The 54,715-nt window shown below is 71.3% G+C and carries 57 protein-coding genes, 2 tRNA genes and 1 pseudogene (1 of these 60 cut by a window edge); 31 read left to right on the forward strand and 29 right to left on the reverse strand.

From position 1 onward, the window contains the following. The first annotated feature begins 220 nt into the window (after positions 1-220). The 3 genes and pseudogenes from ACFW9Z_RS05270 (at position 221) to ACFW9Z_RS05280 (ending at position 2,441) form a co-directional block, all read left to right on the forward strand. On the forward strand, positions 221-1,036 hold the full coding sequence (locus ACFW9Z_RS05270) for a YceI family protein (protein ID WP_384634654.1): 816 nt from the start codon (positions 221-223) through the stop codon (positions 1,034-1,036). Between the two features lie 65 nt (positions 1,037-1,101). Further along, a pseudogene (locus ACFW9Z_RS05275) lies at positions 1,102-1,386 on the forward strand (hypothetical protein). Beyond that, positions 1,383-2,441 (forward strand): NAD(P)-dependent oxidoreductase, encoded by a 1,059-nt coding sequence (locus tag ACFW9Z_RS05280; protein ID WP_384634656.1) that lies wholly within the window; start codon positions 1,383-1,385, stop codon positions 2,439-2,441. The pseudogene ACFW9Z_RS05275 and the gene ACFW9Z_RS05280 overlap by 4 nt, the downstream one beginning before the upstream one ends. A gap of 139 nt (positions 2,442-2,580) precedes the next feature. Here the strand turns inward: ACFW9Z_RS05280 and ACFW9Z_RS05285 are convergent, their stop codons facing one another. Then, positions 2,581-3,396 (reverse strand): TetR/AcrR family transcriptional regulator, encoded by an 816-nt coding sequence (locus ACFW9Z_RS05285; RefSeq protein WP_384634659.1) that lies wholly within the window; start codon positions 3,394-3,396, stop codon positions 2,581-2,583. A 190-nt stretch (positions 3,397-3,586) separates the two neighbouring features. Next, positions 3,587-5,254, reverse strand: coding sequence for an MFS transporter (locus tag ACFW9Z_RS05290; RefSeq protein WP_384634661.1), 1,668 nt, complete (start codon positions 5,252-5,254; stop codon positions 3,587-3,589). Positions 5,255-5,561: 307 nt separating this feature from the next. Here ACFW9Z_RS05290 and ACFW9Z_RS05295 point away from each other — a divergent pair, with 307 nt between their 5' ends. Both ACFW9Z_RS05295 and ACFW9Z_RS05300 read left to right on the forward strand, forming a co-directional pair. After that, the gene (locus tag ACFW9Z_RS05295; RefSeq protein ID WP_384634664.1) at positions 5,562-6,437 is read left to right on the forward strand and encodes an endonuclease/exonuclease/phosphatase family protein; all 876 of its coding nucleotides are present in this window, start codon (positions 5,562-5,564) and stop codon (positions 6,435-6,437) included. Between the two features lie 259 nt (positions 6,438-6,696). Further along, on the forward strand, positions 6,697-7,989 hold the full coding sequence (locus tag ACFW9Z_RS05300) for a serine hydrolase domain-containing protein (protein ID WP_384634667.1): 1,293 nt from the start codon (positions 6,697-6,699) through the stop codon (positions 7,987-7,989). Between the two features lie 23 nt (positions 7,990-8,012). Here the strand turns inward: ACFW9Z_RS05300 and ACFW9Z_RS05305 are convergent, their stop codons facing one another. The 10 genes from ACFW9Z_RS05305 to ACFW9Z_RS05350 all read right to left on the reverse strand — a co-directional run bounded on the left by ACFW9Z_RS05305 (position 8,013) and on the right by ACFW9Z_RS05350 (position 18,226). Then, positions 8,013-10,124 (reverse strand): glycosyltransferase family 39 protein, encoded by a 2,112-nt coding sequence (locus tag ACFW9Z_RS05305; RefSeq protein ID WP_384634670.1) that lies wholly within the window; start codon positions 10,122-10,124, stop codon positions 8,013-8,015. Further along, the gene (locus ACFW9Z_RS05310; RefSeq protein WP_384634673.1) at positions 10,121-11,485 is read right to left on the reverse strand and encodes a glycosyltransferase; all 1,365 of its coding nucleotides are present in this window, start codon (positions 11,483-11,485) and stop codon (positions 10,121-10,123) included. The genes ACFW9Z_RS05305 and ACFW9Z_RS05310 overlap by 4 nt, the downstream gene beginning before the upstream one ends. Positions 11,486-11,511: 26 nt before the next feature. Continuing rightward, a complete protein-coding gene (locus ACFW9Z_RS05315; protein WP_384635741.1) occupies positions 11,512-13,164 on the reverse strand; it encodes a sensor histidine kinase in 1,653 nt (550 codons plus the stop codon). A 16-nt stretch (positions 13,165-13,180) separates the two neighbouring features. Further along, positions 13,181-13,927 (reverse strand): response regulator transcription factor, encoded by a 747-nt coding sequence (locus ACFW9Z_RS05320; RefSeq protein ID WP_384634676.1) that lies wholly within the window; start codon positions 13,925-13,927, stop codon positions 13,181-13,183. Between the two features lie 77 nt (positions 13,928-14,004). Beyond that, positions 14,005-14,886, reverse strand: a complete 882-nt coding sequence (locus ACFW9Z_RS05325; protein ID WP_384635744.1) for an amidohydrolase family protein — start codon at positions 14,884-14,886, stop codon at positions 14,005-14,007. 79 nt (positions 14,887-14,965) lie between these two features. After that, positions 14,966-15,877, reverse strand: a complete 912-nt coding sequence (locus ACFW9Z_RS05330; RefSeq protein WP_384634679.1) for a DUF2797 domain-containing protein — start codon at positions 15,875-15,877, stop codon at positions 14,966-14,968. 81 nt (positions 15,878-15,958) lie between these two features. Further along, positions 15,959-16,555, reverse strand: a complete 597-nt coding sequence (locus ACFW9Z_RS05335) for a hypothetical protein (protein WP_384634682.1) — start codon at positions 16,553-16,555, stop codon at positions 15,959-15,961. A gap of 200 nt (positions 16,556-16,755) precedes the next feature. Further along, positions 16,756-17,325, reverse strand: a complete 570-nt coding sequence (locus tag ACFW9Z_RS05340) for an alpha/beta hydrolase (RefSeq protein WP_384634685.1) — start codon at positions 17,323-17,325, stop codon at positions 16,756-16,758. Between the two features lie 33 nt (positions 17,326-17,358). After that, on the reverse strand, positions 17,359-17,739 hold the full coding sequence (locus ACFW9Z_RS05345) for a hypothetical protein (protein ID WP_384634688.1): 381 nt from the start codon (positions 17,737-17,739) through the stop codon (positions 17,359-17,361). 61 nt (positions 17,740-17,800) lie between these two features. Further along, the gene (locus ACFW9Z_RS05350) at positions 17,801-18,226 is read right to left on the reverse strand and encodes a hypothetical protein (RefSeq protein ID WP_384634691.1); all 426 of its coding nucleotides are present in this window, start codon (positions 18,224-18,226) and stop codon (positions 17,801-17,803) included. A gap of 314 nt (positions 18,227-18,540) precedes the next feature. On the opposite strand from ACFW9Z_RS05350, the gene ACFW9Z_RS05355 reads away from it, so the two are divergent. Both ACFW9Z_RS05355 and ACFW9Z_RS05360 read left to right on the forward strand, forming a co-directional pair. Next, on the forward strand, positions 18,541-19,485 hold the full coding sequence (locus ACFW9Z_RS05355) for an RNA polymerase sigma-70 factor (RefSeq protein WP_384634693.1): 945 nt from the start codon (positions 18,541-18,543) through the stop codon (positions 19,483-19,485). 96 nt (positions 19,486-19,581) lie between these two features. Beyond that, positions 19,582-20,838, forward strand: a complete 1,257-nt coding sequence (locus ACFW9Z_RS05360) for an NAD(P)/FAD-dependent oxidoreductase (RefSeq protein ID WP_384634696.1) — start codon at positions 19,582-19,584, stop codon at positions 20,836-20,838. Here ACFW9Z_RS05360 and ACFW9Z_RS05365 read toward each other — a convergent pair. Then, a complete protein-coding gene (locus ACFW9Z_RS05365) occupies positions 20,825-21,226 on the reverse strand; it encodes a YcxB family protein (RefSeq protein ID WP_384634699.1) in 402 nt (133 codons plus the stop codon). The genes ACFW9Z_RS05360 and ACFW9Z_RS05365 overlap by 14 nt on opposite strands. Positions 21,227-21,449: 223 nt before the next feature. Between ACFW9Z_RS05365 and ACFW9Z_RS05370 the strand changes: the two genes are divergently transcribed. Both ACFW9Z_RS05370 and ACFW9Z_RS05375 read left to right on the forward strand, forming a co-directional pair. Beyond that, positions 21,450-21,686, forward strand: a complete 237-nt coding sequence (locus ACFW9Z_RS05370; RefSeq protein WP_384634702.1) for a hypothetical protein — start codon at positions 21,450-21,452, stop codon at positions 21,684-21,686. A 68-nt stretch (positions 21,687-21,754) separates the two neighbouring features. Then, positions 21,755-22,150: a hypothetical protein gene (locus tag ACFW9Z_RS05375; RefSeq protein ID WP_384634704.1), complete on the forward strand. Its 396-nt coding sequence runs from the start codon at positions 21,755-21,757 to the stop codon at positions 22,148-22,150. Between the two features lie 39 nt (positions 22,151-22,189). Here ACFW9Z_RS05375 and ACFW9Z_RS05380 read toward each other — a convergent pair whose 3' ends face one another. Beyond that, positions 22,190-22,948: a GntR family transcriptional regulator gene (locus ACFW9Z_RS05380; protein WP_384634707.1), complete on the reverse strand. Its 759-nt coding sequence runs from the start codon at positions 22,946-22,948 to the stop codon at positions 22,190-22,192. Between the two features lie 220 nt (positions 22,949-23,168). Between ACFW9Z_RS05380 and ACFW9Z_RS05385 the strand changes: the two genes are divergently transcribed. The 5 genes from ACFW9Z_RS05385 (at position 23,169) to ACFW9Z_RS05405 (ending at position 27,056) form a co-directional block, all read left to right on the forward strand. Further along, positions 23,169-23,651 (forward strand): hypothetical protein, encoded by a 483-nt coding sequence (locus tag ACFW9Z_RS05385; protein WP_384634710.1) that lies wholly within the window; start codon positions 23,169-23,171, stop codon positions 23,649-23,651. Further along, positions 23,639-24,757 carry a radical SAM protein gene (locus tag ACFW9Z_RS05390; protein ID WP_384634713.1) on the forward strand — a complete coding sequence of 373 codons (1,119 nt, stop codon included), beginning with the start codon at positions 23,639-23,641 and terminating at the stop codon, positions 24,755-24,757. Before ACFW9Z_RS05385 ends, ACFW9Z_RS05390 begins: the two co-directional genes overlap by 13 nt. Beyond that, the gene (locus tag ACFW9Z_RS05395; protein WP_384634716.1) at positions 24,754-24,891 is read left to right on the forward strand and encodes a hypothetical protein; all 138 of its coding nucleotides are present in this window, start codon (positions 24,754-24,756) and stop codon (positions 24,889-24,891) included. The genes ACFW9Z_RS05390 and ACFW9Z_RS05395 overlap by 4 nt, the downstream gene beginning before the upstream one ends. Positions 24,892-24,979: 88 nt before the next feature. Further along, a complete protein-coding gene (locus ACFW9Z_RS05400) occupies positions 24,980-25,801 on the forward strand; it encodes an aminoglycoside phosphotransferase (protein WP_384634719.1) in 822 nt (273 codons plus the stop codon). A gap of 382 nt (positions 25,802-26,183) precedes the next feature. Then, on the forward strand, positions 26,184-27,056 hold the full coding sequence (locus ACFW9Z_RS05405) for an alpha/beta fold hydrolase (RefSeq protein ID WP_384634721.1): 873 nt from the start codon (positions 26,184-26,186) through the stop codon (positions 27,054-27,056). Positions 27,057-27,395: 339 nt separating this feature from the next. Here ACFW9Z_RS05405 and ACFW9Z_RS05410 read toward each other — a convergent pair whose 3' ends face one another. Next, positions 27,396-28,061, reverse strand: a complete 666-nt coding sequence (locus ACFW9Z_RS05410; protein ID WP_384634724.1) for a YdcF family protein — start codon at positions 28,059-28,061, stop codon at positions 27,396-27,398. Between the two features lie 12 nt (positions 28,062-28,073). Here ACFW9Z_RS05410 and ACFW9Z_RS05415 point away from each other — a divergent pair, with 12 nt between their 5' ends. Continuing rightward, positions 28,074-28,922 carry a protein kinase gene (locus tag ACFW9Z_RS05415; protein WP_384634726.1) on the forward strand — a complete coding sequence of 283 codons (849 nt, stop codon included), beginning with the start codon at positions 28,074-28,076 and terminating at the stop codon, positions 28,920-28,922. Here ACFW9Z_RS05415 and ACFW9Z_RS05420 read toward each other — a convergent pair. Continuing rightward, positions 28,888-28,960, reverse strand: a tRNA-Arg gene (locus ACFW9Z_RS05420). The two genes, ACFW9Z_RS05415 and ACFW9Z_RS05420, sit on opposite strands and share 35 nt — an antisense overlap. Positions 28,961-29,175: 215 nt before the next feature. Next, positions 29,176-29,266, reverse strand: a tRNA-Ser gene (locus tag ACFW9Z_RS05425). Positions 29,267-29,529: 263 nt separating this feature from the next. Here ACFW9Z_RS05425 and ACFW9Z_RS05430 point away from each other — a divergent pair. Both ACFW9Z_RS05430 and ACFW9Z_RS05435 read left to right on the forward strand, forming a co-directional pair. After that, a complete protein-coding gene (locus ACFW9Z_RS05430) occupies positions 29,530-30,081 on the forward strand; it encodes an SSI family serine proteinase inhibitor (protein WP_384634729.1) in 552 nt (183 codons plus the stop codon). A gap of 311 nt (positions 30,082-30,392) precedes the next feature. Then, positions 30,393-34,787 (forward strand): PAS domain-containing protein, encoded by a 4,395-nt coding sequence (locus ACFW9Z_RS05435; RefSeq protein ID WP_384634732.1) that lies wholly within the window; start codon positions 30,393-30,395, stop codon positions 34,785-34,787. Between the two features lie 141 nt (positions 34,788-34,928). Here ACFW9Z_RS05435 and ACFW9Z_RS05440 read toward each other — a convergent pair whose 3' ends face one another. From ACFW9Z_RS05440 to ACFW9Z_RS05475, 8 genes are all read right to left on the reverse strand, one after another. Continuing rightward, a complete protein-coding gene (locus ACFW9Z_RS05440; protein ID WP_384634735.1) occupies positions 34,929-36,581 on the reverse strand; it encodes a long-chain fatty acid--CoA ligase in 1,653 nt (550 codons plus the stop codon). A gap of 147 nt (positions 36,582-36,728) precedes the next feature. Then, positions 36,729-37,289 (reverse strand): SigE family RNA polymerase sigma factor, encoded by a 561-nt coding sequence (locus ACFW9Z_RS05445; RefSeq protein WP_384634738.1) that lies wholly within the window; start codon positions 37,287-37,289, stop codon positions 36,729-36,731. Positions 37,290-37,459: 170 nt separating this feature from the next. Next, a complete protein-coding gene (locus ACFW9Z_RS05450; RefSeq protein ID WP_384634741.1) occupies positions 37,460-38,626 on the reverse strand; it encodes a lipid-transfer protein in 1,167 nt (388 codons plus the stop codon). After that, positions 38,623-39,084, reverse strand: a complete 462-nt coding sequence (locus tag ACFW9Z_RS05455) for an acyl dehydratase (protein ID WP_384634744.1) — start codon at positions 39,082-39,084, stop codon at positions 38,623-38,625. The genes ACFW9Z_RS05450 and ACFW9Z_RS05455 overlap by 4 nt, the downstream gene beginning before the upstream one ends. Next, the gene (locus tag ACFW9Z_RS05460; protein WP_384634747.1) at positions 39,081-40,136 is read right to left on the reverse strand and encodes an acyl-CoA dehydrogenase family protein; all 1,056 of its coding nucleotides are present in this window, start codon (positions 40,134-40,136) and stop codon (positions 39,081-39,083) included. Before ACFW9Z_RS05460 ends, ACFW9Z_RS05455 begins: the two co-directional genes overlap by 4 nt. Before the next feature lies 1 nt (position 40,137). Next, on the reverse strand, positions 40,138-41,091 hold the full coding sequence (locus tag ACFW9Z_RS05465) for a bifunctional MaoC family dehydratase N-terminal/OB-fold nucleic acid binding domain-containing protein (protein ID WP_384634750.1): 954 nt from the start codon (positions 41,089-41,091) through the stop codon (positions 40,138-40,140). After that, positions 41,088-42,326: an acyl-CoA dehydrogenase family protein gene (locus ACFW9Z_RS05470; RefSeq protein ID WP_384634752.1), complete on the reverse strand. Its 1,239-nt coding sequence runs from the start codon at positions 42,324-42,326 to the stop codon at positions 41,088-41,090. The genes ACFW9Z_RS05465 and ACFW9Z_RS05470 overlap by 4 nt, the downstream gene beginning before the upstream one ends. Before the next feature lie 202 nt (positions 42,327-42,528). Continuing rightward, positions 42,529-42,843, reverse strand: coding sequence for a hypothetical protein (locus ACFW9Z_RS05475; RefSeq protein WP_384634755.1), 315 nt, complete (start codon positions 42,841-42,843; stop codon positions 42,529-42,531). Between the two features lie 344 nt (positions 42,844-43,187). Here ACFW9Z_RS05475 and ACFW9Z_RS05480 point away from each other — a divergent pair, with 344 nt between their 5' ends. From ACFW9Z_RS05480 to ACFW9Z_RS05490, 3 genes are all read left to right on the forward strand, one after another. Next, positions 43,188-43,967 carry a hypothetical protein gene (locus tag ACFW9Z_RS05480; protein ID WP_384634758.1) on the forward strand — a complete coding sequence of 260 codons (780 nt, stop codon included), beginning with the start codon at positions 43,188-43,190 and terminating at the stop codon, positions 43,965-43,967. A gap of 238 nt (positions 43,968-44,205) precedes the next feature. Continuing rightward, the gene (locus ACFW9Z_RS05485; RefSeq protein ID WP_384634761.1) at positions 44,206-45,087 is read left to right on the forward strand and encodes a bifunctional DNA primase/polymerase; all 882 of its coding nucleotides are present in this window, start codon (positions 44,206-44,208) and stop codon (positions 45,085-45,087) included. A gap of 116 nt (positions 45,088-45,203) precedes the next feature. Continuing rightward, a complete protein-coding gene (locus ACFW9Z_RS05490) occupies positions 45,204-46,379 on the forward strand; it encodes a hypothetical protein (RefSeq protein ID WP_384634764.1) in 1,176 nt (391 codons plus the stop codon). 25 nt (positions 46,380-46,404) lie between these two features. Here the strand turns inward: ACFW9Z_RS05490 and ACFW9Z_RS05495 are convergent, their stop codons facing one another. Both ACFW9Z_RS05495 and ACFW9Z_RS05500 read right to left on the reverse strand, forming a co-directional pair. Beyond that, positions 46,405-46,854: a hypothetical protein gene (locus ACFW9Z_RS05495; protein ID WP_384634767.1), complete on the reverse strand. Its 450-nt coding sequence runs from the start codon at positions 46,852-46,854 to the stop codon at positions 46,405-46,407. A 95-nt stretch (positions 46,855-46,949) separates the two neighbouring features. Then, on the reverse strand, positions 46,950-47,519 hold the full coding sequence (locus ACFW9Z_RS05500) for a hypothetical protein (RefSeq protein ID WP_384634769.1): 570 nt from the start codon (positions 47,517-47,519) through the stop codon (positions 46,950-46,952). Positions 47,520-48,025: 506 nt separating this feature from the next. Between ACFW9Z_RS05500 and ACFW9Z_RS05505 the strand changes: the two genes are divergently transcribed. Further along, positions 48,026-48,487, forward strand: a complete 462-nt coding sequence (locus ACFW9Z_RS05505; RefSeq protein ID WP_384634772.1) for a GntR family transcriptional regulator — start codon at positions 48,026-48,028, stop codon at positions 48,485-48,487. A gap of 1 nt (position 48,488) precedes the next feature. Then, the gene (locus tag ACFW9Z_RS05510) at positions 48,489-49,052 is read left to right on the forward strand and encodes an HD domain-containing protein (RefSeq protein WP_384634775.1); all 564 of its coding nucleotides are present in this window, start codon (positions 48,489-48,491) and stop codon (positions 49,050-49,052) included. Here the strand turns inward: ACFW9Z_RS05510 and ACFW9Z_RS05515 are convergent. Both ACFW9Z_RS05515 and ACFW9Z_RS05520 read right to left on the reverse strand, forming a co-directional pair. After that, entirely contained in the window at positions 49,049-49,522 is a 474-nt protein-coding gene (locus ACFW9Z_RS05515) for an NUDIX hydrolase (RefSeq protein WP_384634778.1), read from the reverse strand. The two genes, ACFW9Z_RS05510 and ACFW9Z_RS05515, sit on opposite strands and share 4 nt — an antisense overlap. Before the next feature lie 3 nt (positions 49,523-49,525). Then, positions 49,526-50,284 carry an XRE family transcriptional regulator gene (locus tag ACFW9Z_RS05520; RefSeq protein ID WP_384634780.1) on the reverse strand — a complete coding sequence of 253 codons (759 nt, stop codon included), beginning with the start codon at positions 50,282-50,284 and terminating at the stop codon, positions 49,526-49,528. 689 nt (positions 50,285-50,973) lie between these two features. Between ACFW9Z_RS05520 and ACFW9Z_RS05525 the strand changes: the two genes are divergently transcribed. The 9 genes from ACFW9Z_RS05525 to ACFW9Z_RS05565 form a co-directional block, all read left to right on the forward strand. After that, positions 50,974-51,255, forward strand: coding sequence for a DUF6284 family protein (locus ACFW9Z_RS05525; protein WP_384634783.1), 282 nt, complete (start codon positions 50,974-50,976; stop codon positions 51,253-51,255). Further along, a complete protein-coding gene (locus ACFW9Z_RS05530) occupies positions 51,252-51,536 on the forward strand; it encodes a DUF6303 family protein (protein ID WP_384634786.1) in 285 nt (94 codons plus the stop codon). The genes ACFW9Z_RS05525 and ACFW9Z_RS05530 overlap by 4 nt, the downstream gene beginning before the upstream one ends. Next, entirely contained in the window at positions 51,533-52,555 is a 1,023-nt protein-coding gene (locus ACFW9Z_RS05535; protein WP_384634789.1) for a DUF2637 domain-containing protein, read from the forward strand. Before ACFW9Z_RS05530 ends, ACFW9Z_RS05535 begins: the two co-directional genes overlap by 4 nt. Further along, the gene (locus tag ACFW9Z_RS05540; RefSeq protein WP_384634792.1) at positions 52,552-53,013 is read left to right on the forward strand and encodes a hypothetical protein; all 462 of its coding nucleotides are present in this window, start codon (positions 52,552-52,554) and stop codon (positions 53,011-53,013) included. The genes ACFW9Z_RS05535 and ACFW9Z_RS05540 overlap by 4 nt, the downstream gene beginning before the upstream one ends. Beyond that, on the forward strand, positions 53,010-53,354 hold the full coding sequence (locus ACFW9Z_RS05545; RefSeq protein ID WP_384634794.1) for an RRQRL motif-containing zinc-binding protein: 345 nt from the start codon (positions 53,010-53,012) through the stop codon (positions 53,352-53,354). The genes ACFW9Z_RS05540 and ACFW9Z_RS05545 overlap by 4 nt, the downstream gene beginning before the upstream one ends. Next, positions 53,351-53,581, forward strand: coding sequence for a hypothetical protein (locus ACFW9Z_RS05550; protein WP_384634797.1), 231 nt, complete (start codon positions 53,351-53,353; stop codon positions 53,579-53,581). The genes ACFW9Z_RS05545 and ACFW9Z_RS05550 overlap by 4 nt, the downstream gene beginning before the upstream one ends. An 11-nt stretch (positions 53,582-53,592) precedes the next feature. Continuing rightward, the gene (locus tag ACFW9Z_RS05555) at positions 53,593-53,955 is read left to right on the forward strand and encodes a DUF6251 family protein (protein WP_384634799.1); all 363 of its coding nucleotides are present in this window, start codon (positions 53,593-53,595) and stop codon (positions 53,953-53,955) included. Positions 53,956-54,040: 85 nt separating this feature from the next. Then, the gene (locus ACFW9Z_RS05560; RefSeq protein ID WP_367441400.1) at positions 54,041-54,364 is read left to right on the forward strand and encodes a hypothetical protein; all 324 of its coding nucleotides are present in this window, start codon (positions 54,041-54,043) and stop codon (positions 54,362-54,364) included. A gap of 80 nt (positions 54,365-54,444) precedes the next feature. Continuing rightward, on the forward strand, positions 54,445-54,715 hold the start of the coding sequence (locus ACFW9Z_RS05565; RefSeq protein WP_384634802.1) for a cell division protein FtsK. 1,808 nt of this gene lie beyond the right edge of the window; 271 of the gene's 2,079 nt are visible here — the first part of the coding sequence; it begins with the start codon at positions 54,445-54,447; the stop codon falls past the right edge of the window.

The raw sequence follows: 54,715 nt of genomic DNA on the forward strand, positions 1-54,715 counted from the left end.
GGGGGGGGGTGTGTTTGTGGGGGGTGGGGGGTGGGGGGGGGGGGCGCGCGGGGCTGGGGGGGGGGCCCGGGGGGGTGGGGGGGCCCGGCGCCGCCCCCGGCCCGGGGCCCGGCTCATGGGCCTCAGGGGGCATGCGGCCCAGGTGGCATGCGGCCCAGGGGTCATAGGGCCCAGGAGTCATAGGGCCCAGGTGGTTCATGAAGCTAGGAGAGAGATACGTATGGGACTGCGCGCACAGGTACGGACGCGGGACGGCTGGGCGGTCCAGCACGCCGTCGTGACGGTCACCGACATGACCGGCACCCAGGTGCTGCGGGCCGCGGCCGACGAGGACGGGGCCGTCCGCACGGACGGTTCCCTGCCGGCCGGCGCGTACACGGTGATCGTCACGGCGGTCGGGTACGCCCCCGCCGCCGCCACCGCCCTCGTCGCCGCGAGCGGCCGGATCGAGGGCGGCCAGATCGTACTGGCCCGCCAGGGCGGTGTGGAGCTTCCGCCCCCGGGCGCCTGGTCGCTGGACCCGGCCCACTCCTCGGTCGGCGCGGTCGCCCAGCACCTGGGGATCTCCAGCGTGCACGGGCGGTTCACCGACTTCGGCGGCCGGATCGAGATCGCCGAGGACGTCTCCCGCTCCCGGGTCGACGCGGTGATCGGCGCGGCGAGCATCGACACCGGCAACGGCATGCGGGACAAGCACCTGCGTTCGCCGGACTTCCTGGACGTGGACCGGTACCCGGAGATCACGTACCGCTCCACCGGCCTCGCCCCGGCCGGCCCCGACCGCTGGACCGTCCACGGCGAGCTGACCCTGCGCGGCATCTCCCGCCCGGTCGGCCTGGACCTGACCTACCTCGGCACCGGACCCGACCCGTGGGGCGGGGTGCGCGCCGCCTTCCACGCCACGGCCGAGCTGCGCCGCGACGCCTTCGCGATGAACTACAACCAGGTCGTCCAGGCGGGCATCTCCGCGATCGGCACCACCCTGCGCATGGAGCTGGACATCCAGGCGGTCCAGGGCGAGGCACTGCCCGGATAGGCGGGCGGCGGACGCGGTGGTTCGCTGCCCCGGGTGGGGTCGCGGCCGGTCGTAGGGTGGTGGTCATGGCACCGGACATCGCGACCAACACCGCCGTGGACCTCGATGCGTTGCTGGCGTTCGTACGGCCGTGGGTACAGGTCGACGGTTCGGCGGAGGTGCTCGACGCCCCGGAGTCGGTCTAGCCGCTCGTGGAGTACTTCCGGAACATCTCCGGTGAGCACCCGGACTGGGACGAGTACCGGGCCGCCATGGTCAGGCAGGGCAAGTCGATCATCCGCGTCACCCCGGAGCGCTGGGGTCCCGTCGCGACCGGCGGTTTCCCGGCCCATCTGGCGCCGGGCACGTGATACCGACCGTCCCGAGGCTGCCCGACCCCGAACTCCTCGCGCGGGCCCGGCTGCTGGTCGCGCCCGAGCTGAGTGCCTCTCTCGTACGGGAGCTGGAGCGGATCACCGGGCGGGGCGCCGAGCCCCTGGGAGGCGGGGAGCCGGGCGACGGGCCCCTCCTCTGTGTGGGGGCCTCGCTGCCCGAAGTGGTGCGCGCGGCGGCTACAGCTACAGCTACGGAGACAGCTACAGCTACAGAGACAGCTGTAGAGACAGCTACGGAAACAGCTATGGAGACAGCGACCGCGGACGGCCGACTGCTCTGGTTCCACAGCGTCAACGCCGGTACGGATCCGCTGCTCGCCGCCGGGAACTGGCCCGCCGGGGCGCTGCTCACCCGGACCGTGGGGCGGATGGGCGAGCGGATCGCCCAGTACGTCCTGGCCTGGGTGCTCGCCGAGTGCCAGGCCGTCCCCGAGTACGCCGCCCAGCACGCCCGCGCCGAGTGGCGCCGCCTGCCCTCCGAGCTGGTCGCCGGGCAGACCGCCCTCGTCTACGGCACCGGGCGCATCGGCGGGGCCGTCGCCGGGTTGCTGCGCGGCTGTGGCGTGCGCACCGTGGGCGTGGCCCGCGCCGCGCGGACCGGGGGGCCGCCGGTGGGCTTCGACCGGGTGATCGGGGCGGATGCGGATGCGGGGGAGCTGGAGGGGGCGCGGTGGGTGATCTCCGCGCTGCCGTTGACCGGGGCGACGGAGGGGTTCTTCGGGGCGGGGCGGTTCGCGGCGGTGCGGGGGGCGACGTTCGTCAACGTGGGGCGGGGCGCGACGGTGGACATGGGGGCGCTGGGGGCCGCGCTGCGGGGCGGTGGGGTGCGGCGCGCGGTGCTGGACGTGCTGCCGGAGGAGCCCGCGGCGCCCGACGACCCGGTCTGGAAGCTGCCCCGTACGGTGATCACCTCGCACTCCGCGGGGATCACCGCCGACGAGGACGTGGCCGGGGACTTCGCCGCCTGCTGGGAGGCCGTGGCGGCGGGGCGCAGGCCGGAGCTGGCGGTGGACACGGGGCGGGGGTACTGAGGGGAGGGGTGCCGAGGGGACGGGGTGCCGAGGGGGGCTGATCCTGGAGCGGCCCGGCACGGGTACCGGAGCGGCCCGGCACGGGTACTCGGAGCGGCCCGGCTTCCGGAGCGGCAGCGTTGCGTTGACGCCTCAGCGGTTACGGAGACGTCGGCCCGGAGTCCTCGTGGTCCGCGCCCGTTCCCGCGCCCTCCGCACCCCGCTCGCGCATCGCCTCGATGCCCGCGATCAGCACGTCCAGCGCGACGCCGAAGTCCCGTTCGCGCATCTCCTCGACCGTGTCGCCGCCCCGTGCCGCCATCAGCTCGTCGGAGGACTCGACGATCTCCCTCAGGTGCGGCTGCGCCCGGATCGTGCTCATCGCGCGCCGGTGGTACTCGTCCTGGGTGAGCCCGGTCGCGTCGCAGCGTGCCTTGAAGTGGCCCTCGACGGTGCCGAATCCGTACACGAACTGGAAGACCGCCGAGAGCGCGCCCGTCTGCCGTTCCAGGGGCAGGCCGGTGGCCTGGATGATGGTCTGGACGGCGTACGAGAACCGCACCGAGTTCGGGCCGATGTTGAGGAAGGTCCCGGCCAGCGGGGAGATCCAGATGTGGCGGACGAGCAGTTCGCGGTAGCTGCGGGCGATCTCGCGCAGCCGCTCCCGCCAGTCCCCGTCCACGCGCGGCGGCGGGAGTTCGGCGTAGACCGAGTCGAGGGCCAGCTCCAGGAGGTCGTCCTTGGTGTCGACGTACCAGTAGAGGGACATCGCGGTGACGTCCAGCTCGGCGGCGAGCCGGCGCATGGAGAACTTGGCGAGGCCCTCTGCGTCCAGCAGCCGCACCGACGCCTCGGTGATCCGGTTCCGGTCCAGACCTGCCGGGGATTCGGTCCTGCGGGAACGCGAAGGGGCCCCTCCGTCGATCCACACGCTGGTCCGCGCGGGGTTCTTCACACGGTCGGACGCGGACACCATGGCGCACACTCTCCTCGTCTTGCGGGGGACCGCCCCGCCGGTACGGCCCAGACCCGGTACGACCCGGTCCGGTACGACCCGGTCCCAGTCGATCCGGTCCCGGTACGGCCGGGCCCCGGTCCCGGTGCGGTCCTGCCGGAAGGCCGACGTACCGGACGCCTACGGTCCGGTACGTGCGCCCTCTCCGATGCTATGCCGCCGGTCCCGACGAGTCTGCCCGGCCTCCGGGCGTCTCAGCCTTCGCGGCCGCCGTGGGTGTCGTGGCCGCCGCGGTTGCCGCGGTTGCCGTGGACGTCGCGGTCGTCGGGGACGTCTCGGCCGCCGTGGCCCGGTCGGCCGGATCAGCCGGTCCCCCGGCCCCCGCCGCCGCCTCCATCCGTTCCGCCCGGCGCAGCAGCATCGCCGCGAGCAGACCGCCCGTCAGCACCGCCACCGCGCCCACCAGCTGGCTGGTCTCCAGGCCGGAGGCGAAGGCGTCCTTGATCGTCGCGCGCTCGCCCGCGCCGTCGGCGGCGGCCAGGGCGGCCGGCAGCGAGGCGGCACCGACGGCGGCCGGTACGAGGGCGGCGAACCGGATGTTCAGGACCGCGCCCAGCACCGCCACCCCGAGCCCGGTACCGAACTCCGCGAGCGTGCCGTTGACCCCCGCGCCCACCCCGGCCTTCGCCGGCGGGATGGCGCTCATGATGGCGTTGGCCATGGCGGGCATCGCGAAGGCGATCCCCGCGCCCATCACGACCAGGCCGAGCAGCATCCCCGTGTACCCGGTCCGGCCGAGCACCGCGATGGCCGCGAGACCGGCCGCCAGGCAGCTCATCCCCGCCGCGATGGTGGCGGGCGTCCCCAGCTTCGGGACGAGCCGGGCGCCCATGCCGGTGAGGTTGAGGGCAACCACGGTGAGCGCCATCGGCGCCGTACGCAGACCCGCTTCCAGCGGTCCGTACCCGAGAACGAACTGAAGGTGCTGCGTGAGCAGAAAGAGGGAGCCGCCCATTCCGAAGGCGACCAGGATCGCGCCCGCCACCGCACCGATGAACTTCTGGTTCCGGAAGAAGTGCATGTCGAGCATCGGGTGCGGGATGTGCAGCTCCCACAGGACGAACCCGGCGAGCACGGCGAGCCCGACGCCCGCCGTCAGCAGCACCCGGCCCGACGCCCAGCCGTGTTCGGGTCCGGAGATGATCGCGAACACGACCGCGGTCATCCCGACCGTGGAGAGCAGCGCGCCCAGCAGGTCGGGCCGCTCCCCACGCGGGTTCTTGAACTCCGGTACGAGCCGTACGACGGCGACCAGGCCGATCACGGCGACCGGGATGTTGATGAGGAAGATCGCGCCCCACCAGAAGTGGTTGAGCACGACCCCGCCGACGAGCGGACCGGCCGCGAACCCGAGGGAGTTGACGGTCGCCCAGAGGCCGATCGCCCTGACCCGCTCGGAGTCGTCGAAGATCTGGACGACGACGGCGAGGGTGGTGGTGATCAGCAGCGCGCCCCCGACGCCCATGCCCGCGCGGGCCGCGATGAGCTGGCCGGAGGTCTGCGCGAGCCCGGCCGCCAGCGAACCGATGCCGAACAGGGCGAGGCCCACGACCAGCATCTTCTTGCGCCCGTACCGGTCGGCGGAGCTGCCCGCGGTGAGCAGCAGCCCGGACTGGACGAGCGAGTAGGCGTTGATCATCCACTGCACATCGGCGGTGGAGGCGTTCAGCTCCGTGGTGAGGGAGGGGATCGCGACGTTGAGGACGGTGTTGTCGAGCAGCACGGTGAGCTGGGCGAGACAGATGACGCCGAGAATCAGCCAGCGCTGTGGATGCCCCTGGGGGGCGAGGTCGGGTCGCTCTGCGGCGGACGCCGTCATGCGGGCTCCTGGGTCTCCGGCGCGGGCGCGGCTTGACGCCTGGGCGGGCTGGTGGCTTGGTGGCCTGGCGGCCGGGCGGTTCTACGGTGTATAGGACGGGATCGCTGTACACCGTATGGCACCTCCTGTACGGCGTACAACTCGATAACTCCGCCGACACGCCGGTCGCGCCGGTGAGCCCTGCGAGGGGCCGGGGCGGTACGGTTCCGGACGCCGACCCGACGCGGCATGACCCGACGCGACCCAACGCGACCCGACGCGGCCATGAGCGCGACCGTGAGTGCGACCCCCACCGACTGGAGAGCCCATGCTGCCGCGCCGCCGCGTCCCGCAACTGCTTGTCGCGACTGCCCTGTTGGGGGCTTCCCTCGCCTCGCCCGCCACTGCCACCCCGGCGCCCGGTTCCGTGCCGCTGCGGGTCGCCACGTACAACATCCACGCCGGGGCGGGCATGGACAACGTCTTCGACCTCGACCGTCAGGCGGCCGAACTGCGTTTCCTGGAAGCCGATGTGATCGGCCTTCAGGAGGTCGACCGGCACTGGGGCGCCCGCAGCGCATGGCGGGACCTTGCAGGCGAACTGGCCGAACGGCTGCGCATGTACGTGTACTTCGCCCCCATCTACAGCCTGGACCCCGCCGAACCGGGCGGGCCGCGGGCGGAGTACGGGGTGGCGGTGCTGTCCCGGTACCGGATCCTGAGCGCCGAGAACCACGAGATCACCCGGCTCTCGACCCAGGACCCGACACCGGTCCCGGCCCCCGCTCCGGGGTTCGGCGAGGTCGTCGTACGGGTCAAGGGGCAGCCCGTACACGTGTATGTGACCCACCTCGACTACCGCCCGGACCCCGCCGTACGCGCCGCCCAGGTCGCCGACACCCGGCGGATCATGGCCGAGGACCGGGGCCCCAAGATCCTGCTCGGCGACTTCAACGCAGAGCCCGGCGCCCCGGAACTGGCACCGCTCTGGCAGGAGTTGACGGACGCCGATCCGGGAGCGCCGACCTTCCCGGCACAGGACCCGGTCAAGCGGATCGACTACGTGGCGGTGTCCAAGGGGGCCGGTCCGAAGGGCAGCTCGCGCGGAGGGATCTCCGTACGGGCCGCGTGGGTGCCGGAGAGCGTCGCCTCGGACCACCGGGCGGTCGTGGCGGACCTGGAGCTGTTGGGGCGGGGCCGGTGAGTTCGGGGGTGCCGGTGGGTTGGGGGGGTGCGGGTGAGTCAGGGGGTTTCGGTGAGTCGGGAGGTGCCGGTCTGTCGAGGGGTGCGGGTGCCGATGAGCCCGGACAGGACCAGGAGTCTCTCGTTACCGGCCGGTTGTTTCCTTTTGCGGCCCGGGGGGGTCTTACGGACCGAGCGTCGTTCACGGTCCACCGCCCACGGGCGGCCGCACCGCGGAGCAGGCCCTTGACAGAACATGCGACACCGGAGAAAGGCCGACGATGAGCACCTTGCAGGAACTGCTGGACACCCGTATCGCCGAGGGATCGATGCCGGGCGCGGTGGCCCTGGTCGCCCGGGGCGAACGGGTCGAGGTGGTCTCGGCCGGTTCGACCGGATTCGCCGGAGCCGGAGCCGAGACCGCGAGCGGGGGCGGAGCCGAGACCGGAGCCGGGGCCGAGACCGGAGCCGGGGCCGAGACCGGAGCCGGGGCCGAGACCGGAGCCGGGGCCGAGGCCCGGGCCTCGGCCCCGGCCGCGTCCGCCCCGATGCGGCGGGACTCGATCTTCCGTATCGCCTCGGTCACCAAGCCCATCGTGGCCGCGGCCGCCATGACCCTGGTCGAGGACGGCCTCATCGCGCCCGCCGACCCCGTCGCCGCCTGGCTGCCCGAGCTGTCCTCGCCCCTGGTCGTCCGCACCCCGCAGAGCCCGGTGGACGACGTGGTGTCGGCGGTGCGGCCGATCACCGTGCTGGACCTGCTGACCTTCCGGGCCGGGTACGGCTTCCCGTCCGACTTCTCCCTCCCGGCCGTCGCCCCGCTGCTCACCGAGCTCAAACAGGGCCCGCCGCAGCCGCAGGACATGCCCGGGCCGGACGCCTGGATGGCCGCGCTCTCCCGTGTCCCGCTGCTCCACCAGCCGGGCGACGGCTGGCTCTACAACACGTGTTCCGACATCCTCGGGGTCCTGATCGCCCGGGTGGCCGACCGCCCGCTGCCCGCGTACCTGGCGGAGCGGCTGTTCGAGCCCCTGGGCATGACGGACACCGGGTTCGCCGTGGAGCCCGGTGCGCTGGACCGGTTCACCAGCTACTACCGGGCCGGGAAGGAGAGTTCGGGAGGTGAGCCCGAGCTGGTCGACGCACCCGGCGGGCAGTGGAGCCGCCCGCCCGCCTTCCCGTCCGGTGCGGGCGGCCTGGTCTCGACCGTCGACGACCTGTACGCCTTCGGCCGGATGCTGCTCACCGGAGGGCTGACGGACGACGGCCGGCGGGTGCTGAGCGCCGAGTCGGTGCGGCAGATGGTCACCGACCACCTGACCCCGGAGCAGCGCGCGGCGAGCGCCCTGTTCACGGAGGGCCAGGGCTGGGGGTTCGGCGGCTCGGTGGACGTCGAGGTCACGGCCCCGTGGAACGTACCCGGCCGCTACGGCTGGGTGGGCGGCACCGGCACCTCGGCCCACATCACCCCGTCCACGGGCACGGTCGCCGTCCTGCTCACCCAGATGGAGCTGACCGGACCTGCCACGCCCCAGGTGATGCGGGACTTCTGGACGTACGCGGCCGGGTTCTGACCCCGGCCCCGTACGTCCCGGGATCAACTCACCGGCTGCGTCAGGTCGTAGAAGGTGGCGCTGCCCGCGGTGACCTCGGTGAAGTTCTCCGCCACCCAGGCGGAGATCCGGGACGAGGCCCCGGCACCGCCACCCATGCCACGGCCATCCATGCCGTCTCCACCCATGCCCCCGCCACCCGTTCCGCCGGAGACGAAGTAGTGGATCCTCCCCTCCGCCACGTACTTCTTGAACTGGGCGAGCGTCGGGGACGGATCGCTGCCGTTGAACCCGCCGATCGCCATCACCGGATCACCGGTGGCGAGCTGGTAACTCGCCGCGTTCTGCGCCCCGATGGCAGCGGCGGCCCAGGTGTAGTCGTCGGCGCCCTTCTCCAGGAGCGCCTTCGCCTCGGCGGAGACGGAGGCACCGTTGAGCAGCCCGCCCATACCGCCGCCTCCAGCCCTCATCCCCTCACCCGCACCTCCGGGAACGGTGCCTCCCGGAGCCGTACCTCCCGGAGCCGTACCTCCCGGCGCGGTTCCACCCGGTGCGGTTCCTCCAGGCACGGCGGGCATCCCACCAGGCGGCTGCATCCCCCCGCGCTGCCCGCCACCACCGTCGGGCCCACCACCGGGCCCACCCCGGCCCCCGCCCCCAAACCCACCACCGGGCCCGCCCCCACCCGACGGCCCGGCGGTCACGATCGACCCCTGGTGGCCGGTGTCCAAGGTGCTGAGCGTGTACGCCGTCGGCGCCGCGAGCGAGGCCGCGAAGCTCAGCCCCACCACCGCGAGGGCCAGGGCCCGCCCACCGAACCGCCCCACCACCAGCAGCCCGGCCGCCCCCACCAGACCGCCCACCAGAACCGCCCACCGTAGCCACGGCAGGTACTCCGGGGTGCGGCCCAGCAGGACGTACGCCCAGGTCACCGTCGTCACGACCGCCCCCGCGAGCACCGCCCTCGGCCACCACGCGGCCCGCTCCTCCCACAGCACCACGGCCCCCATGGCGACCAGCGCGGCCACATAAGGCGCAAGGGCCACCGTGTAGTACTGGTGGAAGATCCCGGCCATGAAACTGAACACGGCAGCGGTCATCACCAGCGCCCCGCCCCAGGCCAGGAACGCGGCCCGGGCGGAATCGGTCCGGGCCGCCTTCCGGGTCAGCCAGAGACCGGCCACCAGCAGGATCAGCGCGGCAGGCAGCAGCCAGGCGATCTGGCCGCCGACCTCGGAGCTGAACATCCGTCCGATCCCGGTCTCGCCCCAGCCGCCACCACCTCCACCTCCACCTCCACGGCCACCCACGCTCCCGGTCTCCTCCCCGTTGAGTCGGCCGAGCCCGTTGTAGCCGAAGGTGAGCTCCAGGAACGAGTTGTTCTGCGAGCCGCCGACGTACGGCCGCGAGGAGGCGGGCAGCAGCTCCACGATCGCCACCCACCAGCCACCCGCGACGACCATCGTCAGCGCGGACAGGGCGAGTTGGCCGATCCGCTTCCGTACCGGAACGGGGGCGCACACCGCGTACAGCACGGCCAGCGGCGGCAGGATCAGGAACGCCTGGAGGGTCTTCGTCAGGAACGCGAGCCCGACCGCCGCGCCCGCCCAGAGCAGCCACGCCGTCCGCCCCCGCTCCAGCGCCCGCAGCACGCACCACACGGTGACGGTCATCAGCAGGGCGAGCAGCGCGTCCGGGTTGTTGAAGCGGAACATCAGCGCGGCGACCGGCGTCAGCGCGAACACGCCCACCGCGATCAGCCCGGCGACCGGCCCGAACCGACGGCGTACGGCGGCGTTCAGCACGGCCGCCGTACCGACCCCCATCAGGACCTGAGGGGCCAGGATCGCCCAGGAGTTGAGCCCGAAGAGGCGTACGGACAGGGCCATCGGCCAGAGAGCGGCGGGCGGCTTGTCGACGGTGATGGCGTTGGCGGAGTCCAGCGAGCCGAAGAAGAAGGCCTTCCAGCTCTGGCTGCCCGCCTGGACGGCGGCGGAGTAGAAGGAGTTGGCGTAGCCGGAGGCGCTGAGGTTGTGGAAGTAGGCGAGGCCGACGGCCAGGAGGAGCCCGTACAGCGCGGGGCGTGCCCAGCGGTGGCTGTCCACCGGGCCGGGCGCCGGCGGGGCCGACATCACAGGGGCGACGGTCGTGGTCATCGAAGGTCCTCGGGTTCGGAGCAGGCGCGGGCCGGGAAGACCCAGGCGCGCAGGAGCAGAAAGCGCAGCACGGTGGCCGCGAGGTTGGCGGTGATCAGGACGGCCAGCTCGGTGGAGTGCGAGGGCGAGCCGGAGGCCGCCCCCAGCGCCGCGAGGGAGCCGCTGGTCAGGGCGAGGCCGATGGCGAAGACGACGAGGCCCTGGGCCTGATGCCGTACGGCTCCGCTCCGGCCCCGTACGCCGAAGGTGAGCCTCCGGTTGGCGGCGGTGTTGGCGACGGCGGAGACGAGGAGCGCGCCGCCGTTGGCGAACTGCGGGCCGACGCCGAGCCGGAAGAGGGAGTAGAGGGCCAGGTAGAAGAGCGTGGACAGGGCCCCGACCACGCAGAACCCGACGAGCTGGCGGGCCAGTCCGCGCTCCACCCCGGTCAGCGCCCGGTCGCGCGGGTCGTCGCCGAAGGGCCGGGCCAGCCGGTCCAGCGGCAGCGCGCCCACGGCGAGCGCGCGCCCCACCCGCCACACCCCTTTCAGGTCCTCGGCGGCCGTACGCACGATGTGGACGGTCGAGTCGGGGTCGTCGATCCAGTCGACGGGCACCTCGTGGATGCGCAGCCCGGCCCGTTCGGCGAGGACCAGCAGCTCGGTGTCGAAGAACCAGCCGCTGTCCTCCACCATCGGCAGCAGCCGCCCGGCCACCTCGCTCCGGATCGCCTTGAACCCGCACTGGGCGTCGCTGAACCCGGCGGCGAGGGAGGAGCGCAGGATGAGGTTGTAGGCGCGCGAGATGAACTCCCGCCGCGACCCGCGCACCACCCGCGCACTGCGGGCGAGCCGCGAGCCGATGGCCAGATCGGAGTGGCCGGAGATCAGCGGGGCGACCAGCGGGAGCAGGGCGTTGAGGTCGGTGGAGAGGTCGACGTCCATGTAGGCGAGGACCGGCGCGTCGGAACCCGACCACACCGTACGCAGCGCCCGCCCGCGCCCCTTCTCCTCCAGCCGTACGCTGCGCACCCCGGCCAGCTCCGCCGCGAGCGCGGCGGCCACGGCGGGGGTGGAGTCGGTGCTGGCGTTGTCGGCGACGGTGATGCGGAAGGCGTACGGGAAGGTTCGGGAGAGGTGGTCGTGGAGGCGCAGGACGCAGGGGCGGAGGTCCTTCTCCTCGTTGTACACGGGGACGACGACGTCGAGCACGGGGGCGCCGGAGGCGGGGGCCGCCGGACCGGCGGGGAGGTGCTCCCGTACCGGCAGGCGACCGCTCCTGTCTCCGCCGCCGTATCCGCTGCCGTATCCCCTGCCGTATCCCCTGCCGTCTGCGCCGTCGTCTGCGAGGGGGCCGCTCCGGAGACTGTCGGTGGTGGTCATGGCTCCGACGTTCGCCAACCGCGCTGTCACACCGGTGTGGTGAGCCTGTCCCTGCCCTGTGAGTCCTGGTGGGGGGCGGCTTCGGCGGGCAGCTCGACCGCGAAGACCGTACGGCCCGGCGCGGAGTCCACCCGTACGCGCCCGCCGTGCGCGGAGACGACGGCCTGCACGATGGCGAGACCGAGACCGGTGGATCCGGTGGAGCCGGTGGAGCCAGTGGCTTTGGCTTTCTCCGTGACTGCCCCGCGGGAGCGCGAGGCATCCCCCCGCGCGAACCGCTCGAAGACGTACGGCAGCAGCCCGGCCGGAATCCCGGGCCCGTCGTCCCGCACCTCCAGCGTGACCGGCTCGTCAGCGCGTACGGACGGCTGTACGGAGACCGTCACCGTGGTCCCCGGCGGGGTGTGGGTGCGGGCGTTGGCCAGCAGGTTGACCAGGACCTGCTGGAGCCGGGCGGGATCGGCGCGTACGGTCACGGGTTCAGCGGGCAGCTCCAGCCGCCAGCGGTGGCGGGCGTCCAGGTCCGGCCCACCCCGGTCGGCCGCCTGGGCATCGCTGACCGCGTCCACGACCAACGGAAGCAGATCAGTGCTCTCGTACGAGAGCGGGCGTCCCGCATCGAGCCGGGCCAGCAGGAGCAGATCCTCCACCAGCCCCGTCATCCGGTCCGCCTCCGACTCGATCCGCCCCAGCGCATGCCGGGTGACGGGGTCGGCCGCCGACGCCTCCCGCCCCGTGGCCGAAGCGCCCGGACCGGACGCGGCCACATCCCGCCCCGTCGCACGCCGGGTCAGCTCCGCGTACCCCCGGATCGAGGCCAGCGGGGTGCGCAGCTCATGGCTGGCATCGGCGACGAACTGCCGTACCCGCGTCTCGCTCTCCTGCCGGGCGGCCAGCGCCGAACCGACGTGCCCCAGCATCCGGTTGAGCGCCGCCCCGACCTGCCCGACCTCGGTACGGGGATCGGCCTCGGCCTCCGGTACGCGTTCGACGAGAGCCACCTCACCCCTGTGCAGGGGGAGTTCGGCGACCCGGGTAGCGGTGGCGGCGACCCGGCGCAGCGGGCGCATGGCGACGCCGACGAGGACCGTGCCCGCGAGGGAGGCGGCGATGAGCCCTGCGGCGGTGACACAGACCTCGACGAGGATCAGGGTGTTCAGCGCACCGCTCACCTCGGCGGTGGGGATCCCGACGAGGACGGTCCGGCCCTCGGCGGTGGTGGCGGCCTCCACGCGGTAGCCGCCGAGCCCCGGCAGTTCGACGCTCCGGGCGCCCTCGCCCGTGGTCGTCGGAGCGTCGGCTTCCAGGACCCGCTGTTGCGTCTCCGTCAGCGGCTTCGCGCTCTCCTGGGAGCGCAGCCCGCTGTCCTCGACGACCTTGGACGCGGTGATGTCCCCGTCGTCGACGAGGGCCCCGAACGTGCCGAGCGGCTGCCCGCCCCCGCCGACGAACCCGAGCGGACCGGCGTCACGCAACGCATCACGCAGGGCCTCGGGCGCCGGGCCGGGAGGTCGCTCCGCGCGTACGGCGATGGAGTGGAGCTGGTCGTCGAGCTTGCCGTACATGTAGCTGTGGAAGGCGATGGCGGTGACGGACCCGATGACGGCCGCGACGACGGCGATCAGCGACACGGCCGACACGACGAGCCGGGTCCGCAGGGTCCACGGCCGCCGCAGCACCTTCACAGAGAGGCCCCTACTCACCGGGCTTGATCAGATACCCGGCCCCGCGCCGGGTGTGGATCATCGGCGTCCGTCCCGCGTCGATCTTCTTGCGGAGGTAGGAGATGTAGAGCTCGACGACGTTGGCCTGGCCGCCGAAGTCGTAGTTCCAGACCCGGTCCAGGATCTGCGCCTTGCTGAGCACCCGGCGCGGGTTGCGCATCAGGAAGCGCAGCAGCTCGAACTCCGTGGCGGTCAGGTGGATCGCGTCCCCGCCCCGGCTCACCTCGTGGCTGTCCTCGTCGAGCAGCAGGTCCCCGACGGTGAGCGTCGACTGGCTCCGCTCGGCCGCGAGCGCCGTACCGGATCGGCGGATCAGCCCGCGCAGCCGGGCCACGACCTCCTCCAGGCTGAACGGCTTGGTCACATAGTCGTCGCCGCCCGCCGTGAGCCCGGCGATCCGGTCCTCCACGGCGTCCCGGGCGGTCAGGAAGAGGACGGGGACATCGGAGTACTCGCGCCGGATCCGGCTCAGCACGGCGAGCCCGTCCATGTCCGGGAGCATCACGTCCAGGACCACCGCGTCCGGCCGGAAGTCCCGGGCCGCGCGCACGGCCCCGGCCCCGTCACCGGCGCTGCGCACCTCCCACCCCTCGTACCGCAGGGCCATCGAGAGCAGCTCGGCGAGCGGAGCCTCGTCGTCCACGACCAGGACGCGCACGGGCGTACGGTCCGGCCTGAGCAGTTCGGTACGCCCCTGGGGCGCGGTCGTCGTCGTCATGGGTCCCACCCTGTGGGGCGCCCGTGAGAGAAGCCTGACCCGTTTCTGTGAATTGCCTGAGAAAGCGGGTCCCGGCCTCAGGAAACAGGCCCGAACAACGCCTCCGCGTTCCGGTAACAGACGGCCCGCAACCACTCCTCCCCCAGCCCCAGCCGCTCCAGGGCCTCCAACTGGTGGACGTACGGGTACGGAATGTTCGGAAAGTCCGTCCCCAGCAGAATCCGGTCGCCCAGGTCGGCGAGCCGCCCCCGCTGGTCGGCCGGAAACGGCGTGAACCCCTCACTGAAGTCGGTGAACGCCATAGTCGTATCGAGCCGCACTTCCGGATAGGCCTGCGCCAGCGCGAGGAACTCCCCGTACTCCGGCATCCCCATGTGCGCGACGATCAGCCGCAGCCGGGGATGGCGCGCGAGAAGCCGCCGGACGGGCTCGGGCCCGGTGAACTTCCCCGGGGCGGGCCCGGACCCGCAGTGCATCACGACGGGGACCCCGGCCTCGGCAAGAAGCCCCCAAACGGGTTCCAGCAAGAGATCGTTGGGGTCATACGCACCCACCTGGAGGTGCGACTTGAAGACCCGCGCCCCGCTCTCCACGGCCTCCTTCACATACGCCTCCACGCCCTCCTCCGGGAAGAGGGTCGCGGTGTGCAGGCAGTCGGGCACCCGGGCGGCGAAGTCGGCGGCCCAGCCGTTCAGCCAGGGGGCCATGCCGGGCTTGTGCGGATAGAGCATGGAGGTGAAGCGCCGAACCCCGAACGACCTGATGAGGGCGATCCGTTGCTCCTCCTCGTACCGATAGGTGATCGGCCACTCCAGCCCGGTGAGCGGCCCTACGGAGTCGAAGTAGGCCCACACCTTGCGCAGCACCCGCTCGGGCATGAAGTGGGTGTGCACGTCGATGATCCCGGGCAGCCCGAGCCGCTCCCAGAACCGCACGACGTCAAGTGCTTCGGCTTCCACGTTCACCGCTTCCACTTTCACCGCTTCCACGTTCACCGCTTCCACGCGCGGGCTCCTTGCAGGGTCTCGTTGGGCAAGGTCAGAACAACCCACCCTGCACGCCACCGCCCGCGATGTCGATGAGGGGGACACGTACTTCGCTCCCCGCCCCCGGAGCCACAGCGGCAAGCTCCCACCCAGTGATCAGCCGCGTGTCCAACACCACCACGCCACCGCCGCCTCCACTTCCGCTCCCGGCACCGTCCACGGCAAGGTGAAGGTCGGGCCCGGCGGCAGCGACCAGCCGCCCGGCGACGACACCGCCCTCCACCAGCTCACTCACCGCCCGCGTGGCGACGGGCGCCCGGTCCAGCCCGAAGATCCCCACATGGTCGACGACTTCGAGAGGCAGCCGCTCCAACGACTCGGGCCACCCGCGCCCTTCGAGCTCCACGGCCCGCCCGTACAACTCCGCCACCTCGGCGAACCGCTCCTCCTTCCCCGGGAGTTGCCCGCGTACGCCCCGCTTCCTGGCGTACGAGATCCGGTCCGGCACCCCGAGCGCGGCCCGCAGCACCTCCTCGGTCCGCCGGGCGGCCATCAGGGGCCCGCGCCCCAGCCAGCTGAACGCCACGGCCCCCTGCTCCCGCAACCGCGCGGCCTCCCGCTCCTCCCGGGTGATCCCGACCTTGACCATGCCGGGCCCGAACCAGGCAAGGTAGACGCGGTACGTACGCGGGTCGTCCACCATCGTGTCGGCGGCCACCGAGTGCGCCCGGTCCAGCCGCGCACACTCAGCGCACCGCGCCCCGGTACTGCGCACGGACACCACGGCCCCCAGAGGGCACACGTTCCCCCGGGCCCCCACACAGTGCCGCTCCCCCACCACACGGAACCCGAGCCCACCCCCGTACGAGAGAACGCTCACCCGCCGCTCCCGCCCCCTGCTCCACCCCAGCTCCGGCCCATCCCCCGGCCACCCGCCCCCGGCACACCACCACCCAGAGGCCACCCGAACCCCACCCTCTCCGCCACACCCCGAACGCTCCACCCCGAGGAACGAACCATCCCCGTCCTCACGCCTCCGCGAAGGCTAACGGGCACGATGAGCGAACCCCTCCGCACCACCTCCAGGACCACCTCCAGGACCACCGACAGAAACACCGCCAGGGCGAGCGGCCGCGCCGGCGACCGAACCGGTGGCCGCCCCGCCCCCGACGCCCTCGATCCGCTGCCGCATCCGGGTCATACGGCGGACGAAACGCCGGTTGAACCAGACCATCCACCCCAGGAGCATCGCGCCGAACACGAGCCCCCACATACCCGCCGGCACGTTCCCGGCGGCGAACCAGAGCATCGGGATCCCGAAGAAGACCAGCCCCAGCAACGGGAAGGCCCACCACCGATTGCGCCGCAGCTTCTCCTCCCGGCGCCGGATCAGCCGGACCATGGCCGCCCGCTCGGCCGGGTCCTCGGGCAGCTCGCCGTTCTTGGCGATCCGCCGCTCCAGCTCCGGCACGCGTGCCGCGTCGGTCCCCACCGCCCGGGCGTCCCGCCGCCTGCGCCGCATCAGGTACCACGTCATGAACCCGGCGTAGACGAACCCGCCGACCAGAATCCCGGGCCACCCGGACCACCCGTCGAAGACCAGCCGGACACCGACCCACACCACCAGCACCAGCAGCGCCATGGCCCACCACCGATCCTGCCACCGCTCCGGCCGCCCACGCCGCCCCTTCCCTCCGAGCTCTCCACGCTCTCCGCCCTGTCCACGCTGTCCCTGCTCGCCGTGCTGCCCCTGCTGCTCCCCTGGCTCCATCGGTAACCTCCGTACCGGCTCCATCGGTACCTCCGCGCCGGGCGCGACCACCACGCCCCGTGCTCTTCCGGCTACCCCGGCCCCCGCCCCTGATGCGACCGGTGGACCGGCGCCGCGCGCCCGGTAGTCGGCGTGATCGGCGCGGTCGGCGCGGTCCGTGCCGCCTGCGCGTCCCGCTCGCACCCGACATCGTCCGCAGGCAGCACCCCCTTCAGCAGGTAGTCGTTGACGGCCTCGTTGGCGCAGGCGTCGGGGTAGTCCACGAACACCGCGTGGGCCCTCACCGGAACGGTCACCAGCAGGCGCAGCGTGGCAGCGTACTGCGTGTTGTCCCGGTCGTCGGTCCCGAGGAAGTAGAGGAGGAACGGCAGGGTCTGCTCGTCGATCCGGTACCCACCGATGGCTATCGGGCGGTGGGCGGCCCGGCGCACCAGCCCTTCGACGGTGGCTCGTGCGACGGCGGGGGTCCTGCCCAGGCGGTACGTCGCATGGCGGGGCGCGGCCCAGGCGGCGAGGTCGTCCGGGGCCCGCTCGTTGGCCGGGCCCATGGCCTGGATCATCCGCATGCCGTAGTCGTCGGGGGCCATGGCGCTGTCGAGGACGAACCGGTCCAGGTGGGCGGGGTACATCTCGGCGTACACGGCCCCCAGGTCAGAGGGGGGTAAACCCCCGGATCACGAAGCCTGCCCGCGCCGAGGCCGCCGCCGTCGCCCCTGACCCTGGCCCTGGCCCTGCCCCCGCCGGACGTACAGCTTGCGCAGCTGGAAGGCCACCCCGACCCCCACCGAGAACGCCACGAGCCAGAATCCGGTGGTGTGGGCATCACCCAGCGGCCAGTCCTCCTCGCGCCCGGCCAGTCTGAACCCGGCGAGGGACACGAGCGCGCATCCCACCAGGACCCAGCCGACGGACCCGCACCGCACCACCCACACCGGGCCGCCCACCAGCGGAGCCCAGTCCGGCCTGCGCCACGACTCCACGCCGATCCAGACGAGCGCCAGCCCTCCTGCCATCAGGAACACCTCGTGGGCCACATCCAGAACCGAGCCGTCCATCAGCCCTCTCCCCCTCCTGCTGTCCTGTCGGCCTCATGATGACCGACCCCGGAGGCTCCGCCTACGAGTGCTGCTCCTTCTCGACGTAATAGCCGTAGGCATACCCGCCGTCCTCGGCACCCGCCGCAGGGGTGGCCGTGAAGCCGAAGGAAGCGGACGCGGGCACCTCGACACTCTGCTGGAAGAGCGAACCGTCACACGCCTGGGTCCCGGCGGACGACGGCACGTCCTTGCCCCCGACCTCGTTCCGCAGCTTCACCTCGCCGCCGCCGGTACAGGTGAAGGCGAAGGTCACGCTCACGACGCCGTCGGGAACGGCGGGGTGGGTGTTGCCGAACTGCGGTTGCAGCCCGCCGCTCCCTCCCGCGAGGGGCTCCATACCGACGAAGAGCCCCTCCAGGACGGCCTTGGCCTCATCGGCGACGGCAGCAGCAGCCTCGGCGGTCCCACCGGACGCCGTCGCCTCGGGCGCCGTCCCACCGGGCATCGTCGGACCGGGCGTCGTCGCACCGCCCGGCGCGCTGGACCGGGGCGAAGACGGCGGCGCGCCGGACTCCTCACCCGGACTGCAGGCCCCCACACCGAACGACGTCACGAGGGCGAGAGTCAGCAGGGCCGCCCGACGGGGCCCTCTTCCGTACTGGTTCATCAGTTCCGCCCCCCGTTGGGCATGCCGTCGTGGCATCCCTCCTCAGCAGGACGGCAACGGGCCCGCCCGGGTTCCTGCCACCACCGAGCAGCAGTCCGGATACGTCACGAGCCGCGGTCCGGTTACATCAACTGAGGGCTAGGATCCGAACCATGGCTCTGACGCGGACCCATATGGACCGGTTCGAAGCCTCCATGCCCCGCCTGGAGGCCATCGCGTACCGCCTGCTCGGCTCGGCGAGCGATGCCGAGGACGCCGTGCAGGACACGTTCCTGCGGTGGCAGGCCGCCGACATCGACCGCATCGAGGTCCCCGAGGCCTGGCTGACGAAGGTCCTCACCAACCTGTGCCTGAACCAGCTCACCTCGGCCCGTGCCCGGCGCGAGTCGTACGTGGGCCAGTGGCTGCCCGAGCCGCTGCTCGCCGGGGACCCGATGCTCGGCCCGGCCGACACCGCCGAGCAGCGGGAGTCGGTCTCGTACGCCGTCCTCACCCTCATGGAGCGGCTCTCGCCCAACGAGCGGGTCGTGTACGTGCTGCGGGAGGCCTTCGACTACCCGCACCGGAAGATCGCGGAGATCCTCGACATCAGCGAGGCCGCCGCCCAGCAGATCTTCCACCGCGCGAAGAAGCACATCGCGGAGGGCCGCACCCGTACCGAGGTCGACGAGGCCGCCGCCCGGCGGATCGTGGAGGAGTTCCTCACGGCCGCCACCAGCGGACGGACCGAACCGCTCGTGCAACTGCTCACGGCGGACACCGTCGCGATCGGCGACGGCGGCGGGAAGGTACCGGCCCGCACCAAGCCGTTCGAGGGCGCGCTCGCGGTCGCGAAGTTCATGCGGGGCCTGTTCAAGCCCGGCAAGGCCAAGCGCGACCTGGTGGGCGGCTCCGCCGAGATCCACGCCACGACGGCCAACGGCTCCCCCGCCCTCGTGGCGGTCGTCGACGGCCGGGTCGTCGGCATCCTGTGCCTGGAGATCACCACCGAGGGCATCGCCGCGTTCCGCAGCCAGGCCAACCCCGACAAGCTGGAACGCGCGACGAGGCGATGGGCGGCCACGGAGCACGGGGACCCCCTGCTCCACGCATTCTGAACCACGCACGTGACTCAGGTCACACCCCACCCCTGTCAGGAATCGACGGGCTGCCCGGTTCAAGGGGCGAAGCCGCGCGAGACAGGAGCACAGGTCATGCAGCACGGAATCGGACACGGACAGCACCGCATCGTCGTCATCGGTGCCGGATACGCCGGAGCGATCGCCGCCGGCCGCCTCACCAGGCGGCTGCGCCGCGAGGACGTCGCCATCACGCTCGTCAACGCCGAGCCGGACTTCGTCGAGCGGGTCAGGATGCACCAGCTGGCCGTCGGCCAGGAGCTCAGGCCCCGCCCGTTCAGCGAGATGTTCGCGGGTACGGGGGTAAGGCTGCGCCTCGCGAGGGTGACGGCGGTCGACGTGGACCGCAGAACGGTATCGATCACGGAGACCGGGACGACCGGAATCAGTGACAAGGGCTCCGAGGCAACCGGCGTCGAGGAACTCCCGTACGACACCCTCGTGTACGCCCTCGGCTCCACCTGGAACACCCACGACGTCCCCGGCGCCGCCGAACACGCCCACGACATCGCCGGCCGCCCCGGAGCCCTGAGGCTGCGCGAACGCCTGGCCGCCCTGGGCGCCGGGCAGCCCGTGGTCGTCGTGGGCGGCGGCCTGACCGGCCTGGAGGCGGCGACCGAGATCGCCGAGGCCCGCCCCGACCTCAAGGTCACCCTCGCCGCCCGAGGAGCCCTGGGCGACTGGCTCTCCCCCAAGGGCGTCCGCCACCTGCGGAAGGTCATGGCCGACCTGCGCATCACGGTGCACGAGAACACCACGGTCACCGGGGTCGACGCCACCCACATCACCACCACGGCGGGCGACCTGCCCGCATCGGTCACGATCTGGACGGCAGGCTTCGCGGCCCACCCGATCGCGCAGGCGACCGCGCTGAAGATCGACGCCACGGGCCGGATCGAGGTCGACAGCACCATGCGCTCGCTCTCCCACCCGGACGTGTACGCCATCGGCGACGCGGCCCTGGTGCAAGGCCCCGGCGACAAGCCGCTCCGCATGTCATGCGCCTCGGGCATCCCCACCGCCTGGCAGGCCGCCGACTCCATCGCAGCACGCCTGACCGGCACCAAGTCCCCGACCGTCCCGCTCCGCTACTTCAACCAGTGCATCTCGCTGGGCCGCAAGGAGGGCCTGATCCAGTACGTCACCGCCGACGACCGCGCCCGTACCGCCGCCCTGACCGGCCGTCTGGCCGCGTTCTACAAGGAGCTGGTCTGCAAGGGCGCGGCCTGGGGCGTGGCGAACCCGACCCTGGCCGTCCCCACCCGCCGCCGCCCTGTCCTCGCGAAGCCCACTCCGATTCCCACATCGGCACCGGAGGCTACAACGGCTTGAGGTTCCGCCCCAGGATCCCCCGGAGACGCTCCACGTCGGCGGGATCCTGGGCACCCCGCTTGGGCAGCACGCCGACCCCGGCCGAGCGTTCACCGCCGAAGAGCACGAAGAGCCGGGAGGTCTCCAGGTACCCGCTGTACACCGACCACTCGGTGGTGAACGACGCCCGCTCACCAGTACTGACGGCACCCCGCTCATCGGCCACCATGCGGCACTCCCCGTACGGCTCCACGATGCTGAACATCTGCCGGGCCTGGGCCCGCATCCCCACCACCAGGACCACGACCATGACCCCCAACGAGAGCACCGGCACCAGCACGCTCGCCAGCGGCCCCAAACCGGCAACGAGCACAAAGAGCATCGCGGGAACACCAACGGCCAGCAACATCACCAGCACCTGCCCCCCGCCCCGCCGCGGTCCTCAGCGCACGCGCCCGCAGGGCCTCCGCGAAGTCCGCGACGGTAGGCCGATAAACAAACTCCACGCCAGCTCCACGCTCCGTGGCGCTCTCCGGCAAATCCCCGCCCATAGTCCCCATGAGCAGGGATTTCAGGCTTCCGGTACAAACACCGTGGCACTCGGCCTCAAAAGTGTTCGTGACGGGAGAACTGTGGACCTGACAGAATCTCTGGACAAGGCAGTGGCCGCCCTGAAGGCCCCGCTGGAGCCGACCGACCGCGAACAGGGCTGGACGGACGACCTGCGGCGAGAGATCCAGGAAGAGATCTCGGTCAACCGCTCCGCCCTACGCCGCCACGGGCACGGGCTGGCGAAGCACCTGCGCCCCGCCTCGACGAGTGGATGGCACACGAGGGCGTACGGCCGGGAAGCCTCCACGATGTGGTGATGAACGCGCAGACCCACATCACCGACGCGCACGCCTAGAACGCGGTCCCCTCCCCCAGAGACTCCGCGATGCTGAACACCCTGGTCGGGAGGAGCCGCAGCACGCAGTGGAAGATCCACGAGGAACGCCCGGTCCACGAGAACCACTGGGTGAACCTGTGGATCACCGACATCGAGACCCCGGACGGCAACCGCTTAGTCCTCGAAGAAACCGGCTGGCGCCCCGGCCCGATCAGACCACTCATCTACGCCGAACCGGCCAATGGCATCACCGACTCCCAGCACCACCTCTTCCGCGCCGACAGCGCCACCTACCAAGGCCCCCCGACCGAGAAGAACGAATCCGACCGCATCGAATGGATTCCCCTGACCACCATCCGAGACATGATCAACCGCCGCGACATCGTCAGCAGCGGCACCCTCGTCGGACTCCTCTACATACTCATGGACGAGGCAACCAGCTGACCTGGGGCCGGGTCAGCGCTGCCCGACGACGGGAGACCCTTAGGCGTCAAAGGCGTATTCGAGGATGTACGAAGCAGAGTCGAGGGTCATCTCGTTGACTTCGACCGCACGGCCCTCGTCGGTGAAGGCAGTCCGGCAGATCAGCATGACGGGCGTCCCGGTCGAGAGCTCCAACTGCTCAGCCTCGGCCGCCATCGGCATGCGGGACCGAATCTCCTCACGGAAGTGGACCGGCTCCGAACCGAGTTCGGCAAGCCGCGCGTACGTGCCGCCGGGCCCGGTGTCCTCCTGAGTGATGGCCGACCCGGCCACCAGACTCGCCGGCAGATACGACGTGGCGAGGAGCACCGGCTTGCCGTCCAGCACGAAGCGCCGACTACGAACACATACGGGTTCGCCCTCTTCCACTCCCAGCACGCGGGCCACGTGCTCGGGCGCACTCTGCTCAGTGACGCGTACTCGGTCTACGACCAGAGTCCGGTCTTCGGTGTCGACGGACCAGACGGACCGGCCCTCACCCCACTGGGACCGGGCCAGGCGCTGGATGCCCTGGCGACGCAGCGGGCGGAACGACCGCACAAAGACGCCAGCCCCCTTGCGCGACTCGACAATGCCCTCGCTCTGCAGAACACCGAGCGCCTGCCGGGCGGTCATCCGAGCGACGCCGTGGTCCGCCATGAGGTCGTTCTCACCCGGCAGCCGATCACCGGGCCGGTACTGCCCTGACTGAATGGCGTCCCGCAGCTCGTCGGCGATCCGCTGGTACTTCGGCAGCCGCTTGGCGCCCTCGATGGACATGAGTGGCCTCTCCCTCTCCTCTCTAGACAGCCTAGGGGCTTCTTCCACGAAAGAACCGTACGGTCCATCCGTGGAACGTGCTCGCTCGCAACCAATCGACTCTGAGGCGTCAAGGCACACATCTCTAGAGAAGAATTGACATCTCTAGAGATGCACTGCTTCACTTCAGACATCTAGAGAGGTTGCCGACTGGCGGTGACTCCTGAACAGGGATGCACTCATGCCATCTTTCAAGAGCGACGTGAACCCCGGTGCCCAGCTCGCAACGGCGGGCCTGCTGCCCTCCAACAAGGAGGGGGGCAGCCTCCACCAGGTCACCGTGCCGAGCACGGGCGTCCCGGAGAACCCGGGCCGCTACCCGCCGTACGACCACCCCCGGTGCGCGCGCTGGCGCCGGGTGCCCCTCGAACTGGCAAGAGAGGCGGGGGAGAAGTCGGCCGTCACGCACATCGACAGGGCGGTGCGGTGCCAGCTGTCCGTTCACGACGAGGGGGAGCACTTCGGTCTCCTCACCGATACGGGCGCGTACGGGACCGCACTGTGGCTCCGCTGGTGCGGGACAGGCGAGGCGGAGCTCGTCGTACTGCCGGACTGCCCGGTGGCCACCCCTGGGCCTGACGGTGACGGCTGCCGTCTGTTCGCGGACCACACCGCGCAGCACACCTGGGAAAGCGCCCTGGAGGAAGTCCCGTGCGCCGGCTGATCGCGAGCCCGTACAACGGAACGTTCCTGATCGCCCGCCCCGGCTCCAAGGGCGGCATGCGCATCCCTCGGACGTTGTACGAGGAGCTGGCCTCGGCCGCCGAGAGCAGCAGGCCCTTACCGGCCTGGCTCCTCGACCACGCCCGTACAGCCTGGAAGGTGGACCTGGCAGACGCGGTGATGCGGGACACCGTCCTCGTACGGCCGGAGACCAGGCTCGGGTACGGCCGGGCCACATACGAGATCAACAAGGGCTGCAACTTCAACTGCGAGCACTGCTACCTCGCGGAGCGGAAGTTCGAGGGGCTGCCCTGGCCGGGCAAGGTCCGGCTCCTGCGCCTGCTGCGGGATGCCGGGGTGTTGTGGCTCCAGTTCACCGGCGGTGAGCCGCTGATCGACCGGGACTTCGTGGACGCGTACACCCTCGCTCACCGCTCCGGGATGCTGATCGAGATCCTCACCAACGGCTCCCGGCTCCACCGCCCCGAGATCATCAACCTCCTGCGCGACCTGCCGCCGCACAAGGTGACCGTCTCCCTCTACGGAACGACCCCGGACAGCTTCGACTCGCTCACCCGCAAGCCTGGGGCGTTCAAGCTGGTCGAGAAGGGGCTCGTCGCGGCGCGCGAGGCCGGGATCGCGCTGGAACTGGCACTGATCATCACCCGTCACAAAGCCCACGAGCTGGACGCCATGCGCGCCTTCGCCGAGCAGTACGGGGCGGGCCGTCAGGAGTACGGCACGATCTCGCCCACGTACAGCGGCACGCCCGAACCGCTGGCCGCACAGGCCCCCGGCTTCCTGGACAAGACCGGCGTCTTCCAGGGCTGCCCCGCCGGGCACGCCTTCTTCCACGTCGATCCGCACGGCCTGGCGACCATGTGCAAGGTCGGCCGCGAGAACCCCGTCGACCTCATGTCCGAGGGTCTGGACGGACTCCTCCGGCTGCCCGGCATCGCCGATGCCCAGATGCTTCGCACCGGTGGCTGCGGCGGCTGTCGGCTCTCCGGCACCTGCCGGATCTGCCGACCGCTCGCCAAGGCGTACCAGGAGGCGAAGGCACCACTGAACACCTACTGCCAACACGGAAGCGAGGAAGCGTCATGACCGCTGTCATGGTGGAGATCGGCCCCCGACCGCCGGCCCTGGAGGAGCCCGAGGGAGTGGTCCTCCTGGACGACCTGGAGGTGCTGTCCGAAGGGGCCGTCCCGGGCTGCAACGACGACAACCCGTACCGGTAGACAGCCGGCCGCACAGAACCGCGGGGGCTTCGGGACGTTCTTCCAACCGAAGCCCCCCACCACTGACCTCGTGGAAGAGTGGAGCCCCATGGCGACCACCCGCATCGGCCTCGACCGGCTGCCGCCCGCCACCCGTGCTGCCGTCGAAGAGCGGACCGGCCCCCTCCTCGCGGTCAAGGAGACGACCGAGGGCTTCAACAGCGAGATCGCGGCCCGCGTCACCTCCGCCACGGGCACCTGGCACATCAAGGGCCTGCGCACCGAACACCCCCGCGCCTGGACCCAGCACCGGGAGGCCGCCCTCGCCCCCTTCCTCACCGGGCTGGCCCCCGCCCTCCGCTGGCGCGTCGAGGACGCAGGCTGGGACCTCCTCGGTTTCGAAGCCCTCGGCGGCCACCATGCCGACTACGCCCCCGGCTCCCCCGACCTCCCCGAAGTCGCCGCCCTCCTGCGCCACCTGGGCGAGACCCCGTGCCCCGGCATCGAACTACGCCACGCCGAACAGCGCCTGGAGCACTACGCCGCCCACCCCGACGACCTCCGCTTCTTCGCCGGACCCCACCTCCTCCACACTGACCTGAACAACACCAACGTCCTCGTCGACGACCACGCCCCGGCGGGCGACCGGGCCCGCCTGGTCGACTGGGCCTGGGCCACCCGGGGAGCGGCCTGGCTCGATGCCGGCTACTGGGTCATCTGGCTCATCGCCGCCGGACACGCCCCCGTATCCGCCGAGCACTGGGCCGCCGAGATCCCCTCCTGGCACACCGCCCCCGTCGAAGGCATCACCGCCTTCGCCGCCGCCAACGCCAACGTCTGGTCCGAGATCAGCGACGCCGACCCCGACCCGTGGACCCTGCGCCTCGCGGCAGCCGCCACCACCTGGTACGCACACCGCAGAGCTGGTTAAGCCGAACTCTCCGCCCAGCAAGGGGCAAGATCAACAGAGACGTGAGAAGAAGTGAGATCAAACGAGGAAGGCCCCCACCCTCTGAGGAGGGTGGGGGCCTTCATCTGGTGCTACCTGTGCACTCGGCAGGATCCGAACCTGCAACCTTCTGATCCGTAGCTCTATGCAGAAGGGTCACTGAAGGGCAAGCAGGTCGTTCGGGGACCTCGCATGTGCGCTGCTATGTGCACGTGGCTGCTGTAGTTGCGGTACTTCGCTGCTGTACCGCGTCACAAGCCCAGGGATCGTCCAGTTACCTCGCGCTCGCTCTCCCCAACGCCACACAACCCAGATGCGATACGATACGTCTCGTCTTGCCTTTGCTTCCAGGTGGAGGAACACGATGGAACGCTTCATCGACGCGGCACCCGGAGTACGCCTATGGACGGAAGATCGGGGTGCAGCCGACGCGCCTCCCTTGATGCTGATCATGGGAGCGCAGGCATCAGGTCTGGGCTGGCCGGATGAGCTGGTGGACTTGCTTGCCTCGCGCCATCGTGTGATCCGCTACGACCACCGGGACACCGGTCGCTCCACCTGGGCGTTCGATGAGCGGCCCTATCCCATCAGTCAGCTCGCGGAAGACGCCCTCACAGTGCTGGACGGCTTCGCGATCGACCGCGCTCACATCGTGGGCATGTCCCTGGGCGGAATGCTCGCCCAGCTCCTGGTCGCAGACCATCCGGACCGGCTGCTCAGTGCCACGCTGATCGGCACAAGCGCGCTCAGCCAGGCCCCCTACGTCCGACCGGATGGGACTCGCGTCCTACCCGAGGAACTCCCCGGGATCGATCCCAAGTTGCTGGAGATGTGGTCCCGTCCCGTGCCGGACCTCGATCTGGAAGCGGAGTTGGAACGGCGAGTCGAGCACTGGCGGGTACTGGGCGGGAATCAGCTTCCCTTCGATGCCGAATACGCCCGCAGGCTGGAGTTGAAGATCATCGAGCACACCGGTCACTACGCCACCAACACTGCGCATGCACGTGCCGACGCCTCCGGCCTGGACCGCACAGCGCAACTCGCCAAGGCCACAGCGCCCACCCTGGTCATTTCCGCCCCTGCCGAACCGGTCTCTCCTCCGCCGCATCCCGATCACCTTGCTCAGGCGATTCAAGGCGCACGCATCGTCGAGATCCCCGGCATGGGGCATGCCCTTCCTCCTGATGTCCACGCACCGCTCGCCGCCGCCATCCTGGATCACACGGCCAAGCACTGAAGCGCAGCCACACTGGCGAGCCAATCCCAGCCCACCACTCAACCCCAGCTCCCATCCCGTCCGCCCCAATGTGCCCGCGGCCGGGAACAGCGCCCCCTCCCACCCCGTGCCGGCCGATCCCCCGCCGGAAGCATCGTCTGTGACCGTGGGCCGAGAGCGCGTCGGGTGATCGAGTCATGACCTCCGGGCCTATCCACAGTGGGCGGGCGTCGGCGCAGCCGGGGCGGAGCGGGCGGAAGGCAGGAGCGGCAGCCCCGAGCGGAGCCGGGAAGCGCGCCCGGCGGAGCGGAGCCGGGTGCTTGATGAGGTGGAGAAACCTGTAACAGCTCTTGGTATCGCTCAAGCGAAGGGCGAATCGGTGGCCAGGAGTCGGCTGGTGAAACCGGCTCTGCAGAGGCGCTGGTACGCCTCGGAGACGTCGGCAGGTACGGGCTGGCTGATCATGAATCCCTGATCCGGGTAGATCATCAGGCGTTGCAATGCGCCCACAAGCATGTCGATCACCAGACGTGCGTCACCGATGGAATCCACGTACTCATCAAGAGTCATCGGCGTCGAAGCACTGACGATCTCCACCTCAGGCCACAGCTTGCGGGCAGTAGCGTACGCCCGCCGTTCCTCGTACGGCTTGCTGACCAAGAGAACGGAGGCCACCTCGACGCCCTGCCTCTCCAGCACCTCGCGCGAGAAGCGGATGTTCTCACCTGTGTTGCGCGCCTTCGGCTCCACAAGGACAGCCACGCTGGAAACACCCAATTCGATGGCCCGCTCTCGGTAGTGGACGGCTTCCCCGCGGGGCATCCGCTCCCTGGTCGTGGGGCTCGTGGCTCCAGTGAAGAGCAGGAGCGGCACCAATCCACGCTGGTACAGGTCTGCCGACGTGTCGGCCACTCCCAGGTCATGGCTGCCGAGCCCGATGGCAACGGAACAGGGGTGGAGGGCGTGGCCCATCTGGTGGTAGTCCCAAATGCGCCGGGCGTCGGCCCAGTCCTGTGCAGAGATCACTACGAGTCTTCCTTGTCCGTCACCGAGTCAGGCACCTGGAACTCGTATTCTCAGGCGAAGCGCGATGCCGCGTGCATTCCAACTGCACGAACGACCTTGACGCCCCGCGAAGGCACCGTGCTGCACCGGATCGGCTCCGATGACTCCGCCGCGTACGGTGAATGGGAGCGGGGCACCTGGAACGTCCAGCCGTGGCGCGAGGGGCCTGATCTCTACGAACTCTGGAAGCCCTGTCGGGAGCCGGGCTCTCGTACGGAACCGCACAGCAGCGAAGCCCTCGGCTGCGTAGAGGCGCCGGCCGAACTCCATGCCATGGGCTGGGCTCACGGCGATGTGCAACCCGCACACTTCATCATCGGTCCGGAGCGCACGCACCTCATCGACCTGGCCTTGGCACGGGGCGGGCACGTCCCCGAGCAGTACGACTTCCCGTTCCGCGGCTGCCTGGTCCACTACGAGGCGCCGGAGATCGCGCGCAGTGTGCTCGCGACCGGGGAGGCTGAGGCGACTCAGGAAGCGGACGTCTACGCCCTCGGTGCGTCCCTGCTCATTTCCGCCACGGGCCGGCGGGCCGTCGAGTACCCGGACGACGCACCACGCCCGGAGCAGAGGCGAGCCGTCGCGAGCGGCAGACGTCGGCCCGTTCGAGCACCGGGTGAGTTGGGCGGCCTGATCGACACCATGCTCAGCCCGGATCCCGGCGACAGGCCCACGATCCAAGAGGTCCGTGGGGCCCTGCGCCAGGCCTCTCTCCGGGCTGATGCGGTTGCTGTACGGGAAACGCGAGAGGCCCCCAGGATTTCTCCTGGGGGCCTCTGGCCTGCTGTGCACTCGGCAGGATTCGAACCTGCAACCTTCTGATCCGTAGTCAGATGCTCTATCCGTTAAGCTACGAGTGCTTGGCGTTCCGGGCTTTTCTGCCTGGTCGGCGTTGCGGGAACAACATTACATGACCTGCGCCGTGACGCGAAATCCATTGCCTCCACCCCATCTGACCTGCGGAAAAACCCTTCCGAGGTGGATCTCTGCCGCCCTCTTGACCGCGTCGTGCGAGCGTCCCGGGGACGAGAACGGCCGAAGCCCCGTGCCAGGGGCACGGGGCTTCGGGGTGGAGCGGAGGCGGAGGGATTTGAACCCTCGATGGGCTTTAAGACCCAAACCGCATTAGCAGTGCGGCGCCATAGACCGGACTAGGCGACGCCTCCTCCACACACCTCGCGCGGACGCGAGTGGTGCGTGCAGATGATGACACAGTCGAACGTCGTGTCACCAATCGGCGACCACGTTACTCGCCATGCGGGGGCCAGGGCAAAGCACTTCGGCGTGGTGGCGCAACGTCCGGGCGGGAGGCGCGTTAGAGAGGCGTGGGGCTTCGGCCTCCGTCGGTGGGGCGCATTCGTCGCCCACCGTCCTCGCTGAGATTGCCGTGCTAGCGAGAACCAGAGCTAGCCGAGATACAGGAGCCCGCATGCTGCGCCGTCTCGCCCTCACCGCCGTTGTCACGCTCGCCGCGGTGTCCGCCGCCGCGCCCGCCGCTTCCGCCTCCGGGCAGGTGCCGTCCGCCCTGCCCACCTCCGGGCCCCTCTCCGCCGTCAAGCCCGCCCTCGGGCCGCTGCCCGTGCCGCTCCCGGCGCTGCCCTCGTTCCTGAAGGGCGGCGGCAGCGGGGGGAGCGAGAAGCCCGCCGCGCGGACCCGGCTCACCGTGACCGTGGAGCGTTCCGGGGTCGCCGGGGCCGACGGGACGTTCGAGCTGACCTGCGGGCCCACCGGGGGCACCCACCCGGAGCGGCAGGCCGCCTGTGACCGGCTCGCGGAGGTCGGGGCCACGCGGGCGGGGCAGGACCTGTTCCGGGCGGCGCCCGAGGGCACCATGTGCACCATGATCTACGGCGGCGACGCCTACGCCCGCATCGTCGGGACCTGGGAGGGCCGGCCCGTGGACACCACCGTGACCCGGGGCGACGGCTGCGAGATCGCCCGCTGGAACAACCTGGTGCCGGTCCTCCCCGACCTCCGGTAGAGGCTGCAGAGGCTCCGGTAGAGGCTGTAGAGGCTTCCGAAGGGGGCTCCCGGCAGGGGCCTCAGAGGCCTCCCCGTGTGCCTCCCGTACGCCTTCCCGTATGCGTCCGCGCACGTCACCGGGTGCGCGGACGTACACGTCATAGGCCGGTGGCGTACACGCCGTGCACAGAACCTTGGTGAGAGCTCCCCCTCATCCGCCGCCCCCGGGCCCTCCCCGGCCTTAGACTCCTCCAGTGACAGTCTGCGGCCCGAGGGGCAAGATGGGGCCCGCTGTCGGCAAGGTGCGGTAATCAGGGAGGAAGCGTCGTCGTGAGCAGCAGGCCATCCCGAGGCACTGCTCGCCTCGCAGCCATACTCGATGCCCTTCCGGACGGGCTTCTGCTCGTCAATTGCAACGGCACGGTCGTCAACGCCAACGCCATCGCCCTCGAAATGTTCGAGACCCCGGGCACCGCGCTCGTCGGTCGCGGACTGCTCGATCTGCTGCCGGAGTTCGACTCCAAGCTGATCCCGGGATCGATGCGCCGGCCCGAGGCTGCGGACGAGCAGGGCAGGACCAAGCCGACGCGGATGACCGCGCGGCGCACCGACGGGCACGAGTACCCCGTCGAGGTCACCAGCGCCAGCCTGGACAGCGGCCAGGCCGCGTACAACGACATCCACTCCAGCTACACCGGTGACGAGCTGCTGATGCTCGTCGTACGGGACCTCTCCGGCACCGTCGACACGGAAGCCGAGCTGGCCCGTTCGCAGCGCCAGACCGAGATGATCCTGCGCGCCGCCTCCGAGGGCGTCGTGGGCACCGACACCGACGGGCGCGTCGTCCTCGTCAACCCCGCCGCCGCGCAGATCCTCGGCTTCCGGGCCAGCGACCTCGGCGGCCAGGAGCTGCACCCGCTGATCCTGCACTCGCGGGCGGAGGGCGAGCCGTTCCCGTACGAGGGATCTCCGCTCGCCGACACCCTCAAGTCCGGGCGCAAGCACCGGGTACGCGGCCAGGTGCTCTGGTCCAAGAGCGGCGACCAGGTGCCTGTGGACCTGACGACCGCGCCGGTACGCGACGGGGACCAGCTCGTCGGCGCCGTGATGACCTTCACCGACCGCAGGCCGTACGAAGAGCTCTCCGCCCAGCACAAGAGCGTCGTCGCCGAGCTGACCACGAGCCACTCCGACGAGGTCACCGCCCTCAAGGAAGCCCACGCGGCCGAGCTGGCGTCGCTGAAGGAGGCCCACGCCGCCGAGCTGGCCGACCGGGCCGAGCGGCACGCCGCCGAGGTCGAGGGTCAGGCCGAGCTGCTCGCCTCCCTCGGCGCCCAGCACTCGCAGCTCACCGCCGTCCTCGGCGGTTCGCTGCGCGGGCCCCTGGAGGAGCTGCGCGGGGAGCTGTCCACGCTCGCCGCCGACCCGGCCGGGCAGCTGTGGCCCGAGGCCAACCAGATCCTGCACCACCTCGCCGCCGGGTACGCCCGGATGACCACCCTCGTCGACAACGTGCTGGGCTACCAGCGCCTCGACGCGGGTGTGGAGGCGCTGCACAAGGCTCCGGTGATGATCGAGGGGATCGTGACCGGCGGCATCGACGGGGCGGTCGAGCTGATCGGGCCCGGGCGCGCCCAGTTCGCCGTGCACGCCCCGCCGATCGAGGCCGAGGTCGACGCGCGTCAGCTCGCGACCGCCCTCGCCCACCTGGTCGCGGACGTCTGCGGTGTCGATTCGACCGGCAAGACCCGGGCCGTCCCCGGGGGCGGCTACGTCGACTCCACCGTGGTCGTGGCCGCCGCCCAGCGCGGTGACGTCGTACGGATCGAGGTACGCGGACCGTACGCCGGGGGCGACCCGGTGCACGAGCCGATCGTGCGCGGCATCGTCCAGGCGCACGGCGGTGTGCTCCAGACGCACGAGATGCCGGGGATGAGCGGCAGCGCGTACGTCCTCGACATCCCGATCGGCGCCGGCTCGGGCACCATCGCGCTCCCGGAGGCCCCGGTGGAGCCCGCCCTTGCTCCGCCGCCCGAGGGTGTCGGGGCGCCGGGCGTCACCAGCGGCGGGCGCCGCCGGGCGCGCCGGTCGTCCACCGATGCGTTCCTGGGCAGCCCCGGTGCGCCTGAGGCCGAAGCCGCGGTCGGCCCCGCCGATACGGGGAGCCCGGCGGACGGTCCCGTCGCCGAGCCGACCGGGCGGCGCCGGGCCCGCCGTGGGGCCGCCGCCCCCGAGGAGCAGACGGCCCCCGAGCTGATCCCGGCCCAGCAGGGCGAGGGGTCGGGGCGCAGGCGTGGCCGTCCCAGCCCGGCGGAGGCCGGGGCGGGAGGTGGCGGAGCAGGGGCCGGAGCGGGCGGGAGCGGTCCGATGGCGATCGGGCCGGGGGGAGCTGCGGCTTCTCCGGTCGGGGCGTCTCAGATCGGTGCGCCTCAGGCCGGGGTATCTGAGGTCGGGGTATCTGAGGTTGGTGTGCCTCAGGTCGGGGCGTCTCAGGCCGGTGTGCCTCAGGTCGGGCTGTCTCAGGTCGGTGTCGGCGGGCTCGAAGCCGTACGTGGTGAGCAGGGCGGCGCCCCGCAGCAGGCCCCGCAGTCCCAGCAAGCTCCGCAGGCTCAGCAGGCCCAGCACGCCCCGCAGCAGCCTCAGCGGCAGGCCCTCGCGCTGACTTCCGCCACGCCCTCCGCGCCCTCCGCGCCCTCCTCCCTCTCCCCCGCCCTCCCGGTCCCCGCCCCCTCCGAGGGGTCCGTCGTCACCGCCGCCGAGGGTGCGCAGGGCGGCGGCGGACGGCCGCAGCGCGGGCAGACCGTGCCGCCCCAGGGTGTTCCCACCGAGGCACAGCAGCCGGTGCCGCCCACCGGGCGGCGGGCGCGGCGTGAGGGGGAGCACCGGCCGGCGCTCCCCGCCCTCGCGGCCGGTAACGGCAGCACGGGCCCGGAGCAGGGGCAGGCGGGCCAGAACCAGGCCCAGCAGCCCCACGCCCTCGGCCAGGCCCCGGAGCAGCCCGGTGGGCGCCGGGCCCGCCGGGCGCTGGCGGCCGCCCAGGAGCGCACCGCCGCCGAGGCCGGTCCGCGTACCGCCTTCGCCCTGCCCCCCGCCGACGCGGACCGGGCGCCCGACGCACCGGGCACCGCACCCGCGTCCGTACCCGTGCCCCCGCCCGGCGACGAGGGCCACCACCACCAGCGCACCGCCCCCGAGGCCGGTCACACGCCCCCGCAGGCCCACCCCGTGGCGCCGCACGCCCCGCACACCGAGTGGGCCGGGGCACCGCAGCCGGGCCCCGGCACCGCACCGGACGAGCAGCCCTGGGGCGCCGTGCCGCCGGGCCCCGCTCCGGACGCGGAACCCTCGCACGGCCCTCACCCCGCGCCGGACGACCGGTCCTGGGGCGGCAACGGGCAGACCGCCCACACCACCGGGACCGCGGCCGTCCCCGGCCCGGCGGCGCACCCGGCCGACGGCGGTGCGGGCGCCCCGGCTCCGGACGCGCGGCGGCAGCCGCTGCCCGCCGAGGAGCCGATGCCGGGCGGCAACCCGGACTCGACGCAGGGGCGGGCGTTCAGCGTGCGGACCCTGGGCCAGGGCGTGCCCTTCGCCCAGCAGCTCCCCCACCAGCAGAACCAGCCCGGTCAGCAGCCCGGGCAACCGAATCACCCCGCCCAGCCCGGCCCGCAGCAGCAGAGCCTCGGCGGGGCAGGCCGGCGCCGCAAGCTCGCCGCCCCGCCGGAGGGCGAGCGCCCCACCGCCCAGCCCTCCGCCGACGGCACGGACCCCACAGCCCCGGGCGCGCAGCACGGCGCCCAGGCTCCGGAAGCCACCACCGGACCCGGCTCCGGCACCGGCCCCGGCTCCGGACAGTTGCTGGCGCCCCCCGTGGCCGAGGGGCGCGCGTACGCCATAGGGGCGCCCGACGAAGGCGCCGAGGGGCCCGAGCCGCTGGACGGGCCGGGTGGTGCGGTCGAGGTCGCCAACCGTCCGCAGCCCCACCCCATCGACGACGAGCTGCCGCCCGAGCCGCTGGACAACCCGCGTCGGCTGCTCGTCTGGCCCGCCCCCGACGTACCGACCCAGCAGGCGCTCAGCGACCGGGGCTACCGTCCGGTGATCGTCAACTCCCGTGAGGAGGTCGACGCCCAGATCGCCGCGTTCCCCGCCGCGCTCTTCGTCGACCCGCTGACCGGGCCCATCACCCGTACCGCGTTGCAGTCGCTGCGTCAGGCGGCCGTCGCCGCCGAGGTTCCGGTGCTGGTCACGGCCGGTCTGGGGCAGGCGACCCGGGAGGCCGCGTACGGGGCCGACCCGGCCGTCCTCCTCAAGGCGCTCGCTCCCCGCGACAGCGAGCAGCACCCGCCCCGCGTCCTCCTGATCGAGGAGCACGAGGAGATCGCGGCGGCGCTCGCGCAGACCCTGGAGCGGCGCGGGATGCAGGTCGCCCGGGCGGCGACCGACAGCGAGGCCGTCGATCTGGCGGGCCGGATGCGGCCGAACCTGGTGGTCATGGACCTGATGCAGGTACGCCGCCGACGCGCCGGGATCATCGACTGGCTGCGCGCCAACGGCCAGCTCAACCGCACCCCGCTGGTCGTCTACACCTCGGCCGGGATGGACCCCTCGGAGCTGCCCCGGCTCGCTTCCGGGGAGACCGTGCTCTTCCTGGCGGAGCGGTCCACCAGCGACGAGGTGCAGTCCCGGATCGTCGACCTGCTGGCGAAGATAGGGACGAACTGACCGCACAGAACAGGGCGGGGGCGGTACGGAGTTCCCGTACCGCCCCCGCCCTGCTCCCCGCCCTGTCCCTTGCCCTGTCCCCTACCCGTCTCGTCGCGCCCTGTTTCACGTGAAACAAGCAAGAAGCAAGCAGGCAAGGCCTCAGATCTGCGTGACGTCCAGCTCCCCGTCCGCGTACTGCTTCCGGATCACCTTCTTGTCGAACTTGCCGACGCTCGTCTTCGGTACGGACGCGATCACCGACCACCGCTCCGGCAGCTGCCACTTGGCGATGCCCGACTCGGCGAGGAACGTCTTCAGCGCCTCGTAGTCGGTCCCGGCGGTGCCCTCCTTGAGCACCACCGTCGCGAGCGGCCGCTCGCCCCACTTCTCGTCCGGTACGGCGACGACGGCCGCCTCCGCCACGTCCGGGTGGGCCATCAGCGCGTTCTCCAGCTCGACGCTGGAGATCCACTCGCCGCCGGACTTGATGACGTCCTTGGCCCGGTCGGTGAGGGTGAGGTAGCCGTCGGTGCTGATCACACCGACGTCGCCGGTCTTCAGCCAGCCGTCCTCGCTGAACTTGTCCTCGGGGCGCAGGTGCTCGCCGTCGGCCCCGCCGTAGTACGCGGCGGCGATCCAGGGCCCCCGTACCTCCAGCTCACCGGCCGACTCGCCGTCCCACGGCAGGTGCTCGCCCGCCGGGCCGACCAGCCGGGCCTCCACACCGGCCGGGAAACGGCCCTGGGTGACGCGGTACGGCCACTCCTCCTCGGCACTCAGTCCGGCGGGCGGGTGGGCCATCGTGCCCAGCGGCGAGGTCTCCGTCATGCCCCAGGCGTGGCAGAGCCGGACGCCGAGCTTGTCGTACGCCTCCATCAGGGAGGGCGGACAGGCCGCGCCGCCGATGGTCACGTTGGCCATGGAGGTGAGGTCGCGCGGGTTGGCGGTGACCTCGGCGAGGAGGCCCTGCCAGATGGTGGGGACCGCCGCGGCGTGCGTGGGGCGCTCGCGCTCGATCATGTCGGCGAGCGGGGCGGGCTGGAGGAAGCGGTCCGGCATGAGCATGTTGACGCCGCTCATGAACGTGGCGTGCGGCAGGCCCCAGGCGTTCACGTGGAACTGCGGAACGACCACGAGCGTGGTGTCCTTGTCCGTCAGCCCCATCGACTCCGACATGTTGACCTGCATGGAGTGCAGGTAGATGGAGCGGTGGGAGTAGACGACGCCCTTGGGGTCCCCGGTGGTGCCGGAGGTGTAACACATGGCGGCGGCCTGGCGTTCGTCCAGCTCCGGCCAGTCGTACGTGGTCGGGCGGCCCGCGATCAGCTCCTCGTACTCGTGCACGCGCGGCGCGACCCCGGCCAGCGCCGAGCGGTCGCCCGGCCCGGACACGACCACGTGCTCGATGCCCGGCAGATGGGGCAGGAGCGGTACGAGGAGGGGCAGCAGGGTACCGTCCGCGATGACCACCTTGTCGTCCGCGTGGTTGACGATCCAGGCGAGCTGCTCGGGCGGCAGCCGGAGGTTGAGGGTGTGGAGCACGGCACCCATGGAGGGGATCGCGAGGTACGCCTCCACATGGACGGAGTTGTTCCACATGAGAGTGGCGATCCGCTGGTCGCCGTCGACGCCCAGTTCGTCGCGGAGCGCGTTGGCCAGCTGGGTCGCGCGGGTGCCGATCTCGGCGAAGGTGCGTCGGTGCGGCTCGGGTTCGCCGGTCCAGGTCGTGACCTGAGACTTCCCATGGATCGTCATCCCGTGGTGCAGGATGCGGGTGACAGTCAGCGGTACGTCCTGCATGGTGCTCAGCACGGCGTCCTCCCGGTGGGCGCTACGCGGCAGTAAGGTTGCGCTGATTCTGCGCACATACCACGCGGTATGTCACTACTCGCGGGAGAAATTCCTGCCCGGGGAGCGTGCCCGACGAACCGGGGAGCGTTCAGGAGGGGCCCGGTCGGCTCAGCGGACCGGGGTCAGCTCCGGGTCCTCGCGGAGCTTGCCGAGGGCGCGGGAGACGGCGCTCTTGACCGTACCGATCGACACCCCCAGCACCTCGGCCGTCTGGGCCTCGCTGAGGTCTTCGTAATACCGCAGGACGACCATCGCGCGCTGGCGGTCCGGGAGCTTGAGCACCGCGCGCCACATCGCGTCGTGCAGCGACTGCTGTTCGGCCGGGTCCGGCGCCGGGACGCCGCCCTGCTCGGGCAGCTCCTCGCAGGCGAACTCGTCCACCTTGCGCTTGCGCCACTGCGAGGTCCGGGTGTTGAGCAGCGCCCGGCGGACGTAGCCGTCCAGCGCCCGGTGGTCCTCGATCCGCTCCCAGGCGACGTACGTCTTGGCGAGCGCGGTCTGCAGCAGGTCCTCCGCGTCGCACGGGTTCGCGGTGAGCGAGCGCGCGGTGCGCAGCAGGACCGGGCCCCGGGCCCGTACGTACGAGGAGAACGACGCGTAGGGCACGTGGTGGCCCGCGGCGGTGGCGGTGGCCGCCCTGGAGGCGCCCGTGCAGACTGGCGTGGTCATGTACCCAACGCTAGGAGCGGGGTCCGCCCGGGGGATCGCCCCCAGGTCCCGAAGCACCGTCCGCCTCAGGTTGTAGGGGTGGTGCGCCCTCCACCTCCTGAAGGTGGACGGACCCGCGCCCCGCCCTCAGGGTCCGCCCCGGCTCCGGCCATGGCTCCGGCCCTGGCCGTTCAGCCGTCCGCGCCGAGGATCAGCCCGGACGTCGGGACCCCCGTACCGGCCGTGACCAGGGACCTCACCGCCCCCGCCACCTGGTTGACGGAGGTGCCGCGGATCTGCCGGACGGCCTCCGCGATGCCGTTCATACCGTGGAGGTACGCCTCCCCCAGCTGACCCCCATGGGTGTTCAGGGGCAGCGCGTCCGCCGCGACGAACGCCCCGCCCTCTCCGGGGCCGCAGAACCCGAACTCCTCCAGCTGCATCAGGACGAACGGCGTGAAGTGGTCGTAGAGGATGCCCACGTCGATGTCGGCCGGGGCCAGCCCGGAGCTCCGCCAGAGCTGCCGCGCGACCACACCCGTCTCCGGCAGGCCGGTCAGCCCGTCCCGGTAGAAGCTCGTCATCTGCTCCTGGGACCGGCCAGCGCCCTGGGCCGCCGCGACGACGACGGCGGGCGGCCGGGGCAGGTCGCGGGCCCGCTCCACGCTGGTGACGACGAGGGCCTGACCGCCGTCGGTCTCCTGGCAGCAGTCGAGCAGCCGCAGCGGTTCGACGATCCAGCGGGAGGCGGCGTGGTCGGCGAGGGTGATCGGCTGCCCGTGGAAGTACGCCGCCGGGTTCCGCGCCGCGTGCCGCCGGTCGACCACCGCCACCTGCCCGAAGACCTCCGGGCCGAGGCCGTACGCGTACAGATAGCGCTGGGCGGCCATCGCCACCCAGGAGGCGGGGGTGAGCAGCCCGGACGGCAGGTTCCAGCCGAGCGCGGCGCCCTCGGCGGTGGGCTCGCGGCGCTGGACGCCCGAGCCGAAACGGCGGCCGGAGCGCTCGTTGAACGCCCGGTAGCAGACGACGACGTCGGCCACCCCGCTCGCCACCGCGAGGGCGGCCTGCTGGACGGTGGCGCAGGCGGCCCCGCCCCCGTAGTGGATGCGGGAGAAGAACGACAGCTCCCCGATCCCGGCCGCCTGGGCGACGGTGATCTCGGGGCTGGTGTCCATGGTGAAGGTGACGAGGCCGTCGACGTCGGCGGGGGTGAGGCCCGCGTCGTCGAGAGCGGCACCGACGGCTTCCACGGCGAGCTTCAGTTCGCTGCGGCCGGAGTCCTTGGAGAACTCGGTGGCGCCGATGCCGACGATCGCCGCCTTTCCGCCGAGGGAGTCGGGCCTGCGGATGCTCATGACGTCCCCTCGCTGTAGGGGAGAGTGACCGCGCTGTGAGGGAGAGCGACGGTGACCTTTCCGGTGACGTGACGCCCTATACGGTTGTCGCCGACGACCGCGACCTCCATAAGGACGTGGTTTTCGCCTTCCAGGGCCGCCGCCGCGATATGACCGGTCAACCGGAGGACATCCCCCGGGTAGTTGGGGGCACCGAGGCGGATCACGACCTTCCGGAGGACGGCGGCGGGCCCGAAGTGGTCGGTGATGTAGCGGCCGACGAGCCCGTTGGTGGTGAGGATGTTCATGAAGATGTCGGGGGAGCCCTTCTCCCGGGCCAGTTCGGCGTCGTGGTGCACGTCCTGGTAGTCCTGGGAGGCGATGGCGCCCGCGACGATGAGCGTGCGGGTGACGGGGATCTCCAGGGGCGGCAGTTCGTCGCCGACGCGGTACGAAAGGGTGTCGAGGTTCTCCCTCACGACGTGCCCTCCTTACGGTCGTCATCGTCGTCGCTCGCGAGCAACAGGCCCAGCTCCTCCAGGACTTCGCTCCCGCAGCCCAGGTACGCGTCGAGCTGACGCCCCCAGAGGAAGTGCCGGTGGACCGGGTGGTTGAGGTCGGCCCCGGTGCCGCCGTGCAGGTGCTGGCCCGCGTGCACGACACGTCGGCCCGCCTCCGAGGCCCACCAGGCCGCGGTCAACGCCTGTGCCGCGTACTCCCGTTGCACGTCGTGCCGCCAGGCCGCCTCGTACGCCGTGACCCGGATCGCCTCGGTGTCCATATGGGCGTCGGCGGCACGGAGCAGGACGCCCTGGTTGGTGGAGAGCGGGCGGCCGAACTGCTCGCGGGTGGTGGTGTGGTGGACGGCGTGGGCGAGGGAGCCCGCGCAGACGCCCGCCTGGAGCCCGGCGAAGGCGGTGCGGCTCGCGGCGAGGACCGAGGCGCAGGTCCCCGGGCCCGTACCGAGGGATTCTCCCCGTACGCCGTCGAGGCCGAGCCGCCCCGCCGACCAGGGCGCGGTCGTCTCCACGGGCACGGCACTCACCCCCGGCGCCCGGGCGTCGACGATCCACAGCTCCCGGTCCGCGTCCGCCACCAGCACATGGGTGGCGTCCCGCAGCCACGGCACCCAGGGCACGACCCCGTACAGCGCCCCGTCCACCGCCCTCACGCCTCCCCGCGCCGGGAAGGCGCCCGTCGCCACCGCCGTACCGTCGCGCAGTCCGGGCAGCAGGCGCTCCCGCTGCTCCCGCGTACCGTGCTCGGCGACCGCGAGGAGCCCGTACACACAGGTCGCCGCGAGCGGGACCTGGGCGGTGGTCCGGCCCTGTTCCTCCAGGAGCAGGACCAGGCCGAGGAGCCCGATGTCCGCCACCGCACCGGGCAGCCCGGCCGTGCACAGCTCCTTCCACAGCCCGGCGTCCGTCCCGGTCCCCGCCGCCACCAGCCGCTCGTGCGTCGACAGATCGCCGAAGATCCGCGCGGCAAGACCCTGCGCCGCGCTCTGCTCCTCGCTCGGGGTGAAGTCCATCTCAACCGCCCTCGCTCGCCCGGAAGACCGGGAGTTCCAGTTCGGGGTCCGTACGGAGGAACTCCAGCCGTACGGGCAGGCCGACGCGGACCTTGTCGTACGGGACACCGATCACGTTGCCGACGATCCGGACGCCCTCGGCGAGTTCGATCAGCGCGACGGCGTACGGGCCGCCCTCGCCCGAGGGGTCGAAGGCGGGGAAGGACGGGTGGTGCATCACGACATGGCTGAACACCGTGCCCCCGCCGCCCGCCTCGACCGTGTCCCACTCCTGCCCGGCGCAGGCGTTGCAGCCGGGGAGCCAGGGGAAGCGGAGGGTGGCGCAGCCCGTACAGCGCTGGATGAGGAGGCGGTGCTCGGCGACTCCGGCCCAGAATCCGGCGTTGTCGCGGTTGATGACGGGGCGGGGGCGGAGTGGGGGATTCCGTCGGGCGGGGCGGTACTTGAGGATGCGGAAGCGGTGCGTCCCGGCGGGTTCGCCGTTGGCGCGGACGTCCATGCGGGTGGTGACGAAGTGGCCGGTGCCGAGCTTGGTGGTCTTGCGTGGGGAGACGGACTCGATGACCGCGTCGAAGGTGATCAGGTCGCCGGGGCGGAGCGGCCGTAGGTACTCCTGCTCGCAGTCGGTGGCGACGACGGAGGTGTACCCGGCGCCGTCGAGGAGGCGGAGGAGTTCGTCGTACGCCGCCGAGCGGCCGGTGCCGTGGGGGTGCCCGGTCAGCCCGCCCATCGTCCAGGACTGGAGCATGGTCGGCGGGGCGACGGCGTCGGGGCCCCGGTAGGCGGGGGAGGCGTCGCCCATGGCCTCGCACCAGTGGCGGATCATGGGCGCGTTGACGGGGTCCTTGCCGGTGCCTGCGGTGGCGGCGGGGCGGCCGGCGTAGGCGGTGAGCCGGTCGTAGAGGGGGTCCGGGGCATCGGCCCGTACCTCCTGGGCGCCCCCCGGGCCGCTCACCGCCTGCCCCGCGTCATCCCGAGCCGCATCGTCGCGACGATCTCGCGCTGGACTTCGCTGACGCCGCCGCCGAAGGTGTTGATCTGCGCGGCCCGGTTCATCCGCTCCAGCTCGCCGCCACCGCCACCGCCGTCGCCACCACCGACACCATCGCCCTCGCCCGCGCCGAAGCAGCCGGGTGATCCACCCCGGAGGAGGGCGGTCTCCCCCACCACCTCCTGGCACATCCGGTAGACCTCCACCGCGCTCTCGGTCCCCGCGAACTTCACGCCGCTCGCCTCCCCAGGGGCCAGCGCGCCCGCGCCCACGGCTCCGACCAGCCGCCAGTTCAGCAGCCGGGTCGCCGCGAGCCGGGCGTACGCCTCCGCGAGCCGGGCGCGTACCCACGGCTCGTCGATCCGGCGGCGCCCCGTGGCGGGGTCGGGGGTACGGGCGTGGGCGAGGGCTTCCTCGTAGAAGTCCTCGGCCTGCATGCCGATGGCGGCCAGGGCGACGCGTTCGTGGTTGAGCTGGTTGGTGATGAGGCCCCATCCGCCGTTCTCCTCACCCACCAGGTTCGAGGCGGGGACGCGTACGCCGTCGTAGTACGTGGCGGTCGTCGTCAGCCCGCCCACCGTCTCGATGGGGGTCCAGGAGAATCCGGGGTCGTCGGTGGGCACGAGGATGATCGAGATGCCCCGGTGCTTGGGCGCCTCGGGGTCCGTACGGCAGGCGAGCCAGATCCAGTCCGCCTGCTGGGCGTTGCTGGTGAAGATCTTCTGGCCGTCGATGACCCAGACATCGTCCTCCCCGCCACCGCCACCGCCACCGCCGCCGTCCCGCACGGCCCGGGTGCGCAGCGCCGCCAGATCCGTACCGGCTTCGGGTTCGCTGTAGCCGATCGCGAAGACGAGCTCGCCGCTGAGGATGCGGGGCAGGAAGTACGCCTTCTGCTCCTCGGTGCCGTACTTCATCAGGGTCGGGCCGACGGTGTTGAGGGTGACCATGGAGACGGGGGCACCGGCCCGGTACGCCTCGTCGAAGAAGACGAACTGCTCGTCGGGGCCCCGGCCCTGTCCGCCGTACGCGACGGGCCAGCCGAGGCCGAGCAGGGAGTCGGCGCCGATCCGGCGGAGCAGCCGCCGCTGTTCGGCCGGGTCGTCGCGCCCGTCGCCGCCTTCGGGCAGTACGGCCGCGAAGTACGCGCGCAGTTCGGTACGCAGCTGCTGCTGGCGCTCCGTCGGGGCGAGGTGCACGGCGGGCCTCCAGGGACGGATCGTCTCTCGAACGAACAATTTCTGACTGTCCGTCAGATCTGATGTTCCTGTCAAGGGAAACGGCAGCAGCCCGTACGGGGCACCGAAGTGCCGCCGTACGGGCTGCTGTTCAGACGTCCGGAACCCACCCCCCGGAAGGTCCCGGAAGCCTGATCACCAACGAGGTTTCACCGGAGAGGCATCACCAGAAGAAGGGGGTGAAGTTCACGGCGACGCTGTGGTCCGACTGGTCGATGGCGGTGAAGGCCGAGCCGCTCACCTGGGCCGAGGTGTTCTGGTTCGACGCGCCGGAGCCGACGGCCTGCTGCTGCGTCGTCGCCGCGTTGCCGGTGTTGTTGCCGCCGACCCCACTGCCACCGACCGTCGCCACGGCCGCGTTCGATCCGTCGTTCGCGAAGGAGCCGTTGTCCGCCAGGGCCACACCGCCGCAGAGGGCGACGGTCAGGGGCAGGGCGGCGACTGCGGCGAGAACACGAGCGGTACGGATGCTTGCCATGTGAGTTCCTCCAGGAACCGGAAGTACGGCTTCATATGCGGCTGGTTCCGGGGAAGTTGGCCGACCGCCCCGGTGCTGGTCACGACGTCGCGAGACCAGAGTTGCCCACCGCATCCCCGGCGAACCATGCTTCAGCACCTGATTCCCCCGCAAGTATGAAGAAGAGGCGATAAACCTTCTATGGGCCGGCCGAGGACGGTGCCGTGGTGATCGAATCGTTGCCCCGTCGCGTACAACCGCGCCCCGCCCTCCCCTGTCCCACAGTCAGCTGTGAGGATCAGCCTCTGGCCGGTGCGCCAGCGCACCCGGTCCTGGCTACAGGGGAAAGGGCGGGGTTCAAGGGGATGGGGAAGACGATGTGGAGAGCGGCGGTGGCCGGTGGAGCGGCGGCAGTGCTCACAGGGATGGCGGCGGTTCCGGCCGGGGCGGCGGAGGGCGGAGCCTCCTTCTCCCGGGTCACGGTGAACGGTGGGAAGGCGATCGTGATCGGGGTCAAGGAGGAGGTCAAGGTGTACGTGACCTTCCGGATGACGACCAAGCTGAAGTACACCTACGGGCCGACGGTCTTCCCCTACCGGGGCAAGCCCGACTCCGGGAACGAGCTGTGGAACACCATCCATACCAGTGACTGCAGGGTGGTGAACAAGGCGCAGGGCATCTGCGACTTCGAGGAATGGCTGCACATCGACCCCCGGCACTACGACTTCGGGAACGAGGACGCCGGCACCTGGAAGACCGCCGCGCGGATCAACTTCACCCGCGGCGGCCACGACATCGATGACAAGAAACTGCCGTTGCAGGTCAAGCGGGCCACACGGGTCACCGTCAACGCCTCGCCGGAGCCGGCCAGGAAGGGGAAGACCATCACCGTGACCGGGCGGGTCACCCGGGCCAACTGGGACACCCACAAGTACCAGGGCTACGCCGGCCGCACGGTGAGCCTCCAGTTCAAGGCGGCGGGCTCCTCCTCGTACAAGACGGTCAAGAAGGCGAAGTCGAGCAGCACGGGGGCGCTCAAGACCACGGTGAAGGCGACCGTGCCCGGAACGTGGCGGTGGACGTACTTCGGGAACACCACCTCCGGAGCGAAGTCGTCGACCGGGGACTACGTCGCCGTGCGATAGGCGCCGCGCGATACGCACTGCGGGATACGCACTGCACGATAGGCAGTACGCGATACGCAGTGCACGATAGGCGCCGCGGGACAGGCGACGCAGAACCCTGAGCGCGCTGCTCGGCCAGGCCGGCCGGGCAGCGCGCTCAGTCGTACCCCCCGCCCTCTCCTCCCTCTCCCCCCTCTCCTCCCTCCCCTCCCTCCCCTCCCCACTTCCCTTATTCGAACTCATGTACGAAAATAGAGCCATGGCCACCATCGACCGGCAGACCGCCACCCTGGCCCTCGCCCACGCCCTCTCCGCCGCCGAGCGCGGGCTCCCCGTCTTTCCCCTGTCCGCCACCAAGCTCCCCGCGCTGCGCTCCCCCCACCACGGCGAGCAGCCGCCGGTCCGCTGCCGGGGCGCGTGCGGACTGCCGGGCCACGGGGTGCACGACGCCACCACGGACCCCGCCGCCGTCCGCGCCCTCTTCGCCGCCGCGCCCCGGGCCACCGGCTACGGCATCGCCTGCGGGCGCGCCCCGCACCGGCTCATCGGCATCGACCTGGACATCGACACGGCGTACGGGAACGACTCGGTGGGCGCCCTCCAGCAACTGGCCCTCCACCACCTGTTCACCATCCCGCCGACGGTCACCGTGCTCACCCCGAGCGGCGGCCGCCACCTCTGGCTCACCGGCCCCGCCGACACCACGGTCCCCAACTCGGCCGGCCGCCTCGCCCCGGGCATCGACGTCCGCGGCAGCGGCGGCTACCTGGTCGGCCCCGGCTCGGTCACCGCCCACGGCCGCTACCGCCTCGCCCCCGGCACCGCCCACCTCACCCCGGCCCCCTGCCCCCGCGCCCTCCTGCGCCTCCTCACCCCTCCGCCGCGCGGCCCCCGGCCCTCCTCCGGCACCGGAGACGCCCGGGGCCGCCGGGGCGAGGGCCTGGTCCAGTTCGTGCTGGCGGCCCATGAGGGCCAGCGCAACACCCGCCTGTTCTGGGCCGCCTGCCGCGCCTACGAACACGGCTTCGGCGACGCCCTGGCCGACGCCCTCACCGCCGCCGCGATCCGCACGGGCCTCACGGAGATGGAGGCCCGCGCCGCGATCGCCTCGGCGGCGCGGCTGACGCGAGGGCGGGCCTGAGGGGAGGCCCCGGGGGGGAGTTGCCACACCGGTTGCCGATTCCCGGCAACGAGCAACCCCCGATGGTGCAGGCAACACTCATACCGCTTCCGCTCCCACCACCACAGAATGCGGAGGTGACCCCGAAACAGAGCGCCCCACCCGCCCCGAGGCTCCGCAGGACGGTGCGCGTCTGCCTGGCGGTCGCCACCGTATGCGTACTGATCGCGACCTGGCTGATCCTGGCAACCACCCCGGACGCACAGGCCGAGGAACGGGCCTTCAGGAAGGCGACGGCCTGCTCCTCGTCCCCCGGCGAAGGCAACGACGGCAATGACAGCAACGGCGACGACTGTCTGCGTACCGTCACAGCGGTGATCGACAGCACCGAGGACGCCTCGTTGCTGTCGCGGTCGAGGTCACGCAAGTACTGGCTCAACATCACCGAAACCACCGGCACATCCACCCGGACACAGCTCAAGGGCACCCCGGAGCAACACCCGGTGGCCCGCCCGGGAGCAGAGGTCGAGGTCACCTACTGGCGGGGCCAGATCCGGTACGTCGACTTCGAGTCCGCCCGGCGCTACACGAACGCGGACGTGCGCGGCGACTACCGGATTCCGCTCACCTTCGGCCTCGGGCTCGGCATGTACGGGCTGGCGTTCGCGTCGGGCGCGCTCGTGATGTCCTGGAGCAGCCGGCGTTCGCCCAGGGCCTCCACCTGGCAGGCCGTCCTCACGTTCACCGGCGGGATCTTCCTGGCCTTCGTCGGCGCGGCGGCCCCCTGGCCGACCCACGACATCGGCGGCGCGCTGCAACTGCTGGGCCTGGGCACCCTGGTGGTCCTGGCGGCCTGCGCGGTGGCCGCGCCCCTCCTGTGGTGGCGCGGACGCGGCGAGGACACCATCACCATGAAGCCGGCCGTCCTGACCGAGGAGAAGTACGTACCCGGCGTCATCCTGGGCGAGGTCCCGTACGCGGACGACGCGGGCAACGCCGGCTACCTGGCCGCCGCCCCGGGCACCCTGGCGACCACCCCCGACCCGACGGGCGTCTTCCACCGCAAGGAGACCCCGGACACCCTGACCCCGCTCCGCCTCCGCCCGCCGTACCTGTCGGACCCGCCGGGCCGCCCGGAGTACGACGGCCGGGCGGTGGTGCTGGAGTGCGAGGACGGGGGCGTGCCGGTGCTGATCATGACGCGGAAGAAGCACATGCCGGTGGTGCTGGGTGCGCTCGGACCGGTGCCGGTGCCGGTGCCGACGCCGACGCCGACGCCGACGCCGACGCCGACGGCCGAACCTCCCCGGTAGCAGGCAATTCCGGCTCAGAAGCCATTCATCCGCCGCAAGGGTCCCGCTGGGCGGTGCCTCCACGCGCCCCGACGACGCGGCGTACCTCCCGGACGGTGAGCGCTCCGGCGCCGACCGTCGCCATGGCGGGAATCACCGGCATCAACACCGAGATGGCCACCTCAAGAGGCCCCTTCTCCACGGTTGTGTAGTTGCCCCATGGCGTCCGCACAGCCCGAACGACTTCCCCCACCCGGCCCTCGTAACGCACTTCGACCGTCTGCGTCTCATCGCCGCCATGGGGGCCACTGCACACGTTGTAGCTTCCCCCACGCCCGCCGCCCTCGCGGTGGCACTCCGCGAGCCGGACCTCGACGGCGTTCCCCAGCAGATCCATCCGCGCGAGCCCCATGATCACCGCCCACGCCACCGCAGCGGCGCCCAGCAGGGTCATCACGACGTAGGCGACGACTGAACGCTTGTGCCCCTTTGTCATAGGCGCATCATGCCTGGTCGATCCAGCCCCGCTGCCGCCGCGTACTGGCGGGGGCCGGCCGGACCGGTGGTGAACGCAGTCCCAAGAAGGCACGGTCAGACCGGCTGCACGCTGTCCATCGAGAGGTTGAGGATCGGCGAGAAGCCCGTCCGGAAGGCTCCGCCCAAAGTCAGCTGAGCACGGTTCACACCGGAGAAGAGAACAGCCAGGGAGATGTCGACCGGTACGGCAGGTCCGTCGATCACCACCTGAACACGGCGCCGCTTCGTCCCGACCCCGGATTGCGTGACCGTAACGGCGAGTCCGGGGCGCGTGAGAACGTACTTCTTTCTCCGTATCGCCCTGCACCGGTACTCGTTCCCGTCGTGCGTGATACGCAGCGCTCGCCCCTTCCGGCGGACCGCCCATGGTCTTCTCCGCAGCTGCACCTCCTCACCGCCCAGCTGGAGCCGAGCACCCGTCAGCCGCGGCTTGTCATCGAAGAGCGACCACCCGATCAGGAGCGTCGACGGAATCGCGCTGCCCAGTACGCGGGCGGTGGTCGACCCCATCGGGCCGTCGGCCGGATAGCGCACTTCGATGGTGCCGAACTCCTCGGAGATGCCGGACCAACAGAGCGCACGCTCCTCATGACGCACCTCTCTCAACTCGAACGAGGTGGTCAACGCATGCTCCCCATCAAACGGAACCGACGACGCAGAGTCGCACTGCGCGGCCGGGGGAAGCGGCCAGGGGCACGGGGTCCGCCGAAGGCCCTCACATGCCTGGGGCAGTCCCAGGAAGCGGTTCAACCGGTGAGACGGACCCAACGGCGAAGAGGCGCCCCTGACGCGGGACGCCCCTTCTGAACTGCTGCTTCTCTCACCTGGCGGTGGGTGTGGGATTTGAACCCACGGTGACATCGCTGCCACGACGGTTTTCAAGACCGGTGAGCGCCGCAGGCCCAATGGCCGCTTGACCTGGCAACTAGCCCCCGTCGCCACAACTGGTACCGCCTGTTTGGCCGGAGCTTGGCCAGACAGGCGGCCGCCTCAGGCTCCGAAGCGACAGAAGCAAGGTTCGTAACCTCGACGTCTGACGCCCCACCTGAGGTCGATTCCGTTGTCTGGGACCCTTGGGGGAAGTTGCTAAGAGAGACAGCTTGGTTGCGACAGAAGCGGAGAGGAGACGGGTGCCACAGCAGCCCAGTCCACGGGGAACGTTCCTTCACGTCGCCGAGGCAGTGAAGGCGCAAATCGCCGCTGACCCAGCGATGACGGAGTTGCCGACGCTCGCTGAGCTGATGGCGACGCATAAGGTGTCACGCGGAGTCGCGATCCGAGCGGTCAAGGTACTCAAGGAAGAGGGACTGGCCGAGCCAGTGCGCGGCAGCCGGTGGCGAGTCATGAGGGAAGGCCAACAGTGTGATCGCCGCCCCCTGGCAATCCGGATCGCTGACGTCTTCCAGGCCGACGAGTTGCACGTGGGCGACGAGTTCCCCAGCACCTCTGCCCTGGCCGACCGGTTCAAGGTCTCCCGGCCCACAGTCGCAAAGGCACTGGCCAAGTTGGAAGCCGATGGTCTGCTCTCGGAGAGTCGCCAGGGCAAGCGCCGAACCGTACTGGCCCTTCCGGGCCGAGAGGAGCGTTCATAGCGTGACTGCCACCACTCTGACTGACTGGGCCTACCCTCTCGCGGAGTCCTTGCTTGCCGAGCCGCTGCCACGGCGGTGGGCGCACTCTCAGGGAGTCGCAGAGAGGGCACGGATCATTGCGCCGATGCTCGGTGGGGATGCCAACCTGCTTGAAGCAGCAGCGGTTCTGCATGACATCGGCTACTCGCCGGACGTAGCAGATACCGGCTTCCACCCTCTGGACGGAGCCCGGTACCTGCGGGACACCGCCAAGGCGAACCCTCGAATCGTGCGGCTAGTTGCGCACCACTCGTGCGCCTGGATGGAAGCCGAAGCTCGCGGGCTCCGAGAAGACCTGGAAAGCGAGTTTCCCCGGGACCTGCCGGACCTGGATGACGCCCTGTGCTTTTGCGACATGAACACCACCCCGGATGGCACCCCCACGAACCCGGTGGACCGCATCAACGAGATCGCCAGCCGGTACGGCGCAGACAGCATGATCGGAACATTCATCCGCCGCGCCGAACCCGAGATCTTGGCGTGCACGGCGCGCGTTCTTGAACGTGTAGCGACTTTCAAGCGCTAGCCAATGTGAGGGGAATTCCGCGTCTGGTCCATCGCGTGATCAATGCGGAGCCTCATGGTGGGGTGCACGTCCATTTCCGCGATATCCGCCGGGGCGACCCACCGGACCTGCGTCGTCTCGTCGCTTGTCCGCACCTCACCGCCGATGGGTCGGGCCCGGAAGCAGATGGAGAACTGCTGCCGAACCTCCCCGTCGCTGTACGCCATCACATGCCCGGGATCGGTGTAGATCCCGGACAAGTCAATGACCTCAACCTTGATGCCGGTCTCTTCCCACGTCTCACGAACAACGGTGTCGCTGATGGACTCTCCGACGTCGTGACCTCCGCCGGGCAAAGCCCACCGGCCGTTATCCGACCGTTGGATCATCAGGACACGCCCGTCTTCGTTCTGGACGAACGCAACCACGGACGGAACCACGGAGTTGGCCGTCGGCGCATCGGGGTCGTGGAGGTAGTCGGTGCGGCCCATGATTCAGTCTCCCATGACGTCGTGATCTGCGACCCTGCGGGCGTTGCCCCAGGTCTGCTCGATACTGTTCGCGTAAGTGTCGAAGAGTCCGCCACCCGGAATTCTGCGCAGGTGGAAGACGGGAGCCATGTAAGCGCCGATGCCGTACACGTGCGCGTTCACCAGCATCTCGTCGTCGGCCCGGAAGAGCGAGTTGTAGAGAGTCGCATCATGTAGCCGAAAGCTAATTTCAGGGTGGCTACTGAACAGCGGCCGGTAGTTGACCAGAGCGTTTCTGATCTTCCCGTCCATGATGCGGTGCCCCTCGTCGATTCCCCGCTGCTGAACCGCAAGGCACGCAGGGTCTCCCAGCAAAATGCGGATCTGGGCCTCCGCGTTGGCCTTGGCCTGGAGGATGGAGTGAAACGCGGGGTCCTCGGATAGCCATAGACCGGCATACACGAGCATGTCGAGTTGCTTCTCCGCCCGTGCGTACATCTCTCGCCACATGTGGGCCGGGACCATGTGACGGTGCGGATAGACGGTCACTATCTCCGCCTTACCGAGGTCCGATGCGGTCTCCACTGCGCGAGAGTCGCTCCAGAGGGTCGTGACATCGACCCTGAGAAAGGCAGCGGCGGCGTACTGGTGTCGGCGGTACGGCACTTTCCCCTGCGTGATCCAGCGCTCCACCGTCTTCGGGTTGACCTGGATGGCGTCCGCCAGGTCCTGAACCGAAGACCCGCGCGCTAACAACGCCGACCTCAACCGCTCGTTGGACATCTCCACCCCCGAGGGACGTCTTGGGACCTCTCGAAGGTAGCGAGGTGTCCCCGAGCTGTCCACGTGCGCTGTACACAACGCCCCTGAACTGAGGCGATTCTGATGAGGCGCCAGGGCACCCGGCGCGAACCCAGGAAGTACCGACGCTCCGCTTGACGAAAGTCGATGCAGTACCTGTAATAGAGGTATCGCATCAGCCGCGAGGCAGAGCGCTAGAGGAGCCCTCTTTGGGCTGCTTCGACCTGCATGACTGCATGGGGCGGGGACGCTGCAATCCCGCTAAAGGCCAGGTAGAACAGGGTTTCGGCCCGTACTGGCGAGGTGGCCCGGTGACCGCGAGCAACGGCCGGAGAGTGGGGACGAGGTCCCCCTTGCAGTGCGACATCCCATCCCAGCGGCAGAGAGGAACCTCCATGGAGAAGCGAAGTACGAGGGCGGTGCCCGCGCTGGACCGGCGCGGGTGACCAGCCCTCTTGTGTCGGCGGCCGAGGAGTACGGGCCGCCTGTACGGACCGCGTTTCCCGTGGCTATCGCGGGGCCGGTTGCCTCCTCCGCCCGTCCGGACTGCCTCTTCGGCGGTGCCGTACGGGCGGGGTTGAGGGGAGCCGGATGGTTCCAACGGCGAGACCCCCGGAGCGGCTACTCCGGGGGTCTCTGTGAGCCGTTCCTGCGTGAGAGGAACTGACCCAATGAAGAGCATCGCAGCACTTCAGGCGACCGTTACGGCCGCCGCCCCGTTCGACGGTGGGCCGTCAAACGCCGAGCTGGACGCGATCGAGCTGGAGATGCCCGCCATCCTCGCGGACGTCGCCCTGCTGGACGCGCAGATCATGACGATCGACCGGGCCCCGACCGAGCTGGACCACCAGCGCATCCGGCGGGCCCGGCGGCGGGTGCTGGCCGCCCGCCGGGACCTGGCCAACCGCACCGCCGCCGCGTCGGACGTCCCGGTGTCGGGTGGTGCGGCGTGAGTGAGCACACCGCGCAGATGTCCATCCGTACCGGCAGGTGGACCCTGTACGTCGCCCTCATGGGTGTGCCGGTCTCGCAGTGGCCGGAGCACGACTTCGACACCAAGGCGGTGCCGACCCCGGCGGAGCGTTCACGGGCGCTCACCGGGCTCGGGTTCGTGTTCACGGATGAGGCCGAGTGGGAGTGGACGGAGTACCCGGAGCAGCCGGACGACGACACGTCCCCGGTCCGGCTGCTGGCCTCGATCCGGGTGCGTTCACGGGATGGGGGCCTGTCGTGAGCAGTGTTCAGATCCGTTCAGCGGAACGCGCCCTGTCGGTCGGCACCTGGCTGATCGTGGGCGGGGCGATGCTGTTCTCCATCCTCACCGTCACCCCGCTCATGGAGCGCCACAGCCCCACCGGGTGGGAGTGGACGGCCCCGATCCTGCCGCTCGTCGTGGACGCGGCCGTGGTGATCGTGGTCCGTCTCGACTCGGTCCTGGCCACCATGGGTGGGGACGGGGGCCGGTGGCCCATCGCGCTGCGGTGGATGACCGGCGCCATGACTCTGGCCCTGAACATCGCGGACAGCGCGCTGAAGAAAGACCTGGTCGGCGTCGCGGTCCACTCGGTCGCACCGCTGCTGCTGATCGTCACCGCAGAGACCGGTCTCGCCTACCGGCGGGCCATCACCACCGCCCGTACCGCCCGCGAAACCCAGCAGATCGCTGAGCGTGCGGAGCGGGAGCGGGCCGCCGAAGAGCGCCGTGAGGCTGCTGAGCGGCGGCGCCGTGAGGAGCGCGAGCACGCGGCCCTGTTGGCGCGTGAGCAGCGTGAACACGAAGCCCTGCTGGCCCGTGAGCAGACCGCCCGGGAAGAGGCCGCCCGGCGCGAGGAGCGCGAGCGTGCCGAGGCGAAGGAGCGGGCCGAGCGTGAAGCCGCTGAGCGCCGTGAGCGCGAGCGTGAACAGCGTGAGCGGGAGCGTGAACGCACCGAGCGCGAGGCGGCTCAGCGGCGGGAGCTGGAGGCCCGGGAGCGGGAGGCCCGTGAACGCCGTGAACGCGAGCATGAACAGCAGCGGGCCGAGCGTGAACGCCAGGCCCTGCTGTCCGCCGGTCCCGCCGAGGTGAAGCAGAGCGAGGAGCAGGCGCGGGCCACGGTCCGGGCCGCGTTCGACGCAGGTCTTCCCATCCGGCAGGCCGCCGAGCTGTGCGGCTGGTCGGTGGGGTGGGTGACCGCCCGCTACCAGGAACACCGCGACAACACCACGGCCGACGCCGATGCTTCGGCTCTGGACCTTGAGGGGGCCACCGCATGATCGCCCTGATCCACACCCGCACCCTGAACACCCTGCGCACCGACCTCGCCACGGCCCAGAGGGAAGCCCAGGCGGCTCGCGCTGAGGCGGACGAATGCGCGGGAGTACTGCGGGCTGATCTGGCCCAGTCCCGGTTGGAGGCGGCGCGGCTCGAAGGCGAGCTGGGGGCCCTGCGGGCCCAGGTGCTGCTGGACACCGAGGACCGTCAGGCCCTGCGGACCCTGCTGCGCGCGACCCGCAAGCAGAACCAGCGGGCTGAGCGGGTTTATGTGCTCTTCCGCTTCGGGGAGCTGCACAGCGTCCACGCCACGTCCACCGCCGCTGAGATCGCCGCCGAGGCGGAGGGCGCCGCCCGGGAGGGGTGGACCCCGCACACCACCTGCTGCGACGGCACCACCGTCCCGGCCTCCCAGGTCCGGTGGCGTATCCAGCCCGTTTTGCTTGGGAAGACCCGGTGAGCACCCTGCCCACCTACCGCTGGCGGCTCGCCCCCGAGGGGCTGGCCACCCGCCGTCAGCTCCGCGCGATGGGGCTGCGGCCGGGTGGTCAGGAGGTGGTGGCGGAGGTTCACCGCCCCCGCCGCCGACGGCCCCCGCTGATCGCCTACCTCTACCGCATCGAGCACGCCCGCCCCGTCCGGCCCATGACCCCGGCCCGCACCGCTGCCCTGGCGGCGGCGATGCTCGCCCGCCGCACCTGCCCCAACTGCCGTCTGGATGTGGGGTATTGCATCCCGCGTTCGCTCGGCATGTGCGTCCCCTGCCACGACACCCCGTCCGACCGGAAGGGCACCCGATGACCTACCGCTTCATCAGTGAAGCCGCCGCCGACCGCTCGGCCCTGACCGCTGAGCCGGTCGTCCTGCGGCGCGGGACCGACCGCGCGGAGCCCGCCGTGGCCGTGCGGATCAGCAGTGGCGGGAAGAGCCGGATGCTCTACATCACCCTCGACCACATCGACGAGGTGCTGACCGGCATCGCGGCCACCGCCCGCAAGGCCGCCGCCGACTTCCGCCACGACGCCTGAGAGGACCCCTCATGGACTCCCACCTGCCCACCCCCCGACCCCCGTCCGTCGTCACCCTCCCGGACGGCACCCCCGCCTACACCGACCAACTCCCCACCACCTACCAGCAGTTGGGCTCCACCCCGCAGGTGGTGCACGTCCACCACGCGCCGCCGGACCGTACGGTGCAGCGGCTCGCGCTCGGCTCCGGCATCGGCGCCGGGACGGTGGCCGCCGGGGTCTACTTCGGCCCCCTCCTCGTCGGCGCGCTCACCGCGATCGCCGCGAACCTGGCGATCCTCGCCCTGGTCGCCGCCGTGTGCGCCTGGGGTGTGGTGACCGTCGTGAAGTCGGTCGGCGGCAAGGACACGCCGACCGGCCGCAAGCGCCGCTGACGGCTGCCCGCGTCGCCCCGGGCCACGGTCCGGGGCGGCAAGGGGAGCCGGACAGACCGGCTACCGCCCATTCGGGAGGTTCGCTGTGTACAGCTACACCAAGGCCGAGTCCCGCGAGCGCCGCGTCCTGTTCCTGAAGGGACTGCGGCAGGCCGCCGCCGACAACGTCGACCCGGCCCTCCGCCGCCGGATCGAGCGCATCGACCAGTCGGCCGCCGAACGCGGGCAGCGGGAGCTGACGGCGCTGCACGAGGTGCAGGCCACCGCCCGGCAGGAGTTGGCCAGGGCCAAGGCCGCCGAGCGCACCGCCCCCCGCACCGACAAGGCCGCCGCCCGGCAGGCCCGCAAGGACGCCGAGCAGCGCGTGAAGCGCGCGGAGCGGGCCGTCCACAAGGCCGAGCAGAGCTGAGCAGGGGGTGGCCGGACCCGGCCAAGGAAACCGGCCACCCCCTCTTTCCCTCCACCCATCGAGCAGGAGGAAGTACCAGCATGACGGACACCACCGCCCCGGCCGCGCATCTGCGGCCGGTCCCCGACCTGGACGACGACCACGACCCCGTGGTGCCGGTCGCGGTCGACAACCCCACGCTGCCCAACCCGAAGGTCACCGTCGAGAAGCGCAAGCCGGTCCTTGCCGGGTGGCTGACCGACCGGCGCGACTTCACCGCCACCGCCCGCCACGCAGGGGCGAACGCCGGATACAGCGCCCTCTTCCACGGCGTACGGCTCCCGGTCTACGCCGGGCGTCTCGCGCTGATGT

Source organism: Streptomyces sp. NPDC059452 (genome assembly GCF_042750035.1).
Lineage (GTDB): Bacteria > Actinomycetota > Actinomycetes > Streptomycetales > Streptomycetaceae > Streptomyces.

Excerpts from the sequence above, each read along its gene's own strand:
- ACFW9Z_RS05295 (WP_384634664.1), top strand. The coding sequence starts at position 5,562 with ATGCTGCCGCGCCGCCGCGTCCCGCAACTGCTTGTCGCGACTGCCCTG.
- ACFW9Z_RS05320 (WP_384634676.1), bottom strand. The coding sequence starts at position 13,927 with ATGACGACGACGACCGCGCCCCAGGGGCGTACCGAACTGCTCAGGCCG.
- ACFW9Z_RS05480 (WP_384634758.1), top strand. The coding sequence starts at position 43,188 with ATGGGGAAGACGATGTGGAGAGCGGCGGTGGCCGGTGGAGCGGCGGCA.
- ACFW9Z_RS05310 (WP_384634673.1), bottom strand. The coding sequence starts at position 11,485 with ATGACCACCACCGACAGTCTCCGGAGCGGCCCCCTCGCAGACGACGGC.
- ACFW9Z_RS05365 (WP_384634699.1), bottom strand. The coding sequence starts at position 21,226 with ATGTTGCTGGCCGTTGGTGTTCCCGCGATGCTCTTTGTGCTCGTTGCC.
- ACFW9Z_RS05445 (WP_384634738.1), bottom strand. The coding sequence starts at position 37,289 with ATGACCACGCCAGTCTGCACGGGCGCCTCCAGGGCGGCCACCGCCACC.
- ACFW9Z_RS05460 (WP_384634747.1), bottom strand. The coding sequence starts at position 40,136 with ATGGACTTCACCCCGAGCGAGGAGCAGAGCGCGGCGCAGGGTCTTGCC.
- ACFW9Z_RS05355 (WP_384634693.1), top strand. The coding sequence starts at position 18,541 with ATGGCTCTGACGCGGACCCATATGGACCGGTTCGAAGCCTCCATGCCC.
- ACFW9Z_RS05400 (WP_384634719.1), top strand. The coding sequence starts at position 24,980 with ATGGCGACCACCCGCATCGGCCTCGACCGGCTGCCGCCCGCCACCCGT.
- ACFW9Z_RS05285 (WP_384634659.1), bottom strand. The coding sequence starts at position 3,396 with ATGGTGTCCGCGTCCGACCGTGTGAAGAACCCCGCGCGGACCAGCGTG.
- ACFW9Z_RS05430 (WP_384634729.1), top strand. The coding sequence starts at position 29,530 with ATGCTGCGCCGTCTCGCCCTCACCGCCGTTGTCACGCTCGCCGCGGTG.
- ACFW9Z_RS05405 (WP_384634721.1), top strand. The coding sequence starts at position 26,184 with ATGGAACGCTTCATCGACGCGGCACCCGGAGTACGCCTATGGACGGAA.
- ACFW9Z_RS05335 (WP_384634682.1), bottom strand. The coding sequence starts at position 16,555 with ATGGCGCTGCTGGTGCTGGTGGTGTGGGTCGGTGTCCGGCTGGTCTTC.
- ACFW9Z_RS05395 (WP_384634716.1), top strand. The coding sequence starts at position 24,754 with ATGACCGCTGTCATGGTGGAGATCGGCCCCCGACCGCCGGCCCTGGAG.
- ACFW9Z_RS05495 (WP_384634767.1), bottom strand. The coding sequence starts at position 46,854 with ATGACAAAGGGGCACAAGCGTTCAGTCGTCGCCTACGTCGTGATGACC.
- ACFW9Z_RS05555 (WP_384634799.1), top strand. The coding sequence starts at position 53,593 with ATGGACTCCCACCTGCCCACCCCCCGACCCCCGTCCGTCGTCACCCTC.
- ACFW9Z_RS05270 (WP_384634654.1), top strand. The coding sequence starts at position 221 with ATGGGACTGCGCGCACAGGTACGGACGCGGGACGGCTGGGCGGTCCAG.
- ACFW9Z_RS05525 (WP_384634783.1), top strand. The coding sequence starts at position 50,974 with ATGAAGAGCATCGCAGCACTTCAGGCGACCGTTACGGCCGCCGCCCCG.
- ACFW9Z_RS05290 (WP_384634661.1), bottom strand. The coding sequence starts at position 5,254 with ATGACGGCGTCCGCCGCAGAGCGACCCGACCTCGCCCCCCAGGGGCAT.
- ACFW9Z_RS05520 (WP_384634780.1), bottom strand. The coding sequence starts at position 50,284 with ATGTCCAACGAGCGGTTGAGGTCGGCGTTGTTAGCGCGCGGGTCTTCG.
- ACFW9Z_RS05375 (WP_384634704.1), top strand. The coding sequence starts at position 21,755 with ATGCTGAACACCCTGGTCGGGAGGAGCCGCAGCACGCAGTGGAAGATC.
- ACFW9Z_RS05350 (WP_384634691.1), bottom strand. The coding sequence starts at position 18,226 with ATGCCCGGTGGGACGGCGCCCGAGGCGACGGCGTCCGGTGGGACCGCC.
- ACFW9Z_RS05485 (WP_384634761.1), top strand. The coding sequence starts at position 44,206 with ATGGCCACCATCGACCGGCAGACCGCCACCCTGGCCCTCGCCCACGCC.
- ACFW9Z_RS05515 (WP_384634778.1), bottom strand. The coding sequence starts at position 49,522 with ATGGGCCGCACCGACTACCTCCACGACCCCGATGCGCCGACGGCCAAC.
- ACFW9Z_RS05450 (WP_384634741.1), bottom strand. The coding sequence starts at position 38,626 with ATGAGCATCCGCAGGCCCGACTCCCTCGGCGGAAAGGCGGCGATCGTC.
- ACFW9Z_RS05300 (WP_384634667.1), top strand. The coding sequence starts at position 6,697 with ATGAGCACCTTGCAGGAACTGCTGGACACCCGTATCGCCGAGGGATCG.
- ACFW9Z_RS05345 (WP_384634688.1), bottom strand. The coding sequence starts at position 17,739 with ATGGACGGCTCGGTTCTGGATGTGGCCCACGAGGTGTTCCTGATGGCA.
- ACFW9Z_RS05380 (WP_384634707.1), bottom strand. The coding sequence starts at position 22,948 with ATGTCCATCGAGGGCGCCAAGCGGCTGCCGAAGTACCAGCGGATCGCC.
- ACFW9Z_RS05385 (WP_384634710.1), top strand. The coding sequence starts at position 23,169 with ATGCCATCTTTCAAGAGCGACGTGAACCCCGGTGCCCAGCTCGCAACG.
- ACFW9Z_RS05475 (WP_384634755.1), bottom strand. The coding sequence starts at position 42,843 with ATGGCAAGCATCCGTACCGCTCGTGTTCTCGCCGCAGTCGCCGCCCTG.
- ACFW9Z_RS05360 (WP_384634696.1), top strand. The coding sequence starts at position 19,582 with ATGCAGCACGGAATCGGACACGGACAGCACCGCATCGTCGTCATCGGT.
- ACFW9Z_RS05550 (WP_384634797.1), top strand. The coding sequence starts at position 53,351 with ATGACCTACCGCTTCATCAGTGAAGCCGCCGCCGACCGCTCGGCCCTG.
- ACFW9Z_RS05305 (WP_384634670.1), bottom strand. The coding sequence starts at position 10,124 with ATGACCACGACCGTCGCCCCTGTGATGTCGGCCCCGCCGGCGCCCGGC.
- ACFW9Z_RS05540 (WP_384634792.1), top strand. The coding sequence starts at position 52,552 with ATGATCGCCCTGATCCACACCCGCACCCTGAACACCCTGCGCACCGAC.